The sequence below is a fragment of the Corynebacterium sp. HMSC06C06 genome (genome assembly GCF_001807295.1).
GTDB lineage: Bacteria > Actinomycetota > Actinomycetes > Mycobacteriales > Mycobacteriaceae > Corynebacterium > Corynebacterium striatum.
The window spans coordinates 1-57671 of the sequence record NZ_KV788481.1 but is presented as its reverse complement, the minus strand read 5'-3'; the positions used below and the strand labels follow the sequence as shown (position 1 = coordinate 57671).

Annotated in this window: 49 protein-coding genes (1 of these 49 running past the window's edge); 22 read left to right on the top strand and 27 right to left on the bottom strand. The window is 59.3% G+C overall.

What is annotated here, in order from left to right; translation table 11 throughout:
* Positions 1–581, bottom strand: the 5' portion of a protein-coding gene (locus HMPREF3153_RS03295) for a DNA-3-methyladenine glycosylase I (RefSeq protein ID WP_070420053.1). Its footprint begins 58 nt before the window's first position; only the first 581 of its 639 coding nucleotides appear in the window; its start codon is at positions 579–581; its stop codon lies beyond the left edge, outside the window.
* 241 nt (positions 582–822) lie between these two features.
* On the opposite strand from HMPREF3153_RS03295, the gene HMPREF3153_RS03290 reads away from it, so the two are divergent.
* Both HMPREF3153_RS03290 and HMPREF3153_RS03285 read left to right on the top strand, forming a co-directional pair.
* Positions 823–1236: a DoxX family protein gene (locus HMPREF3153_RS03290; RefSeq protein ID WP_070420052.1), complete on the top strand. Its 414-nt coding sequence runs from the start codon at positions 823–825 to the stop codon at positions 1234–1236.
* Positions 1223–1918, top strand: a complete 696-nt coding sequence (locus HMPREF3153_RS03285; protein ID WP_070420000.1) for a zf-HC2 domain-containing protein — start codon at positions 1223–1225, stop codon at positions 1916–1918. Before HMPREF3153_RS03290 ends, HMPREF3153_RS03285 begins: the two co-directional genes overlap by 14 nt.
* Before the next feature lie 231 nt (positions 1919–2149).
* Here the strand turns inward: HMPREF3153_RS03285 and HMPREF3153_RS03280 are convergent, their stop codons facing one another.
* Positions 2150–3736 (bottom strand): dolichyl-phosphate-mannose--protein mannosyltransferase, encoded by a 1587-nt coding sequence (locus HMPREF3153_RS03280; protein ID WP_168161714.1) that lies wholly within the window; start codon positions 3734–3736, stop codon positions 2150–2152.
* A 100-nt stretch (positions 3737–3836) separates the two neighbouring features.
* Here HMPREF3153_RS03280 and rsmI point away from each other — a divergent pair, with 100 nt between their 5' ends.
* The 4 genes from rsmI (at position 3837) to HMPREF3153_RS03260 (ending at position 9876) form a co-directional block, all read left to right on the top strand.
* The gene (rsmI, locus tag HMPREF3153_RS03275) at positions 3837–4694 is read left to right on the top strand and encodes a 16S rRNA (cytidine(1402)-2'-O)-methyltransferase (protein WP_070419998.1); all 858 of its coding nucleotides are present in this window, start codon (positions 3837–3839) and stop codon (positions 4692–4694) included.
* Positions 4695–4883: 189 nt separating this feature from the next.
* Positions 4884–6704: a BCCT family transporter gene (locus HMPREF3153_RS03270; protein WP_070420051.1), complete on the top strand. Its 1821-nt coding sequence runs from the start codon at positions 4884–4886 to the stop codon at positions 6702–6704.
* A gap of 159 nt (positions 6705–6863) precedes the next feature.
* On the top strand, positions 6864–8696 hold the full coding sequence (gene metG / locus HMPREF3153_RS03265; protein WP_070419997.1) for a methionine--tRNA ligase: 1833 nt from the start codon (positions 6864–6866) through the stop codon (positions 8694–8696).
* Position 8697: 1 nt separating this feature from the next.
* Positions 8698–9876 carry an MFS transporter gene (locus HMPREF3153_RS03260; RefSeq protein ID WP_070419996.1) on the top strand — a complete coding sequence of 393 codons (1179 nt, stop codon included), beginning with the start codon at positions 8698–8700 and terminating at the stop codon, positions 9874–9876.
* On the opposite strand, the gene HMPREF3153_RS03255 is transcribed toward HMPREF3153_RS03260, so the two are convergent.
* Complete coding sequence (locus tag HMPREF3153_RS03255; RefSeq protein WP_070419995.1) at positions 9846–10361, bottom strand: GNAT family N-acetyltransferase; 516 nt, start codon at positions 10359–10361, stop codon at positions 9846–9848. The genes HMPREF3153_RS03260 and HMPREF3153_RS03255 overlap by 31 nt on opposite strands.
* A gap of 10 nt (positions 10362–10371) precedes the next feature.
* Positions 10372–10884, bottom strand: a complete 513-nt coding sequence (locus tag HMPREF3153_RS03250; protein ID WP_083280934.1) for a GNAT family N-acetyltransferase — start codon at positions 10882–10884, stop codon at positions 10372–10374.
* Positions 10885–10908: 24 nt separating this feature from the next.
* Between HMPREF3153_RS03250 and HMPREF3153_RS03245 the strand changes: the two genes are divergently transcribed.
* From HMPREF3153_RS03245 to HMPREF3153_RS03230, 4 genes are all read left to right on the top strand, one after another.
* Complete coding sequence (locus HMPREF3153_RS03245) at positions 10909–11724, top strand: TatD family hydrolase (protein ID WP_070419994.1); 816 nt, start codon at positions 10909–10911, stop codon at positions 11722–11724.
* Positions 11725–11938: 214 nt separating this feature from the next.
* Positions 11939–13078 carry a resuscitation-promoting factor gene (locus HMPREF3153_RS03240; protein ID WP_005530109.1) on the top strand — a complete coding sequence of 380 codons (1140 nt, stop codon included), beginning with the start codon at positions 11939–11941 and terminating at the stop codon, positions 13076–13078.
* Between the two features lie 111 nt (positions 13079–13189).
* On the top strand, positions 13190–14044 hold the full coding sequence (gene rsmA, locus HMPREF3153_RS03235; protein ID WP_070419993.1) for a 16S rRNA (adenine(1518)-N(6)/adenine(1519)-N(6))-dimethyltransferase RsmA: 855 nt from the start codon (positions 13190–13192) through the stop codon (positions 14042–14044).
* On the top strand, positions 14041–14985 hold the full coding sequence (locus tag HMPREF3153_RS03230) for a 4-(cytidine 5'-diphospho)-2-C-methyl-D-erythritol kinase (RefSeq protein WP_046646370.1): 945 nt from the start codon (positions 14041–14043) through the stop codon (positions 14983–14985). Before rsmA ends, HMPREF3153_RS03230 begins: the two co-directional genes overlap by 4 nt.
* Before the next feature lie 103 nt (positions 14986–15088).
* Here the strand turns inward: HMPREF3153_RS03230 and HMPREF3153_RS03225 are convergent, their stop codons facing one another.
* The gene (locus tag HMPREF3153_RS03225; RefSeq protein WP_070419992.1) at positions 15089–16381 is read right to left on the bottom strand and encodes an NHL repeat-containing protein; all 1293 of its coding nucleotides are present in this window, start codon (positions 16379–16381) and stop codon (positions 15089–15091) included.
* A gap of 91 nt (positions 16382–16472) precedes the next feature.
* Between HMPREF3153_RS03225 and HMPREF3153_RS03220 the strand changes: the two genes are divergently transcribed.
* The 3 genes from HMPREF3153_RS03220 (at position 16473) to HMPREF3153_RS03210 (ending at position 19457) form a co-directional block, all read left to right on the top strand.
* Positions 16473–18332, top strand: a complete 1860-nt coding sequence (locus HMPREF3153_RS03220; protein WP_046646371.1) for an ABC-F family ATP-binding cassette domain-containing protein — start codon at positions 16473–16475, stop codon at positions 18330–18332.
* A gap of 125 nt (positions 18333–18457) precedes the next feature.
* Entirely contained in the window at positions 18458–19009 is a 552-nt protein-coding gene (locus HMPREF3153_RS03215) for a hypothetical protein (protein WP_005530100.1), read from the top strand.
* Positions 19010–19130: 121 nt separating this feature from the next.
* Positions 19131–19457, top strand: coding sequence for a putative quinol monooxygenase (locus HMPREF3153_RS03210; protein WP_034657186.1), 327 nt, complete (start codon positions 19131–19133; stop codon positions 19455–19457).
* 84 nt (positions 19458–19541) lie between these two features.
* Here HMPREF3153_RS03210 and HMPREF3153_RS03205 read toward each other — a convergent pair whose 3' ends face one another.
* The 3 genes from HMPREF3153_RS03205 to HMPREF3153_RS03195 form a co-directional block, all read right to left on the bottom strand.
* The gene (locus HMPREF3153_RS03205; RefSeq protein WP_046646373.1) at positions 19542–20243 is read right to left on the bottom strand and encodes a DUF1648 domain-containing protein; all 702 of its coding nucleotides are present in this window, start codon (positions 20241–20243) and stop codon (positions 19542–19544) included.
* Positions 20244–20394: 151 nt separating this feature from the next.
* Positions 20395–24051, bottom strand: a complete 3657-nt coding sequence (locus tag HMPREF3153_RS03200) for an acyltransferase family protein (protein ID WP_246817154.1) — start codon at positions 24049–24051, stop codon at positions 20395–20397.
* A gap of 105 nt (positions 24052–24156) precedes the next feature.
* Positions 24157–24981, bottom strand: coding sequence for an HAD family hydrolase (locus HMPREF3153_RS03195; RefSeq protein ID WP_210385543.1), 825 nt, complete (start codon positions 24979–24981; stop codon positions 24157–24159).
* A 57-nt stretch (positions 24982–25038) separates the two neighbouring features.
* Between HMPREF3153_RS03195 and HMPREF3153_RS03190 the strand changes: the two genes are divergently transcribed.
* Positions 25039–26085, top strand: coding sequence for a 3-hydroxyisobutyryl-CoA hydrolase (locus HMPREF3153_RS03190; protein ID WP_070419991.1), 1047 nt, complete (start codon positions 25039–25041; stop codon positions 26083–26085).
* A 49-nt stretch (positions 26086–26134) separates the two neighbouring features.
* Here HMPREF3153_RS03190 and HMPREF3153_RS03185 read toward each other — a convergent pair whose 3' ends face one another.
* The 5 genes from HMPREF3153_RS03185 to HMPREF3153_RS03165 form a co-directional block, all read right to left on the bottom strand.
* Complete coding sequence (locus HMPREF3153_RS03185) at positions 26135–27343, bottom strand: DUF6882 domain-containing protein (RefSeq protein WP_070419990.1); 1209 nt, start codon at positions 27341–27343, stop codon at positions 26135–26137.
* Positions 27344–27355: 12 nt separating this feature from the next.
* Positions 27356–28495 carry a glycosyltransferase family 4 protein gene (locus HMPREF3153_RS03180; RefSeq protein WP_070419989.1) on the bottom strand — a complete coding sequence of 380 codons (1140 nt, stop codon included), beginning with the start codon at positions 28493–28495 and terminating at the stop codon, positions 27356–27358.
* A gap of 18 nt (positions 28496–28513) precedes the next feature.
* Positions 28514–29725 carry an NAD-dependent epimerase/dehydratase family protein gene (locus tag HMPREF3153_RS03175; RefSeq protein WP_005530083.1) on the bottom strand — a complete coding sequence of 404 codons (1212 nt, stop codon included), beginning with the start codon at positions 29723–29725 and terminating at the stop codon, positions 28514–28516.
* 139 nt (positions 29726–29864) lie between these two features.
* The gene (locus tag HMPREF3153_RS03170) at positions 29865–30464 is read right to left on the bottom strand and encodes a TetR/AcrR family transcriptional regulator (RefSeq protein WP_070419988.1); all 600 of its coding nucleotides are present in this window, start codon (positions 30462–30464) and stop codon (positions 29865–29867) included.
* Positions 30465–30499: 35 nt separating this feature from the next.
* Positions 30500–32758 (bottom strand): MMPL family transporter, encoded by a 2259-nt coding sequence (locus tag HMPREF3153_RS03165; protein WP_070419987.1) that lies wholly within the window; start codon positions 32756–32758, stop codon positions 30500–30502.
* Positions 32759–32813: 55 nt separating this feature from the next.
* Between HMPREF3153_RS03165 and HMPREF3153_RS03160 the strand changes: the two genes are divergently transcribed.
* On the top strand, positions 32814–33467 hold the full coding sequence (locus tag HMPREF3153_RS03160) for a hypothetical protein (RefSeq protein WP_070419986.1): 654 nt from the start codon (positions 32814–32816) through the stop codon (positions 33465–33467).
* Positions 33468–33473: 6 nt separating this feature from the next.
* Here the strand turns inward: HMPREF3153_RS03160 and HMPREF3153_RS03155 are convergent, their stop codons facing one another.
* Positions 33474–34019 (bottom strand): gamma carbonic anhydrase family protein, encoded by a 546-nt coding sequence (locus tag HMPREF3153_RS03155; protein ID WP_070419985.1) that lies wholly within the window; start codon positions 34017–34019, stop codon positions 33474–33476.
* A 2-nt stretch (positions 34020–34021) separates the two neighbouring features.
* On the bottom strand, positions 34022–34414 hold the full coding sequence (locus HMPREF3153_RS03150; RefSeq protein WP_046646404.1) for a hypothetical protein: 393 nt from the start codon (positions 34412–34414) through the stop codon (positions 34022–34024).
* 54 nt (positions 34415–34468) lie between these two features.
* On the opposite strand from HMPREF3153_RS03150, the gene HMPREF3153_RS03145 reads away from it, so the two are divergent.
* Together HMPREF3153_RS03145 and HMPREF3153_RS03140 are read left to right on the top strand one after the other, a co-directional pair.
* Positions 34469–35338 (top strand): patatin-like phospholipase family protein, encoded by an 870-nt coding sequence (locus HMPREF3153_RS03145; RefSeq protein WP_070420047.1) that lies wholly within the window; start codon positions 34469–34471, stop codon positions 35336–35338.
* A gap of 114 nt (positions 35339–35452) precedes the next feature.
* Positions 35453–36454, top strand: coding sequence for an HNH endonuclease signature motif containing protein (locus tag HMPREF3153_RS03140; RefSeq protein ID WP_070419984.1), 1002 nt, complete (start codon positions 35453–35455; stop codon positions 36452–36454).
* A 169-nt stretch (positions 36455–36623) separates the two neighbouring features.
* On the opposite strand, the gene HMPREF3153_RS03135 is transcribed toward HMPREF3153_RS03140, so the two are convergent.
* Genes HMPREF3153_RS03135 through pth (HMPREF3153_RS03125) form a run of 3 tightly spaced genes read right to left on the bottom strand, consistent with a single transcriptional unit; the run spans position 36624 to position 39803 of the window.
* Positions 36624–38267 (bottom strand): peptide chain release factor 3, encoded by a 1644-nt coding sequence (locus HMPREF3153_RS03135; RefSeq protein WP_070419983.1) that lies wholly within the window; start codon positions 38265–38267, stop codon positions 36624–36626.
* 60 nt (positions 38268–38327) lie between these two features.
* Complete coding sequence (locus HMPREF3153_RS03130; protein ID WP_070419982.1) at positions 38328–39167, bottom strand: SDR family NAD(P)-dependent oxidoreductase; 840 nt, start codon at positions 39165–39167, stop codon at positions 38328–38330.
* A gap of 39 nt (positions 39168–39206) precedes the next feature.
* Positions 39207–39803 carry an aminoacyl-tRNA hydrolase gene (gene pth, locus HMPREF3153_RS03125; protein ID WP_100618590.1) on the bottom strand — a complete coding sequence of 199 codons (597 nt, stop codon included), beginning with the start codon at positions 39801–39803 and terminating at the stop codon, positions 39207–39209.
* Positions 39804–39948: 145 nt separating this feature from the next.
* Between pth (HMPREF3153_RS03125) and HMPREF3153_RS03120 the strand changes: the two genes are divergently transcribed.
* On the top strand, positions 39949–40941 hold the full coding sequence (locus HMPREF3153_RS03120; protein WP_070419981.1) for a nitronate monooxygenase: 993 nt from the start codon (positions 39949–39951) through the stop codon (positions 40939–40941).
* A gap of 60 nt (positions 40942–41001) precedes the next feature.
* A complete protein-coding gene (locus tag HMPREF3153_RS03115; protein ID WP_070419980.1) occupies positions 41002–42456 on the top strand; it encodes a glyceraldehyde-3-phosphate dehydrogenase in 1455 nt (484 codons plus the stop codon).
* Positions 42457–42523: 67 nt separating this feature from the next.
* Here the strand turns inward: HMPREF3153_RS03115 and ppk2 are convergent, their stop codons facing one another.
* The 8 genes from ppk2 to HMPREF3153_RS03080 form a co-directional block, all read right to left on the bottom strand.
* Positions 42524–43402, bottom strand: a complete 879-nt coding sequence (gene ppk2 / locus HMPREF3153_RS03110; RefSeq protein WP_070419979.1) for a polyphosphate kinase 2 — start codon at positions 43400–43402, stop codon at positions 42524–42526.
* A gap of 233 nt (positions 43403–43635) precedes the next feature.
* On the bottom strand, positions 43636–44508 hold the full coding sequence (locus tag HMPREF3153_RS03105) for a fumarylacetoacetate hydrolase family protein (RefSeq protein ID WP_070419978.1): 873 nt from the start codon (positions 44506–44508) through the stop codon (positions 43636–43638).
* 17 nt (positions 44509–44525) lie between these two features.
* Positions 44526–45074, bottom strand: coding sequence for an aminoacyl-tRNA hydrolase (gene pth / locus HMPREF3153_RS03100; RefSeq protein WP_070419977.1), 549 nt, complete (start codon positions 45072–45074; stop codon positions 44526–44528).
* 109 nt (positions 45075–45183) lie between these two features.
* Positions 45184–45819 carry a 50S ribosomal protein L25/general stress protein Ctc gene (locus HMPREF3153_RS03095; protein WP_070419976.1) on the bottom strand — a complete coding sequence of 212 codons (636 nt, stop codon included), beginning with the start codon at positions 45817–45819 and terminating at the stop codon, positions 45184–45186.
* A 258-nt stretch (positions 45820–46077) separates the two neighbouring features.
* Positions 46078–46308: a DNA alkylation repair protein gene (locus HMPREF3153_RS13210; protein ID WP_371440895.1), complete on the bottom strand. Its 231-nt coding sequence runs from the start codon at positions 46306–46308 to the stop codon at positions 46078–46080.
* A gap of 165 nt (positions 46309–46473) precedes the next feature.
* The gene (locus HMPREF3153_RS03090) at positions 46474–47448 is read right to left on the bottom strand and encodes a ribose-phosphate diphosphokinase (RefSeq protein WP_070419975.1); all 975 of its coding nucleotides are present in this window, start codon (positions 47446–47448) and stop codon (positions 46474–46476) included.
* A 15-nt stretch (positions 47449–47463) separates the two neighbouring features.
* Positions 47464–48909, bottom strand: a complete 1446-nt coding sequence (glmU, locus tag HMPREF3153_RS03085) for a bifunctional UDP-N-acetylglucosamine diphosphorylase/glucosamine-1-phosphate N-acetyltransferase GlmU (RefSeq protein WP_046646392.1) — start codon at positions 48907–48909, stop codon at positions 47464–47466.
* A 102-nt stretch (positions 48910–49011) separates the two neighbouring features.
* On the bottom strand, positions 49012–50235 hold the full coding sequence (locus tag HMPREF3153_RS03080; protein WP_070419974.1) for an MFS transporter: 1224 nt from the start codon (positions 50233–50235) through the stop codon (positions 49012–49014).
* Between the two features lie 79 nt (positions 50236–50314).
* On the opposite strand from HMPREF3153_RS03080, the gene HMPREF3153_RS03075 reads away from it, so the two are divergent.
* Positions 50315–51943 carry a multicopper oxidase family protein gene (locus tag HMPREF3153_RS03075; protein ID WP_070419973.1) on the top strand — a complete coding sequence of 543 codons (1629 nt, stop codon included), beginning with the start codon at positions 50315–50317 and terminating at the stop codon, positions 51941–51943.
* 36 nt (positions 51944–51979) lie between these two features.
* Here HMPREF3153_RS03075 and HMPREF3153_RS03070 read toward each other — a convergent pair whose 3' ends face one another.
* On the bottom strand, positions 51980–52318 hold the full coding sequence (locus tag HMPREF3153_RS03070; RefSeq protein ID WP_070419972.1) for a hypothetical protein: 339 nt from the start codon (positions 52316–52318) through the stop codon (positions 51980–51982).
* Positions 52319–53117: 799 nt separating this feature from the next.
* On the opposite strand from HMPREF3153_RS03070, the gene HMPREF3153_RS03065 reads away from it, so the two are divergent.
* Together HMPREF3153_RS03065 and mfd are read left to right on the top strand one after the other, a co-directional pair.
* Entirely contained in the window at positions 53118–53726 is a 609-nt protein-coding gene (locus tag HMPREF3153_RS03065) for a TetR/AcrR family transcriptional regulator (RefSeq protein WP_065420416.1), read from the top strand.
* 12 nt (positions 53727–53738) lie between these two features.
* Complete coding sequence (gene mfd, locus HMPREF3153_RS03060) at positions 53739–57389, top strand: transcription-repair coupling factor (protein ID WP_070420046.1); 3651 nt, start codon at positions 53739–53741, stop codon at positions 57387–57389.
* Positions 57390–57671 lie beyond the last annotated feature (282 nt).

The following is a 57671-nucleotide window of genomic DNA, read 5'->3' as shown; positions in this document are numbered from 1 at the left end:
GCATCGAACATACCGATTGCTTCCATCAGCGCGTGGCAGGTCACAGGTCCAACAAAAGTGAAACCCTCCTTCTTTAAGGCCTTGGAAAGTTCCTTGGCCTTTTCACTAGTTTTAGGGATGTCTTCCATGAACCGGGGATAGAGATTCTCCTCGGGCATGAAGCTCCAGATGAATTCACTCAGGCCACCCTTTTCGCGGAGTTTGATGGTGGCGTTGGCGTTGTTGATGGCAGCCTCGATCTTGCGGCGGTTGCGGATGATTTTGGGATTATTGAGCAACCTCTCCACTTCTGCTGGGCCAAAAGCTGCGACAGCATCAGGATTAAAGCCTGCAAATGCGATGCGGAAGTCATCTCGCTTACGCAATACCGTGGCCCAAGAGAGACCCGACTGGAAGCCTTCTAGGGTCAAACGCTCAAATAGTCCGGCTTCATCGCGGACAGGCATTCCCCATTCCGTGTCGTAATATTCGCGCAGTAGTGCAGACGTTGTGGCCCATGGTGGGCGCCCCACTCCTTCAGAATCAAACACAAGGCCGGTCTTGCCCGTTGTGTTACCTGGTTCGGAGGCTGGATTGGGCATCGATGGTGCCGCAGAAAAGTCGATAAATTGGGTGGGTGGCTGGGCTGTGGCTTCTTCATCGCGCGCAAAAGGGTTGGTCATGGGCGCCACGTTACTATCAATGATGGTGCTTTCATCGGTGTGAATATCTGATTTGTAAGTCATGATCTATTGGACTGCGCGAGTGGTTGAAAGGTTCCTTTGCTTGCCAATCTGCGGTTGATTCGCCAGTACCCGGGGGTCCCAGGGTAGTGTAATGCTCATGAATAGACCTGCTGTACGCGATGCCGCGCTGCTTATTCTGCGCGCAGTTCTAGGTCTCGTTTTCGTAGCCCACGGCGTAGACAAAATGTTTTACGCTGGGATGGACGAAACCACAGGTCAGTTCTCTGCGATGGGTATCCCACAACCACATGTTTCGGCCTACATTGCCGCCATTGGCGAAATGGTTGGTGGCTCGTTGCTGGTGGTGGGGCTTCTAACCACGTTCGTCGCCGGTGCGCTGGCATTATTCATGGCTTGCGCGCTTTACTTTGTGCATCTTGGCAATGGAATTTTTGCGGCCGGCGGCGGCTTTGAGTACCCAGCGGTACTTATCGTTTCCCTGTTAATGGTCGTGGTCTTCGGTTCTGGTCGCGCGAGCTTGGATGGGGTGTTGAGCCGTGTTGACGCATGAGCAAGTCCAAGCCGCGATTTCCGCGCAGCTTGACGGGGAGCCGGCGCAGTTGCCTGCCGACGTCGTCGATACCCACGTTGAGAGTTGCGCCCAATGCCGTGCATTTCGTGACAAGGCCGCCGCGCTGTCTCGCTCTTTGAGCTTCGTGGAATCGGCAGAAGGAATGGCACCGCCGCAGGACCTCTCCGAAGTCATCATTGCGGGTGTTGAGTCCGAATGGAATAGGGCATCGAGCGCGCGCCAAACCGCGTTGACTGTTGCCCGCGTTGGTCTTGTCGCACTCGGATTGGTATTCGCTGTATGGGCGATTGTCGTAGTCGCGAGTGCCTCGGGATTGGCTGTAATAGGGGATGAAGGGACGCTTTCGCCTTCCGCCGATCCAGAGCATGCCCGCTTGCTTATCGAAGGCGCAGCGCTACGTTTCGGCCTAGCAATCGGTCTGCTCTTCGCGGCTTGGCGCCCAGCCTCGATCCCGGGGACCCTGCCGGTCGTGGCTACCATGTTTGCGTTCCTTTTCGGATTTACCATGCGGGACATTGCCCTAGGAACGACCGTGATGAGCCAAGTCTATATTCTCCTCGCTACCGGCCTGAGCACACTGGCTTTGATCTGGGCTTGGGCAGCAGATAAGGGTTACGTGCTACGAGACTTCTGGCGCTCGCTGGGCGCTGATCCGCATTAGCCCACCGTCCCCCTCGCACTAGCGCGTAAAGGGAGCGCCTGCGGCGTCGTCAAGCGCTGCGCACGATGCCTCAATGAACGTGGTTGTGTACAGCAGGATCCAAGAAGAAGGCATGGTCTACACCACGCCTTCTTCTTGTGTTGTTCCTAGTCTGTTGCCGCGAATTAAGACTCCGTCGCCACAAGCGGACAAGCTATTCGCGTTGGATACTTAACTCGCCGTGAAGTACTGCTAGGTCCAATTGTTGAGCCACATCATAGATTGGTACCAGTTCTCAGGGATGATGTAGCCGTAGAGGATTGGGGAGAAGTAGATAAACATCGCGAGCACGAGCGCCAGGTAGCACACCGCCACGAACGAGCCGGTCCGGATTTCTCCGCCCGCCAAGGATTTGAGCCAGCGCCATTGCAATTGTTTGCCGTGTCCGATCATCTGCCCTAAAGCCAGCGCAATGAGCACGATGACAAATGGGATGAATGCGGTGGCATAGAAGAAGTACATCTGACGGTCGAAAGCAGCTAGCCACGGAAGGAAGCCCGCAGCAAAACCGACCAGTGGAATCAGGAAGGCGCGGTTGCGGCGCACCAGTAGGGACCAAAGGCCCCAGAAGACTGCCGGAATGACAAGCCACCAAATAGCGGGCGTACCGAAGAGATACAGCATCTTGCGGCATGTACCCCCGTCGCCACATTCCAGGTCCGTGGAGGAGTAGTACAGAATCGGACGAGCCGCAACGAGCCATGCCCATGGTTTGGAATCCCAAGGGTGGGAGTGTCCGCTAGAGCTGGTGAGCGAGGCGTGGAACTCCAAGACAGAGGAGTGGTAGTAGAACCAACCGGCGATTGGTTCAGGCAAGTTGAGCAGCCACGAACCTTCTTCAATAGTGCCGTCGACCTTTGCATGACGGTAGACGGAGGTCTCGGACGCAAACCATGCACGCCAAGTCCATGCATAGATGAGGACGGGGACCAAAACCAACGAGGCGAGTGCTGCCGGGGTGTCACGCACCAAGGTACCAAGGACGTAGCGGCGCACACCGTAGCGGCGTCGCAAAGCAAGATCGCTGAAAACAGAGAGCAATCCAAAGAACATGATGTAGTACAGGCCGGACCACTTTACGCCCAATGAAAGACCCAAGAAGATGCCTGCGGTAAAGCGCCACCAACGGAAACCAAAACGCGGGCCAAATTTGGAGGTACCCATGTTTCCGGAGGTGAAAGCTTCATGGAGGCGCTGGCGCATTTGGTTATGGTCTCGCGCCAAAGCCCACGCAGCTGCGACGACGAAGAAAACCTGGAAAATATCCAACATTCCGAACTTGGAGGAAACGAGCAATACGCCGTCGCATACTGCGATAAACCCAGCTATCGCTGCAATTTGCCAAGAACCGGAAACACGGCGTGCCAGTGCCATGGTCAACAAGACGGTGGCTACACCGAAAAGAGCCGTCATCGTACGCCAGCCCCAAGGCGAGTATCCAAAAACCATCTCCGACAATGCAATGATCTGTTTTGCTAGAGGAGGGTGGACCACGAGGCCATAACCTGGGTTCGATTCGATGCCACCGATAAAGAGATTGTCCCAGCTGCGCACCATATCCCATGCTTGTGGTACGTAGTGTTTCTCGTCGAAGACCGGGGTGCCATTAGCTACCGGAGCGGTCAGGCCCACAAAACGCGTGATGAGAGCCAAAACCCCGATTACGGCCGTGCTAATCCAATCTGGTTTGCCCCAAGAGTAGGCGATCGGTGCAGGAGGCGCTGTAATGGCGTGTTTGCCGAGCGGCTTACCGTGGGCTTTAGTCGAGGCGGTAGCAATAGTCACTTGGAAGAGTTTAGGATATGCGAGCCCGAACTGGGGAGTCTGTACCCCAAGTTACTGGGGAGTCTGTACCCCAAGTTATGGAAAGCTAGGAACCATGAATACCAATTTTCGCCTGGAACCGCTGCCCCGTGGAGTTATTGTCGCCGCCACACCATTGGGCAATATTGGGGATGCCTCTGCACGTCTCATGCAAGCACTGGCTGAAGCAGACGTTGTAGCGGCGGAGGATACCCGCCGAGTACGTAACTTGGCGTCCGCTTTGGGTATCGAGATTCAGGGCAAAGTGGTGTCCAACTTCGACCATAACGAATCGCAGCGGGCACAGGCGCTAGTCGATGCCGCTCGTTCCGGCACCGTGCTGGTGGTTTCTGATGCAGGAATGCCGCTGGTTTCTGACCCCGGGCACTCGATTGTTGCAGCCGCGGTGGAGGCTGGCGTGCCTGTCACGTGTTTCCCCGGACCCTCAGCTGTACCGACGGCGTTGGCCCTTTCCGGCCTTGGGGTTGGCCACTTCCTCTTTGATGCCTTTGCGCCGCGCAAGGCGGGGCCTCGCAAGACATGGCTGGAGTCCCTCAAGGGGCAGGAGCGAGCCATCGTATTCTTTGAGTCTCCCCACCGTTTGGCCCAAACGCTTTCTGACGCAGCCGACATCCTCGGCGCTCAGCGTTCGGCTGCAGTGTGCCGGGAGTTGACCAAGACATACGAAGAAATTAAGCGAGGAACGCTTGGGGAATTAGCCCAGTGGGCAGTGGACAATGCAAGGGGAGAGATCACAGTCGTAATTGAAGGCGGTGCGAGTGAGCCTGCATCTGTCGAGGTCTTGGTGGAGCGGGTTCATGAACTCGTCTCCTCGGGCTTGCGCGCAAAAGACGCTTGTAAAGAAGCAGCAGCTGGAACCGAAGTAACTAATCGCGATCTTTATGACGCGTATTTGGCGGCTCGAGACGCATAAATCCGCGATTGTTGCAGGATTGTTATAGGCAAAACCTAGCGTGTGCTAAAAACGCCCGCTTATGTTGAACAACTGCGTCTTTTAAACTGTCTGGGGAATGTAAATAACCTGCCAAAATTCTGGCTTTGGGGTTCTATGCAGCGCTTTCTAGGTTGACGCGTCATGCATAACTCACACATTCTGGGTTGTATGACTAATCCAGATAAGAATCCTAAGACGGAAGAAGGTGCGGTTGCTGCTTCAAACTCGCCAGCAGTAACTTCCGACGAGTACCAGACCGTCGACGAGAAGCTGGAATCAGCATCTGCGACGAGTCAGCTGCAAGACATGCTCGGCAATGAGGACTTCGCTCCCCACGAGATGACCGAGCCTGAAATTGAAATAGCAGCCGATGACGATGCTCCAATCGACTGGACCATCGTCGGCATCGCTGGCGTGCTCATTGCCGCCATCGTTGCGTGGGGCTTAGCTGCTCCGGCCAACTTCGCAAACTTTGCTAGCGATGCACTGAGCTTCGTTGTTAACGACTTTGGTTGGGCCTACGTCCTCTTCGGCACGATTTTCGTTGTATTTGTTATCTTCATCGCCGCCTCCAAGTTCGGCACCATCCGCTTGGGCCATATCGATGAAGAGCCTGAATTTTCTACGCCTTCCTGGATCGCGATGATGTTCGCAGCCGGCATGGGCATCGGCCTGATGTTCTACGGTGCTTCTGAGCCGCTGAACTACTACCTCAACGGTGTTCCGGGCCATGAGCCGAAGGAAGTCGGCACTGCGATGGCTACGGCGATGTTCCACTGGACCCTGCACCCATGGGCTGTTTATGCCATCGTTGGTCTCGCAATTGCATACTCGACTTTCCGTATTGGCCGCAAGCAGCTGCTGAGCCAGGCATTCGTGCCGCTCATCGGCCAGCGCGCTGCTGATGGCTGGGTTGGCAAAGTTATCGATATCCTGTCAATCTTCGCCACCGTTTTCGGTACCGCATGTTCCCTGGGTATCGGTGCAACCCAGATCCAGGCTGGTATCCAGGCTTCCGGCCTCATCGACAACCCATCCCAGAAGGTCGTCGTTGGCATCGTCCTCGTGCTGACCCTGGCCTTCCTGCTTTCCGCAATGTCCGGCGTGGGCAAGGGCATTCAGTATGTCTCCAACGCCAACATGGTTATGGCCGCACTGCTTGCCATCTTCGTGTTCATCCTTGGCCCAACTGTTTCCATCCTGAACCAGATTCCGGGCTCCATCGGTAACTACCTGAATGCGTTCACCGAGATGATTTCCCGTACTGCTGAGTCCAACAACGGCGAAGCAGGCGAGTGGCTGTCCTCCTGGACCATCTTCTACTGGGCATGGTGGGTCTCCTGGTCCCCATTCGTCGGTATGTTCCTGGCACGTATTTCCCGTGGCCGTTCCGTCCGCGAATTCTGCATCGGCGTCATGCTGATCCCGGCTGGCCTTTCCACCGTGTGGTTCGCCATCTTCGGCGGTACCGCAATCCACATGGAGCAGAATGGCAACTCCATCTCCGGCGAGTCCTCTGAGGTTGAGCTGTTCAATTTGCTGCACAACCTGCCTGGTGGTTTCATCGCCGGCATCATTGCAGCTATCCTGCTCGCAACCTTCTTTATTACCTCCGCTGACTCGGCTTCTACCGTTATGGGCTCGATGTCTCAGAATGGTACATCCAACGCCAAGCCATGGCTGTCCGCAGCATGGGGCGTTGCCACCGCGGCTGTTGGTCTGACCCTGCTGCTGGCTGATGAGAACTCCCTCTCCAACCTGCAAAACGTTACTATTGTGGCTGCACTCCCATTCCTCTTTATTGTTGTTGGCTTGATGTTCGCCATCTACAAGGCGCTCAGCAACGACGTCATTTACTTGGAATACCGCGAGTCCCAGGCATTCCAGCGTAAGCTGGCACGCGAGCGTCGTCTGCACCGCGAGTACCAGCGCGCAGAAGAGCTCAAGAAGCGTCGCCAGCAGCGCAAGAAGGCACACCACAAGCACTAGGCGTTCCAAAGCACCGCACAGTGCGTATTGCGCAGGAGAATCCTCCTTCCTTAGCCCATCCCTTGACCGGGGAGACTGGGGGAGGGGGATTTCTTTATGCGTGGCGTCAAGGCACCCTTAACGCGCACTTTGTCTACCGGCTTCGATAGAGTAGTGTGCATGACTGAGTCAGTAGTAGTTAATGTTGCTTGGCCTTATGCCAACGGACCCCGCCACATCGGACACGTGGCCGGATTCGGTGTTCCTTCGGACGTCTTCGCTCGTTTCCAGCGAATGCGTGGCCGCAACGTTCTCATGGTCTCGGGTACCGATGAACACGGCACTCCGCTGCTCGTGCAGGCTGACAAAGAAGGCGTGACCGTCCGCGAGCTTGCTGACCGTTACAACCGCCAGATCGTCACGGACCTTGCGGGTCTGGGATTGTCCTATGACCTGTTCACCCGCACCACGACCCGCAACCACTACTCGGTGGTCCAGGAGCTTTTCAAGGGCCTCTACGAGAACGGCTACATGCTTAAGGAGACCACCCAGGGAGCTATCTCGCCGTCGACTGGCCGCACCCTGCCTGACCGCTACATCGAGGGCACCTGCCCAATCTGTGGCGCTGACGGCGCTCGCGGCGACCAGTGCGATGAATGCGGTAACCAGCTGGATCCGGTTGACCTCATCAACCCAGTGTCCAAGATTAACGGTGAGACCCCGGAATTCATCGAGACCGAGCACTTCCTCCTCGACCTGCCTTCCGTCAAGGACGCTCTCGAAGCGTGGCTCAAGACCCGTGAGGACTGGCGCCCGAACGTCTTGAAGTTCTCCCTCAACCTGCTTGAGGACATGCGCCCGCGCACCATGACCCGTGACATCGACTGGGGTATTCCAATTCCAGTAGAGGGCTGGGAGGAGAACTCCGCTAAGAAGCTCTACGTGTGGTTCGACGCGGTCATCGGCTACCTGTCTTCTTCCATCGAGTGGGCACACCGTACCGGCAACCCGGATGCATGGAAGGACTTCTGGCAGAACGACAATGCTCGCCACTACTACTTCCAAGGCAAGGACAACATCACCTTCCACTCCCAGATCTGGCCGGCCCAGCTCTTGGGCTACGCAGGCAAGGGCGCCAAGGGTGGAGATCTGCATAAGTATGGCGAGCTCAACCTGCCTACGGAGATTGTTTCCTCCGAGTACCTGACCATGTCCGGCTCGAAGTTCTCTTCCTCGAAGGGTGTTGTCATCTACGTCAAGGACTTCCTCGCGGAGTTTGGCCCGGATGCGCTGCGTTACTTCATTGCAGTGGCTGGCCCAGAAAACAATGACACCGACTTCACCTGGGATGAGTTCGTTCGCCGAATCAACAACGAGCTGGCCAACGGCTGGGGCAACTTGGTAAACCGCACCGTGTCCATGGCGCACAAGAACTTCGGTGAGGTTCCTGCACCGGCTGCTTTGGAGGATGCAGATAAGGTGATTCTGCAGCTAGCTGAGGACACCTTCGCCGCCGCAGCCGCCAACCTTGAACAGTCCAAGTTCAAGCAGGCCATTACTGCCATCATGCACGTGGTGGGTGAGGCCAACGCCTACATCGCAGCGATGGAGCCATGGAAACTGGCCAAGGACGAGACTCAGCGCGAGCGCCTTGCCACCGTCTTGTGGACTGCACTGCAGGTGGTCTCTGACTGCAACGTCATGCTCACGCCTTTCCTGCCGTTTACCGCGCAGAAGGTGCATGAGACCCTAGGTCGCGATGGTGTATGGGCTGCCCAGCCGGAGATCCAAGAGGTCGTCGATGACATCCCAGTTGAGCTGGTTGGCGTGGGTCTGCCACCGGAGAACCACCCGTACCCAATCATCACGGGTGACTACACCGCACAGCAGGCCACGTGGCAGCGCGTCGACGTGGTTCCTGGCACCTCATTAAGCAAGCCGAAGCCACTGGTGGCCAAGCTTGACCCAGAGCTCGCCGAGACTGGCCCAGAGTGGGCGCCAGTTCAGAAGTAGGATGCGGCAAAGCCGTAGCATCGCGACCGCTTTCGCGTTTGCGGTAGTAACCCTCACCGCGCTTAATCTGCGCTCGGGAATCGCCTCGGTGGCTCCCGTGCTCGGGGACTTAAGCGCGGCTTTCGGCATTGGCCCGGCCAGCGCGGGAATTCTCACGGCCCTGCCGGGATTGTGCTTTGCCGCGATGGGGTGGGCAGCAGTCCCTATCGCGCGCCGCTGTGGGCTCAGCCCCACCCTGCTTGCAGGCGCCCTCGCCTTGCTCATCGGCTTGGCGGCCAGACCCTGGGTCAACAACTTTGGGGCCTTCGTTGCGCTGACATTCTTGGTCGTTGGCGGCATCGCCGTGACCAACATCCTGCTGCCTGCCTGGATTAAGACCTACGGCAGCCGCCGCACGATGGTGGCGCTGATGACTACCTACACCACGGTGTTGGGTCTATCCAGCGCCCTCGGACCGTTGTCCGCGAACCTCGCAGCATGGCGCACCTCTTTGTTCCTGTGGGCCATTCCTGTGGTGCTGCAGGCGGTGGGTTGGTTCATTGCCACCCGCCACGTGGGGTTTGACCCAGTGGAGCCTTCCACAACAGGCAACATTCCTCTGCGGCGTTCGCCCACCGCCGTCGCGCTACTGTTCTTCTTCGGCCTGCAGTCAACCATGGCCTACGTGCAGATGGGCTGGCTGCCCACCATGTTTGTCTCGCGTGGCGTCGGAAGTGGAACTGCTGGAGTCTCACTTGCCCTCATCGGCGCTTTCAACATCATTGGCGGACTAGTGATGCCGGTGCTCATCGAGCGCCTGCGGGATCTGCGCCCGGTGCCTCTTATCCTTGCTGCGACCACAGCTGCGGGCTGGATTGGCGTGCTGGTCAATGCGTCAGCAGCGCCGTTGATTTGGGCGAGCCTCATGGGGATTGGCGGAATGTGTTTCCCACTCGCACTGGCCCTGCTCGCAGCTCGCACCCGCGAGCCAGCGGTGACGGCGCGGTTATCGGGGTTTGTCCAACCAGGCGGCTACCTCTTGGCGGGTGGTTTTCCCTTCATTTTTGGCCTCGTGGCTCAGGCAACCGGCGGATGGTCGGTGAGCCTAGCGGTGCTCATTGCCCTCACAGTTGCGATGGCAGTGGCCGGTGTAGCCGCCGCGCGGCCGGTCTACATCGACGACGAGCTTCTATCGAAGTGACGCTGCAGGTGCACTAGTCCAAGGCGAACGCCATCCTTGCTGTGGATATTCGGCATGCGTCCGGTTTCTTCGAATCGGAACTTCTTGTGCAGCGCGATCGATGCCTCGTTGGTGTCCACGATGTAGGTGATCATCGTCTGCACGTAGTCATTTTCCTTGGCGTCATCCATGACTGCGCACATGAGCTCGTTGCCCACGCCCTTACCGCGTGCAGACGGCGCCACATAGACGGAATTTTCTACGGTGCCCCAGTAGATTGCCGGGGTCACGAACTGGAAGTATGCTGCCCAGCCGATGATTTCATCGTCGTCGACAGCCACAAAGACGGGGTATCCATCGGATTCCATCTGCTCGAGCCAAGCGATGCGGTCCTCGACGGATTCTTGCCACGTGACCAAGTTGGCAGCCGGCCTAGCGGCCGACGCGGCGTTGTAGATGGAGGCGATTGCGGCGGCGTCGGAAAGCGCGGCGGGGCGAACGTGCATGGATTGATCCTTAAAGCATGAGCTGCAAGTGAGTGAGGTTGAGCCAATGTCCCATCTTGTAGGACACCTCTTTGAACGTTCCTACATTGGCAAAACCGAACTTCTCATGCAACTTGATGGATGCGACGTTGGTGTCCACGATGAGCCCCAGCAGCGTATGCACTTTTTCATCCGCGCGCGCCAGGGAAACGAGCTCACCTAAAAGGGCGGTGCCCACGCCTCGGCCTTGGGCTGCCGGATCCAAATAAATGGTGGTTTCGTAACACCCTTTCCACACGCTTGGGTTGCGGTAGGGGTGATACATGGCCCAACCTAAGTGCTGAGGCTTTTCGCCTGGCGTCTCAGGCTCGGTTTCTGCAACCAGCCACGGGCAGCCATCAGCGATGTTCTGGCGCAGGTATTCTTCGCGCTCGGCGATGGTTGCTTCGGTGTCGCGGAAGATGAAGTCGGTCTCCCGGATGGCCCAGTTGAGGCACTCGGTCATCGCGGGGACGTCGGCGAGGGTGGCACTGCGGATTTGCATGCGTTCCAGATTACAATTGCGTACATGTCTAAAAAGAAGCCACGCCCAGTCCCTGTTCCAGCAGAAGGCTTGTCGCAGCTTGTCGACGCCCATACGCACCTAGCCTCCTGCAAGGACCCAGCCGCCGACATCGTGTCCCGCGCCGGTGCTGCAGGGGTGTCGCGCATGGTTACGGTAGGTGATGGTTTGGAAGAGACCGAGCGTGCGCTCCAAGCGGCACATGAGTTCCCCAACGTGTGGGCAGCCTGCGCCATCCATCCCACCAAGGCCGACACGCTCGATGCCGCGGCGCGGAAGCGGCTGGAGGAAATGGCTGCGGACCCACGCTGCGTGGCAATCGGGGAGACCGGCCTCGATACCTATTGGATTAAGCACGAGCCAGAGTCCACCGCACCCCTTGACGTCCAGGAGGAGGCGCTGCGCTGGCACATGGATTTGGCCAAGGAGGCGGGCAAGGTCCTCATGATTCACAATCGTGAGGCGGATGTGGAGCTTCTGCGTGTGCTTGGCGACGCCGAGAATGTCATGCTCCATTGCTTCTCCTCACCGTTGGACGTGGCGAAGGAGGCCCTGGCACGCGGTTGGGTTCTCTCCTTTGCCGGCAACGTGACGTTCAAGCGCAACGAGGAGTTGCGTCAGGCGGCGGCTATTGCTCCGGCGGGGCAGCTACTCGTGGAGACGGATGCTCCGTATATGACTCCCGAGCCCTTCCGCGGTGCGCGCAACGAGCCGACCTTCATCGGTCATACGTATAACTGCATTGCGGAAGCGCGGGGCATGGATGTGGGGGATTTGGTTACGGAAGTTAACCAGACGTTCAACTCCGTGTTTGGTTTGTGACGATCGTCATATTTAGCATTTGTCCTGGTCAACCGTAAAACACGTGTTGGGTGTTGCGGTAGTGTTCCAAGTGGCGTGGCGAAAGGAATCGCTCTCGACTGGACGCTCCTGTTATCGTATTGTTATTGAAGATTTGCTCAACGCGCTACCGTCCCATGGTTGGCCCCACGCCTGAGGGCCTAGCGCGAGATATCATTCGTTTTGAGAGAGTTACATGAACCAGATTAAGCGCATCAATTCTTCCCGTTCCCTTCCACTGCGTCTTGCCACCGGCGGTGTGCTCGGCACTTTGGCAGTGGGCGGTGTGGTCGCTGTGTCTGCGCAAAAAGACATCACCCTTGACGTCAATGGCGACAAGATTGAGCTCGCCACCTTCGCGGGCAACGTCGATGAGGCTCTGCAGGCTGCTGGCGTCAACGTCGGTGGTGAGGATCTGGTCTACCCGGCTCCTTCTGAGAAGGTCGCTGACGGTGACAACATCACCGTGCGCACCTCCAAGCCGGTGGCCGTGTCTATCGACGGCGTCAAACAGCAGCTTTCCTCGACCGACCTCAAGGTTTCGGATCTGTTGGGCAACCTTGATGGTATCGCCCCAGGTGCGGCTATTACCTCCGGTGATAAGAAGGTAACGGGTGATGACAACCTGACTGAGGGCATGGAACTCGAGGTTGTCTCACCGAAGATCGTCAAGATCAATGACGGCGGCAAGATCACCTACACCAACATTGCGGCCAAGACCGTGAAGGACGTCATCGAAGAGCGCGGCATCGACGTTGATGAGGATGACCGCGTGTTCCCGTCGATGGATACCCCGATCGTCAATGGCATGTCCATCAAGGTTGACCAGGTTTCCACCACCTTCTACGACGCAACCGAGGAATTTGAGGCGGAGCCTACCTTCGTTGACGATCCTGAGCTTGAAGAGGGCAACGAGGAAGTGCGCGTGGAGGCAGTTAAGGGCCAGCGCAACGTCACCCGCAAGCTCGTGATGAAAGACGGTGCCAAGGAGTCTGACGAGATAGTCAAGGAGAAGGTCATTAACGAGCCGGTCGCTGCGACCATCGCCCGTGGCACCAAGAAGCCCGCAGCAGCGCCAGCCGTGGCTGACGGCAGCGTATGGGATTCCCTCGCGCAGTGCGAGTCCACCGGTAACTGGGCCATCAACACCGGCAACGGTTTCTCCGGCGGCCTTCAGTTCACCCCGTCCACCTGGGCTGGCTTCGGTGGCACCGCTTATGCTCCTGAGGCATGGCAGGCAACCCGCGAGCAGCAGATTGCTGTCGCGGAGAAGGTCCAGGCCGCACAGGGCTGGGGCGCATGGCCTGCATGTACCTCCAAGCTGGGCCTGCGCTAAACGCCCCTTCTGGGCTGGCCGAATTTGGCCACCGCAGCTAGACCTGAATCGCTTTCCTGAAACAGCCCGCTTATGCGGGCTTTTCTGATTTTGTGAACTACTCTGAATTGCATGACTGAACCCAAACTGCTCGGACCCGTGGAAATTCGCCAACTGGCCGAGAAGCTGGATGTAACCCCCACCAAGAAGCTTGGTCAGAACTTCCTGCACGACCCAAACACTATCCGCCGCATCGTTGCCGCAGCAGACTTACAGCGCGACGACCGCGTGGTTGAGGTAGGACCTGGCCTGGGGTCTTTGACCTTGGGCCTGCTGGAAGCAGTCGATGACCTCACCGTGGTGGAGATCGATCCGCGCCTAGCGGCGCAGCTGCCGGACACCATTGCTGAGCGCGCGCCGGAGCAGGCGGGCAACCTCCGCCTCATCGAAAAGGATGCGTTGCGCATCGCGCCGGGAGAGCTGGGAGAACCCACGGCCCTTGTGGCGAACCTGCCTTATAACGTTGCAGTTCCGGTTTTGCTGCACCTGCTGGAGCTGTATCCCACCATTCGACGCGTGCTGGTGATGGTGCAGCTGGAGGTCGCTAAGCGCCTCGCCGCGAAGCCCGGTAACAAGGTCTACGGTGTGCCCTCCGTGAAGGCCTCCTTCTACGGCACCGTCCGCCAGGCGGGAACCATCGGCAAGAACGTCTTCTGGCCCGCACCCAACATCGAGTCCGGTTTGGTTCGCATCGATTGCTTCGAGGACGCCCCGTGGCCTATCGACGATGCGACGCGTAAGGCAGTTTTCCCGCTTGTCGACGCCGCCTTCGCCCAACGCCGCAAGACCCTTCGCGCGGCTTTGTCCGGCCACTTTGGCGGCGGCCCGGCGGCGGAGGAAGCCCTCGTGGCGGCGGGCATTGACCCACGGTTGCGCGGCGAGAAGCTCGCGGTAGAAGACTTCGTGCGCTTGGCAGGTATCAAGTGATTCTGAGAGCACGCGCCCACGCGAAAGTAAACTTGCACCTCGGGGTCGAGGCAGTTCGCGACGATGGCTTCCACGAGCTGGCAACGGTGTTTCAGTCCCTCGATATCAGCGACGAGGTCTCTCTTGAGGTTCACGCCGACGAACCGACCACCGGCCCAGTTGTTGCCGCGCTGTACGCCAGCGGCACCTATGCTGCCGGCGTACCGGAAGATGAGTCCAACCTGGCCTGGCGCGCTGTCGAGGTGGTGGCCCGCGCTGTGCGAGCCGACCGGCAGGTGGCTCTGCCGCGCGTGACGCTGCACCTGCAGAAGGGAATTCCTGCCGCAGGCGGCATGGCTGGCGGCTCGGCGAACGCCGCTGCGGCCCTGCGCTTAGCTGCGCAAGCTTTCGCAGACTTTTGTGAGCTCAGCGAGGACAAGCTTTACGAGCTGGCCGCCGAGCTGGGCTCCGACGTGCCTTTCACGCTCATGGGCGGCACCGCCTTGGGCACTGGGCGCGGCGAGCAGCTAGCACCCATGATGACCCGCGGCACCTACACGTGGGCGATTATCACCAACGCCGAGGGCTTATCGACGCCGGCGGTCTTCCACAAGATCGATGAGCTGCGCGCGGCGGGGAAGGGTAGCACCCCTGCGATGGATACATCAGCGGTAGCCCAGGCGTTGATGAGTGGTCAGCCGCAACAGCTGGCGGCCGCGCTGCGCAACGACCTGCAGGCCGCCGCCGTGTCCCTGCGGCCAGACCTGCGTAAGATTCTCGACACTGGCAAGGCCGCCGGTGCACTGGCCGGGATTGTCTCCGGTTCCGGCCCCACCTGCGCCTTCCTCTGCGAGGATGAGGAGACCGCCGGAGAAGTGGTTGCGCAAGTCATGTTTGACAACAAGGGCACCCGCGGCATTGTCACGCACTCGCCGGCCCCAGGTATCGAGATGCTGGGCTGATTAGCCCACTTGAGATCGACTGAGATCGACAAAGGCACCGTCCCATTGAACGGTGCCTTTGTCTATTTCCTAGCTAGAGCGGAGGGGGCTCTACAGCGCAACCTTAGAGGACAGCCATCTCGGTCGGCTTGATGTCCAGCTTGAAGCGGTTGATCTCCTTGCCCTCGAACAGGTCGATGACAACGAGCTCCTTTTTGTTGGCGTCGGTGACGTAAGCGTAGCCGTCAACGGACTTCAGGATCGGTCCAGGCAGCTGCCACTCTTCGTTCTCGCGCCACTCGGAGATAGCGTCGATCTTCTTGGTGACCTTGCCGGATTCCGGATCGATGACGTTGAGCTTGCCGTCGTAGGTCAGAACCAGTGCCTCGCCCAGCGGGCCGCGGGCCAGGGAACGGAACCAGTAAGAAGATCCAAGCTCAACCTTCTTGGCGGAGTAGTCCTCGGTGTTGATGAGGGAGACAGATGTTGGGCGCTCGAACTCGGCGTCCTTCTCAGTCTTATTATCAGCGAGGATGATGTCAGACTCTTCGGAACCAGCGGAGTTACCGGAGCGCTGGTAGCCGTCCTTGCCAGCGTAGGAAGAAACGTCGATCTTATGGAACTCCTTGCCGTCGAAGACGACAGGGCCGTCCTCACAGCCGAAGAAGAGCTTTCCGTTACCAGCGGTAGCCTCACCGTGGACGCCAGGGCACTTGGTGGTCTCGGTCAGGGCCTTGCCATCCTTGTCCAGGTGCTGAATGGTGTGGCGCTCGTCCTCGGTGCCCTTGGTTATAACGACGGAGCCATCCTTGAGCGGAACAGCCACACCGTGGTGAGCCTCGCCGGACTCGAAGGTCTTAACGTCCTTTGGATCAGCAATCTGGTCGGTTGGTACGACCTGTGCGGTGCCGTCACCATCGGAGAAGAGCGCGGTGAAGCCGTCGTGGTGAACCACGTGGCCTGCGTGCGGTGCCTTGTACTCGGCGTCGTCAAGCTTTGGCTCAGCGGTGTAGTAGTGGTTGTGATCGCCGTGCGGCTTGGTGATGAGGCCGGTGTCGAAGGTGAGGAACTTGTCGCCCTTGGTCACCATGACGTGACGGTCATCGCCAGCGTTAGACAGGCGCAGGAACGCAGGCATATCCTCTTCCGCGATGACCTTGCCGGTCTTGGCATCGTAGGTCTTCAGGCCACCCTCGTGGGAGAGAACGACGCGATTAGGCAGCTGGGCGACCTCAGTCTCGCCCTCGCTGGCTTCCATGCCGTCGTGGGAGTGGTCATGTCCCTCGTGCTCATGATCGTGAGCCTCCTCCGCAGCGGAGGTTGCCGGAGCAGCCTCGTCAGCTGGCTTGGAGCAGGAAGTGACAAGAAGCGCGGTCGCGGAGACAGCGGCGAGAATTGAAAGCGCAGATTTCTTCATAACACTTTAGGCTATTTAGAACGATATTCATTTGCAATACTCGCGGAAATGAGGGGGTACTCCGGTCTAGGCATTAAGATGGGACAACGTTATGGCGAACCTTATTAACTTGGAAAACGTATCCAAATCTTTCGGCCTCCAGACTCTCCTTGATGGGGTATCACTCGGCGTGCAATCCGGTGACCGAATCGGAATCGTTGGCGTTAACGGCGGCGGTAAGACCACGCTTCTAGAGGTCTTGACTGGCATCGAGCCGCCAGACGAGGGGCGCGTTTCCCACAACTCCGATCTACGCATGGCTGTGGTGACGCAACGCTTTGAGCTTGACGACGCCCTGACCATCGCCCAGGTCATCATCGAACCGCTCGGCCTCGAAACCTTTGAGTGGGCCTCCAACGCCAAGGTACGCGACGTCCTGGGGGGCCTCGGAATTGTGGAACTCGGCCTAGAGACCCAAGTGGGCTCGCTCTCGGGTGGTGAGCGCCGCCGCGTGAATCTAGCCGCAGCGCTCGTACAGGAACTCGACCTCGTGGTACTCGACGAGCCGACCAACCACCTCGACGTCGAGGGCGTGCAGTGGCTTGCGCAGCACCTGCTGGGCCGCAAGATTGCCGTCGTGGTGGTCACTCACGACCGCTGGTTCCTGGATACCGTCGCCACCACCACCTGGGAAGTGCACGACGGCGTGGTCGACCCCTACGAGGGCGGTTACAACGACTGGATCTATGCCCGCGCCGAGCGCGCCCGCCAGGCCGACGCCATGGAACAGCGCCGCCAGAATCTCGCCCGCAAGGAGCTGGCCTGGCTGCGCCGAGGTGCGCCGGCTCGTACCTCCAAGCCGCGTTATCGCATTGAGGCCGCCGAGGCCCTCATCGCGGACGTCCCCGCGCCGCGCAACAAGGTTGAGCTCATGGCCTTTTCCAAGCAGCGCCAAGGCCGCGTGGTTATCGAACTCGAGGACGCGACCGTGGCAACCCCCGACGGCCGTGTGCTGGTAGACCATCTGACCTGGCGCCTCGCGCCGGGCGAGCGCATTGGCCTCGTTGGCGTTAACGGTTCCGGCAAGACCACTCTGCTGCGCGCTTTGGCAGGGGAGCACTCGCTCACGGCAGGCAAGCGCATTGAGGGGCAGACGGTGCGCCTGGGTTGGCTGCGCCAGGAACTCGACGACCTTGATCCGCAACGCCGGCTTATCGACGCCGTCGAAGACGTCGCTACCTATGTCCACCTCGGCAAGAAGGAGCTGAGCGCCTCGCAACTGGCCGAGCGCCTCGGCTTCTCTGCCAAACGCCAGCGCACCCCGGTGGGTGACCTGTCCGGTGGCGAGCGCCGCCGCCTGCAGTTGACCCGCGTGCTCATGGCCGAGCCAAATGTTCTTCTGCTGGACGAGCCAACCAATGACCTGGACATTGATACCCTTCAGGAGCTCGAGTCGCTTCTAGACTCGTGGCCCGGAACGATGGTGGTCATCTCGCACGACCGCTACCTCGTAGAAAGGATCGCCGACAACACCTATGCGCTGTTCGGCGACGGCAAGCTGACTAACCTGCCGGGAGGAATCGACGAATACCTGCGCCGCCGCGCCCAGCTCGACGCCGCCCAGAATTCCGGTGTCCTGAACCTGGGCGGTAAGAACGCGGACGGAACTGCTGCCGATACGGCCAAGACCAAGGGCGACGGAGCCGGCGGCACTGGCACCGCGGCGCCAAAGCGCCTGAGCTCGCAGGAAGAACGCGAGCTGACCAAGAAGATGAACGCACTGGAACGCAAGATGTCCAAGCTCGACGAGCAAGCGGAGAAAGTGAGTGCGACCATGGCAGAAGTTGCCGCTGCGACGGTACTCGATACCGAGCAGCTCACTAAGCTAGATGCGCAGCTCAAAGACATCACCGCGCAGCGCGAGGAGCTGGAAATGGAGTGGCTGGAACTCGGTGAAAAGCTGGAGGGATAAGCCTTTGGGCAAGCGGGGCGTCGTCAAGCATGCCTCCCCCTGCCGTATAACGATGCGGTTGCGATCTGCCGAACAGCGTTCAATGCGGTGTCCTCATACCGCGTAGCTGTGGCACGGTGGAGGTCATGAACATCTCGCGCCGCATCCTCCCCGTTACAGCCGCACTTGCCTTGACCATGGGTGGGCTGGTGCCAGCCCAGGCACAGGTTCAGCTCCCGCCACAGGTCCAAGAGCTTTCCTCCCAGCTGCCAGCGGGTAGCTCGCAAATTGAGCTGCCTGCACAGGCATACGACCTCGCCAAGCAGTTCAACATTCAGCTGCCGCCGTTTATCAAGCAGCCAGCCCCTGAGGTGGCCCACCAGCTGGTTAGCGCCACGAATGCGCACCTGCGCAAGCAGGGCCATGTTGAAGACGGCAACGCGCGAAACATCGCGCAGGAGTGGGCTGATCACGGCGCAGCGGGAACGCTGACCTTCCACGGCAATGCCGGTGATGGCCGCACCCACCTCAACGAGGGCAGCGGCAACGTCTACCGCCTGAGCATCCAGGAAGCACAAGACCGCCTCAACTGGCTCAACCGCGACGTCCCAGTTACCCCGGGACCTAGCAAGCACTTTGGCGTGGCCACCAGCTTCGACGGCTCGAACGTCTACGTTGCGGAGTACTTCTTTAACTAGTCTTTGCTTCTTTATCTACTAAGGACGACGGGTGCACTGATCTGACCCACTGCGCGGAGCAGAAAGGCAGGTCATGACGGGAGCATGGCGGCGTAGTTTCCGGGTACGTAAGATGGTCCCCATGATTTTGATTAACGTAAAATTCCACGTAAAGCCCGAATATGCAGAGACCTTCCTCGAGGAGATCGACTGGTACACCCAGGCTTGTAATGCGGAGTCGGGTTGCCTGAACTTTGATTGGTACCGTGATCCGGAGGACCGTCAGCGCTTCCTCCTCGTTGAGGCTTATGCTGATGGCAAGGACGTGGATCATGTCCAGGGCGAGCACTTTAAGCGCTCCTGCGAGGAGTTCCCGAAGTATCTGCTGGAGACCCCGGAAATCATCAACGTCCACATTGACGGGAAGACCGAGTGGGACCGCATGGCCGAGTACAAGGTCGAGTCCTAAGAAACTCGCTTAAAAGCAATCCGCCTCCCTGCACCGTGTATACAACCACGCAGCGCAGGAAGGCGGATTTTTTATTTGGGCAATCTAGGCCGCGACGTTAAGAAGGATAATCAATAGGGCCGGAGGTACTAAGAGCCCAGCGAGGATAAACCAGGCATTTTTCTGCCCAAAGTTGAATTGGGAAGAACCGCTGGGAAGGGGCACCATCGCGCGGGTATCTGTGGGGTCGTAGTAGAACAATCCGTAACGAAGCTTGCCCGCTGTAGAGGAGTCAGGAAAGTGTTCATCCAGCTTTTTATTTATGCTATTCAACCTGAACACGAGCCAGACGCAAGCCACAAGGATGGCAACGACTAGGAACTGTATAACTAGTGGAGCGAGGCTTGGAGCGAAGAGACTAGTAAGCGCGAACGCCGTGCAGATTGCCGTTAATGCAAAAAACCAAAAGCTTAACGCTGGAAGGATAGCAGCGGAGTGAGCACGGCTACGATCGATATCAACCGCAGAAAACTGCGAATAGCCGTTTGTGGTTGTCTTGGTGCTTTGTTGCGTTATGCCGATAGTTACTGCTGATGTAATCGTGAGAACGAGAGGTACAAGTAACGCAAAGCCAATTGCATTTCGATAGGTCTTTGGCATCCATGCATCAGGTTCGCCTCGACCATTGAAATGCTTGGGCAGCGAGTCTGGGAGGCTGTCCCAGCCGAGGATTACAACTATTGCGGCGACTAGCGCAAGCGCTGCCGTGGCTACTAACCAAACCCATTCTTTGCGTGGAGCTGTCAACAGGAAGTTCCTCGGGTGTGCAGTTTCCTACATAAATCCAAAACAGTATAACGAAAATTTCGGCTCAAGCGTTAGGCAAACGAAAAGGCGGGCAGTCTGTTGTAAGAGACCGTCCGCCTTTTGCGTTCTAGGGGCTTTGGCTCAAGAACTTCTAGATCTGGCACTTGGATTCCAAGTTCTTGTCGTAGTTGGAGTACTGCAACAAGGCGTAGTGGAAAGCCAGGGCGTATTCCGAGGCGCCTTCCGGAAGCGGGTGAATGCCGTCGGAATAGAGCAAGTTCGGGTTGCTCTGTGCGTGGGTGCACCAGTCAGCGAGGTAGACGTTGTCGTACTTTTTCGCAGCGTCGATGACGTCGCGCTGGGACTGTGCCATCCATCCGCGGTCGCCGTAAGGAACGGCCATCACGATGGTGTGGTCTGGGCCGATGAGGTCAACGACTTCCTGAATCTGGTCAGGGAAGGCCGGGCCATTGGTACCGAAGCCAAGGAAGACCGTGGAGCGCAGCTGACCAGAATCCTTGAGCTGCTGAATGATCGGGATAGCTGCCGTGTAGTGGCGGGAAACGGCGGCGTCGACGTAGATGCCTGGGTAGCGCTGCTGCAGTGCCTCGGAGGCAGCCAACATCACCGAGTCACCGATGGCGGTAATCTCATTGCCGGTTGGTACCGGACGGCGGGTATTTTCTACTGGGTTCGCTGGAGCTGCCGTATCGCCAGGGTTGCCCTGGTTGCTTTGGGTGTTCTTCTGCTGCAGCATCTCGAGCTGCTGCTCCAGCTCAGACTTATCGCTGGAGGTCGCCAGCGCGTAGCCCACGCCCACTAGGGAAGCGACGACGATCAACGGCACGAGCGGCCAAAAGGCCTTGGCAAATCCGTCCTTCATCTCGGACATCGAGGGGCGGGCCGCCCAGTAGTCAGTCCACGTCTTCTTGTAACCGCCGCGGCGGAAAGGATTCTCCACGAACTGGTAGGAAAGCTCTGCCAGCAGGAAGGAGATCGGTACTGCGACAAGGCCCAGAATCCATGGCTTGTCGGAGGAGTGGTTTCCGTCGAAAATCGCGCGTAAAATCATCACGACCGGCCAGTGCCACAGGTATAGCGAGAAGGAACGCTGACCCAGCCAACGCATGACGGCGGTGCTGAAGATCCATTTGAGAGGACCGAATTCGCGGACGATGCCCCAAATCATGAGTGCACCGAGGACGCTTGTCAGCACCAAGCCGCCGCGGTAGGTGAAGTCTGCATCGTCCGGCATTAGGAACAGCTGCGCGATGTAACCCGCAAGCGCTAAGAAGCCAATCGTTCCTGCCAGAACGCGCTCGGACTTTCCGGGACTTGCCCACGAGTCAGCCTCGGGATCTTCCTTGGTGCTGGTGAGCATCAAAGAAAGGATTGCGCCAATGAGCAAGCCGAAGGCGTGGGTATCGGTGCCGTAGTAGACGCGCGTTGGGTCCTCACCAGGAGCGTAGATGAGCCACATTGCGACGCCGGACGCGATGGCCAGAATTAACGAGACCGCAATTGGGAGGCGGCGGGGCTGACGTCGAGAAATGGCGAAAATGGTGAAAATGAGCAGGGGCCAAATGACATAGAATTGCTCTTCAACAGCCAACGACCAGTAGTGGGCAAAGACCTGAATTTCGTTGTCAGCAAAGTAAGACTGCGAGGTGGCAATCTGTGTCCAGTTATTGACGAAGAAGAACGTGCCCAGGAACTGCTCGCGGATTCCTACTGCTAGATCACCGCCGACGAGGGCAACGATGGACGTGCAAATGATGAGCACGGTCAACGCTGCGGGCAGGATTCGGCGGAATCGGCGGACCCAGAAATCCTTCAAGCTGATGCGGCCACTGGCGCGGAATTCGCGGACGAGCAGGGAGGTAATCAAGAATCCGGATAGGACAAAGAACATGTCAACGCCGAGGTAACCACCGGGCAGGAAGTCGCCGAAGAAGTGGTAGATGACCACTGCGAGGACGGCTAGGCCGCGAAGGCCGTCGAGGCCCTTGACCTGGCGCAGGCGGGCGCGGCGGTTGTGCTTTACTTCCTTGCTTTCTGGTGGCGTGGCAAGTGCTTCGGGCTCGTGGGGGAAGCTGTCCACCATGACCGGGGTAGCCGGTTTTGCAGATTGCTGCGGGCGCGGCTCATTCTTGGGCGGCTGCACAAATGCCGCTGGGGCAGTAGCGATGCTTGCTTCTTTGGCAGTGGACTTTGCGATTGGCTTATTGTTCGGCTTGGCGTCTGAGGTCTGCGCAGAACGATTGGGATGCTTCTGTGCTTCACGAGGAGGCTTCGGCGACTTCAGCTGCTGCTGGGAAGGCGTGCCCACGGATTGCGAGCGACGTGCGAGTGCGCGTGCGATCTCCTGCTCAGTGGCAGCGTGGTTCGCGGAGTTTGCGGTGGCTGCTGCGCCAGCTGCTTTTGCAGTGGTTCCAGGCTTCCCGGTACTCGCTGGGCGGTTCGCCTGTTCTGCCTCTGGCCGTGGCTTTTGCGGCTGCTGTGCTTGAGCCTTGGGCTGTGTCTGCTTAGCCTGAGATTGCGGAGCCTGGGCCTTTGGCTGGGCCTGAGCCTGCAGCTTTCCAGCAGGCTGAGAAGCTTGGGCCGTCTGAGATGCCTGTGCTGCGTTGGCCGGCTTGCCCTCGGGCAGCTTGTTCTTACCAGCATCAGGTTGCTTCGGTTGTTGCTTTGCAGGTGGAGTCTGTGCATCAGCCTTGGCCTTGGTTGCGGAAACACCGGCTGCGGCGGCACCAGCTGCTGCGGGGCTTGCCTTCGGGGCGCCCTGTTTCGGCGTCTCTGGCTTAGTGCTTTGCTTCGAGGTGGCGGGCTTGGCGCCCTGCTTCGCAGTGTTCGGCTGAGCGCTTTGTTGAGTCTTTGGCTGTTGAGTCTTTGGCGCCTGTGCGTTCTGCGGCTTTGGGGCGGCAGACGCCATTTGCGTCTGTGCTGCAGGATGCTTCGTTGCAGGCGGATAAATCAGACGTGGTTTCTTTTTGTCATCGGCGTTCTTGGCTCCTTCGATGGTGGAAGTGCTTGGCTTGGAAGATTTATCAGCCGGGGCCTTGGGCGCCTTTGAGTTCTGTGGCTGCTTGTTTCCTGCAGAGGAGTTGCCAGTCTTGGGCTGCTGAGCGTCCTTGGCTGGTTGTTGCTTCTGTGCGTTGTTGTTTGGACGTGGCGGCAGCTTCGCAGAGGGGGTGTCCTTCACCACAGATTTGGTGGAATTCTGCTGAGCTGGCTCGTGCTTGGCCTGCTTCGGATGGTCTACGGATGCGTTCTTCTGGCCACTTGCGGTCTTGTCCGCCGGCTTAGCTGCATGCGAACCATCTTTCTCCGATTTCCCAGCGTTCTTGGTGCCTTCGATGGTGGAAGTGCTCGGCTTGGAAGAATTGCCTGCCGGAGTTTTGGGCGCGGCCGGCTTAGGTGCTGGTGCTTTCCCCGGCTGAGGCTTTGCAGACTGCTGCGGAGACTTACCCTGACCAGGCTTGGGCATCTGAGGCTTAGCGGAGTCCTGGGGTTTTGGAGCTGGAGTCTTTTTCTGAGTCGGCTGTGCGGCCGGCTTCGCTGCAGAATCGGTGCCAGAAGGTTTGCCTTGAGCGGGCTTAGTGCCCTGCGCCTTTGTAGATTCCGGCGTGGAGGCCTTCGCGCTGTCCTTATCCTTCGGAGCTTCAGGCTTGTTGCCGGACTGCGGAGGGGTGGCCTGCGAAGCCTGCTCTCCCTTGGACGGAGTCGCGACCGGTTGGTAAACGGGTTTCTTGGACTTCTCCTGGGCAGTTGAGGAAGGCTTGCCGAGGAGGGACCTCAAAAACTGTTTCAAAACATTCTCCAGGGGAATAGCGGCTAGCGACTGGATCAGTTTAGCCCGCGAAGTGTATGGATTCCTAAAATAACGGGGAGTGTTTCTCACCCAAATTTGGACTGCCTAAGAAATGCTTAAATCGCTGGTTGGGACACCTGCGAACAGGCCCCGCAGTACCGTAGCGACACCATTGTCGGCATTGGAGGGGGCAATGATATCCGCAATCTCTTTCAATTGCGGGTGCGCATTGTCCATCGCCACCGCCAATCCGGCAGTACGAAGCAATTCGTAATCGTTGAGGAAGTCCCCAAAAGCAGCGGTCTCAGCAAGAGGGATTGAACTCAACTCAGCCATCGTAGTCAACGCCGCGCCCTTGTCGACGCCGTCCGCCATCACGTCCAGCCACACCTTGCCGGAGATGGCCACATTGTGGTCCTGGACGACATCATCGATAGTGGGGGCAAGGTTGGCCTCAGATCCGTCCTGGCAGTAGGCCGCAATCTTGATGATGTTGTCGTGCTGCACCGCGGTGAGGTCGTCCACCCACGTCACTGCCTTGTAATACTTAGCGATCTCTGCGACGGCATGGTCCGGGATGTCACGCTCAATGAACGCGCCAGCTGGAGTGCACAAAACCAGCGTGTGTTCGGCAGGAAGAGTCGCCGATGCGTCCAAGACGCGCTCGACCACCTCGACCGGCAGTGGGAAGGTCGCGATGATGTCGCCATCGCGCATGACGACGGCGCCGTTTTCCGCAATGAAGGTAGAAAACTCCGGGAACATCAGCTGCAGGGTGGCAAGTTGGCGTCCGGATGCGGGGATAAGCGTAGCGCCCTGACTCCGGGCGAGCTCGGTGAGCTCAGCAAAATCCGGGGGAAGTTGACCTTGGGGGTCAAGCAGTGTGCCGTCCATGTCTAGCGCAATGAGCTGCGGAACCAAAGTGTCCAACCAATCTGTGATTTATCGGGGTGGCTGTATCAATTGTGATGTGTAACACTGGTGTGCATGTCTGAGAAAACAAATGTCGAAAACACAACAGCCTCGCCAGTGCTTGTTTCAATTCGCAACCATACCGGAGTGATTGAGCTAAATCGCCCGCGCGCGCTCAATAGTTTGAATCCTGAGATGCTTGGCATTATTCGTCAAGCTCTTTCCCAGTGGCGTCACAACGACGAGGTCGAGCAGGTGCTCGTATATTCCAATAGCCCCAAAGCTTTCTGCGCAGGTGGCGACGTACGCGCTGCGCGCGACGGCGTTCTCGCCGAAAAGTGGGCAGAGGTAGACGAGTTCTTCGAAGGCGAGTACGCGCTCAACGGGGATATCGCCGAGTATCCCAAGCCGTATATCGCTGTTATCGACGGCGTAGCCATGGGCGGAGGCTTGGGTATCTCCGCGCATGGTTCGCACCGAGTCGTTACAGAGAAGGCCTTCGCGTCTATGCCGGAGATGGCAATCGGCTACGTTACCGACGTCGGCATCGCCTACATGTCCCAGCGCATGGTCGGAACTCGCGGGGAAGCTGACCCCGCTCTGGCGAAGTTCTGGGGTTTGAGCGGCTACCGCATGTATGCAGCCGACATGCTGTGGTCTGGCCTTGCCACCCACGTCGTCAAGGATGCCGATGCCTTTATCGAGGACGTCGTCGCCGACGGAGTTGACGCGGCCATCGAAAAGCACGCCGTAGAACCTGAAGGTCAGCCAGAGCTGGCAGGTCTCATCCAAGACATCGACGAGGTATTCCAACACGCAACGTGGGAAGAGATCGCAGCCGCGTTGCCACAACATCCGGAACTCGCAGAACTCTTCGCCAAACTCACCGAGAAGGCGTGCGCTTCGGCTTTGGTCGCAGCGACCGAGCTTTTCGAAGCCGAAGCTAATGCCGCCGACATTCGCGAGGCGCTGCGTATGGAACTAGAACTCGGCAAGCACATGTTGCGCCGCCCAGATTTCGCAGAGGGTGTCCGCGCTGTTCTGGTGGACAAAACCCAAGACGCGCAGTTCCAGCCGGCTGGCCAGCCGGAAGAATTCCGCGCAGCTATCGCCCGCGCTTAGAAAGCCCAAGACCCGCCGAGTGCACACTCGGCAGGCCGGGTTTTAGAAATTACAAAAGGATGCCGCGGCTTGCCGCATAAGCAGAGCGAGCGCGGGCGGCATCGCATTGCGTCGGCGGTTTTACCGCCAGTACTGCATCGGTAACATCACGCGTCGGCGCGGGCAGCGTCAAGGTAGGCGAGCTCGCCAGGAACAACCCAGTCTTTTCACCCAAGCGCGCGGTCAGCAGCGTCCATACTCCCAACACCGGCATTGCCATCTGTGGCAGATGAGCAGCCCGCGCCCACGCTAGGGGCAGCTGAGGACGCACGAAATCCGGCAGCGCATTATCGCGTCCAAAACGTAGAAGATTATGTGCAGCTTGGGCCGCGACAGTCGAGGAATACTCAGGCTCCGCCCATGCCCAGGTCAAATTCTCAGAGTCAACAACCGCGATGAGGTGCGCGTTCACGGTCGTCGAGCCGGTAGCCGTGTTAAGCACGGCGCTTCCCGTCGAAAGATCGAGTTCAGCCTCAGCGTTGGGGTAGCGTGCCTCCAGGAAGAATTGGTGCTCAACGGCAGTGAAGTGGGCGTCGGAAAGCACCTGCTCCGGCAACAAACCATAGTTGCGTCCCTGCAGAACCACGATGCGCTGGCCTTCTGGGGCGCCCTCAGGAGTAAGGCGGACTTCAGTGCCATCGCTGAGTCGAATGCTCTCCGAATCCGCGCGCGTGGTGGAGTCTGTCTCAAGGCCCATCGCTTGGGCCAAGTGCAATAGCGCCAAACGCTCGTCGACCCCACCGCTAAAGCGCTCGATGCCTGCGAGAATCGTGGCTCGGGCGTCCTGCGGAAGTTGGGTGAAGGGCACCGCTATGATTGCCTCGTGATCGCCCTGCTGAGCGCGCACGACCGGGGCGTTTCCTACCAAGAAGCGCGCAATGGTGAGCAACGATTCGTGGTAAGGCTGCGGAGCGTGGAACTCCGCCATGGGAGCTTGGGCTGCTCCTGTGGCTCGCCAAGTTAGGACCTCGTCCTCCACGGTGGCAAGGCGAATTCCCGGAAAGTCCTGCGGGCCCCTCGCTGTGTTGAAACGCACCTGAACCTTTTGATCGAGCTCAGTCTCCGCGTCTCCTTCAGGAGATGGCTGGAAGTTGAACTCGATGGCAGTTACCTTGCCCAAAAACTCGGCGAAGGAGGCGTCTATTCCGGTTTGCACGAATGCGCCGGCGGAGTAGATCTCTTCCAAGCTGGTGGGCAGTGGCAACGGCGGCAATGGCATGAGGAATCCTTGTCAGCGGTGATAGGGGTTGGCAGTAGCTTCTTCATAGGCTGCAACGAGTGCCTTTGTGGATTCTAACCATGAATACTGCTCAGCTTCGGCACGCGCGGCCTGTCCCATGGCGGCGCGTCGCGAAGAATCTTCAATCAGGCCCAGCGCTGCGCCCGCCCAAGCTTCGTCGGGAGCGTCGGGATCGATGAGGTGGCCCGTCACGCCTTCTTCGATGACGAAGGGGATTCCGCCAGCGTTGGTGCCGATGACCGGCACTCCAGAGGCGAAGGATTCCAATGCCACGAGGCCGAGGGTTTCGGTGGCAGAGGGGAAGAGGAATACGTCGCCCGAAGCGAAGGCCTGCGCGAGTTCTTCGCCGGAGAGGTAGCCGGTAAATACCGTCATCTCGGGATCGAAGGTTGCCTTGAGCGCGTCGAGGTACGGTCCCGCGCCGATGATGGCGAGGCGTGCGTCCGGTGCCTGGCCGCGCACCAGGCGGATGACGTTGTCGAGCCTTTCCAGGTCTTTTTCCTTGGAGATGCGCCCGATATAGGTCAGCAGTGGGGCCTCCGGGTGGCCGGCGGTGAGGCGTTCGCGCATGCTTGGCGACGCCTTCCTCGGGTGATACGTCTGCGTGTCCACGGCCTTGGGCCACAGTTTGACGTTGTGCATGCCGATGCCGCGGGCCTTATCCACCATCGGGCCAGAGGTGCAAAGGTTCACGGCGGCCTGGTTGTGGAGGTAGTTGATGGCGGCCTCAGTCAGTGGGCGGGTCCAGCCGATGCCGAGTGCTTCAACGTATTCGGGGACGTTGGTGTGGAAGCTGGCCACGAGTGGGACGGCGTCGCGCTGCGCCGCGAATACGCCAAGTGCAGCGGTCCAGACTGGATTGACGGCGTGGATGACGTCAGGCTCCCAGGCGCGAATCTCCGAGAAGAACTTCCAGGTGGGCAGTCCGAACTTGATCTCTGGATACACCGGCAGAGAGAGACTAGGGATGCGGGTTACCTCGAATCCCGCAAAGGTCTCTGGCGGGTTGCCTGGGGCGAAGATGCGGACCTCATGGCCCAGTACCGCGAGCTGTTTCAGGGTGTGGGTGATGCGGGTGACTACTCCGTCGATCTTTGGCAGGAAGACCTCGGTAACGATGGCTATGCGCACGATGCTTCGGTGAATTGCTTAGTGAGCGGCCTCGTTGAGGAGTTCTTCCGGAACGCCCGCATGCTGCTGCTTGGTCCACAGGGACTGGGCCGGGATCTTGGAGCGGTCCACTCGGTCGGCGTAGCGCTGCGCGACTTCCTCGACCTCGTGAAGGAGACCCTCGGACAAAGTGGTGGGTTCAAGGCCCAGCTCGAGGAAGGTGTTGTTAGAGACGTGTAATTCGTTTTCTGCGGACTCCTTGCGCGGGTTCGGCACCATGGCGAGCTTGGCACCAGAGAGTTTGGCCACCAGTTCTGCGAGATCGCGAACGCGGTGGGTTTCAGTCATTTGGTTAATGATCTTGACGCGATCACCCTTGGCCGGCGGGTTCTCGAGCGCGAGTTCGACGCAGCGAACCATGTCGCGGATGTGGATGAAAGCGCGGGTCTGGCCGCCGGTGCCGTGGACGGTAAGCGGGTAGCCGATACCGGCCTGGATGAGGAAGCGGTTGAGCACCGTGCCGTAGTCGCCGTCGTAGTCGAATCGGTTGATAAGGCGCTCGTCCTTGAGGGTCTGCTCGGTGTGGGTGCCCCAGATGATGCCCTGGTGCAGGTCGGTGATGCGCAGTTCATCGTTCTTGGCATAGTACGCAAACAGGTGCTGATCCAGGACTTTAGTCATGTGGTACACGGAGCCAGGGTTAGAAGGGTACAGGATCGACTGCTCGATCGGCTCTTGGCCCTCAACCTTGACTTGGACGTCGAGGTAGCCTTCCGGAATTTCCATTCCGGCGGTGCCGTAGCCATAGACGCCCATCGTGCCAAGGTGCGCCACGTGAATGTCTTCACCGGACTCGACGATGGCAGTCAGCAGGTTGTGGGTGGCGTTGATGTTGTTGTCCACTGTGTAGCGCTTGGTGCGGGAGCTCTTCATGGAGTAAGGCGCAGCGCGCTGCTCGGCGAAGTGCACCACGGCGTCGGGACGCTCGGTGGTGAGGAACTCAAGGAGAGCGTCGTAGTCCTGCGCCACGTCGAAGTTGCGGAACTCGATGGTCTTACCGGAGACCTCGTGCCAGGCGGCGATGCGCTCTTCGATGGAGACGATCGGAGTCAAAGACTCAGCGCCTAGCTCGGTGTCGATGGCGCGGCGGGAGAGGTTGTCCACGATGATGACGTCGTGGCCTTGATCAGATAGGTACAGGGAGGCTGGCCATCCACAGAATCCGTCGCCGCCCAGAATCGCTACCTTCACTGTGGAGACTCCAAATATGCTCGGGGGTAAATACGACTTACACGACAATACCCCGGAAACCACCGCTCTTGCGGGGGCCCGGGGTGAATTTTCAGTGAACTGCAAAAATCAGGGGACACTGAGCTGGGTTGTGGCTGGTCTAAGGAATCTGCTTCAGGAATTGGAAGGCATGATGCACGATCTCGCGCTTTTCAGCGGAACTGAGCTTTGTGCCGGAGCTTTCCTGGTCAGCGATCTCCGTCAGCGCGACCTTGCCCGCGGCGCCGTGTGCTGCAAGCAGGATTGCTAGTTCCAGTTTGGAATAACCTGGCATGCGGCGGCCGAAAGCCTCGACGATTCCGAAAGCCACCTTTTCAAAGCGTTGGCGTTCCTCAGCAGTGTGGCTCATGCTCTCGATGGACTCGCCGATTGTGACGAGCGTGGCGAGGGAATACAGATTGGGCTGGTCATCGCCGAGGACCTCGAGCAACATAGTCTCGAAGAATTCGTTGATGCCCATCTCCGGGTGCATGTTCTCGACATCAGCGGAGTAGGACTCGAGCAAGCTTGCGGCGAAGAACAACAAAGCATCGGAGGCCGAAGAGAAATAGTTATGGAAGGTGCGCGGGGATACCCCCGCGGCTTCAGCAATTCGGGCGACGGTGAGGTTTTCCACGCCCTCATCAACCACCAAACGCGCTACCGAATCTGCAATGGCATGGCGCGTTGCCTGCTTCTTGGTTTCCCGCAAGCTAGACACGAGCTGCTTCCTTTCCCTTCGACTTTTCCTCTACCTTATCGCGCTGAAACTCTTTGGAGTTCTTCGTGCTGGGCACTGAGAGCCTCGCCTTCGATGTCCATGTTGGGCAGAATCCTATCGAGCCACTTCGGAATTGACCATGCCTTCTTATCGAGCAGGAACATCGTGGCCGGGATGATCATCATGCGTACAACGAAGGCGTCCATGAACACACCAACCGCAAGGGCGAAGCCCATGGTCTTGATGAATGGGAGGTCAATGAGCATGAAGGCTGCGAACACGGAGATCATGATGAGCGCTGCCGCGGTCACGGTGCGTGCGCCATGCTTGAAGCCATTCGACGTCGCGTTGCCTGCGGTCTTGCCATGGACGAAGCCCTCGCGCATGCGGGTGACCAGGAATACCTGGTAGTCCATTGCGAGACCAAAGGTCAGGCCGATGAGCATGATCGGCAGGAAGGACAGCAGCGGCTGTGGGTCGTCGATGATTCCGAACATGCCCTCCTGGAAGATGGCCACGGTGACGCCGAAGGTGGCTGCCATGGACAGGCCGAAGCCAGCGGCCGCGATGAGCGGCACCCAGATGGAGCGGAAGACGAGGAGAAGCACGATGAATGCTAGGCCGAGGACGATCGCGATGTAGGGGAGGAGGACGTCGCTAAGCTTCTGCGAAATGTCATCGAAGATTGGGGTGATACCAGTGATGCCGTAGGTGCCGCCGGTGTTGTCTTCGAACTCGGCCTTGAAACCGCGGAGCTTTTCCAGGGTTTCGGTGGTGGTCTCGTCGGTTGCGCCGGTGGTCGGGGTAATCAGGATCTGCGCCGCGTCCATGTTGTCCGTGGTGGCGACGATCTGCGCATTGACGACGCCCTCGGTCTCACTGAAGTCCTTGAGGAGTTCCTGGAAGGCCGGCATGCGGTCTTGCTTTGCGACGTCCGCGATGTCGACGTAAGCGATCATCGGGGCGTTGCGACCTGGGCCGAATGCCTCTTCGGTCATCTCATAAGCATCGCGCTGCGGGGTGCCCAGCTTCGAGGTTCCGTCGGTGGGCATGGCCAGGCGCAGGTTGGCGGCCGGCAGGGCGAGGATTCCGAGCAACAGCACGCCGGCGATGAGGTGCATCCACGGGTGAGCGCGAATGTGGCGTACCCACTTTAGGCCCATGGTGGGCTTTTCGTCCTCAGGGTCCGGAACCTTGGGGCCCGGCACGCGGCCAACGAAGACCTTGGTGCCGAACAAGCCCAAGAGGCCAGGGATGAAGGTGAGCGCGACGCAGACTGCCACAACCACGGTTGCGGCAGCGGCGATGGCCATGGTGGACAGGAATGGAATGCCGATGATGGTCAGCGCTGCCAGCGCGATGACCACGGTGGCACCAGCGAAGACCACGGAGGAACCAGCGGTGCCCAAGGCCATGCCCATGGCGTGTGCGCGGGTTGCCTTGTCCATCTTCTTGAGCTCCTGCGCGAGCTCCTTCGGGCTCAGGTCATTGAGTCCGGAGGAGGTGATGAGCTCGTTGCGGAAGCGGGCCACGATGAACAGCGCGTAGTCGATGCCCACGGCCAAGCCGATCATGGAGGCCAGCATTGGCGTCATGTCGGAGACAGAGTCCGTGAAAATGGTGGCGAGCTGGACGCCCAGGATTCCCACGCCCACGCCGACGACGGCAGAGATGAGCGGCATACCTGCGGCCACGAAGGAACCGAAGGTGATGAGCAGGACGATGGCGGCAACGATGAGGCCGATGACCTCGGAGGTCATCTCTTCGGCAGGGATCTCAGTGACGGACGCGGCATCGAAGTTCATGGAGATCGTACCGGTGCGCTTGTCCTCGCTGAGAGGGGAGAGTGCGGCAAGGTTGGAATCGATCTGCTCCTGCGGCATGCCCTGCGCGGCCATTTTCTCGGTCATCTGCTTCTGCATTCCCATGGAAGCCATGACCGGGTTGACGATTGCGTCGGGGTCCTTCAGCGCGTCGGTTCCTTGCAGCTCCTTGATCATGGAATCGACTTCGCCCATGACCGTCTTATCCGTGAGCTTTTTGCCCTCCGGAGCCTGCAGTGTGATGGTGGCGCTGGGGGCACTCATTGCATCTGTCTCCGTGCCGAAGCGCTCCATCATCTGCTCTTGGGTGACGGTGGAGTCCATGTCTGGCATGGAAAAAGTGGGGCTTGGAGACTTCGCGAAGGCGCCAGCGAGGCCGCCCATCGCGACGAGCAGTACCAGCCAGAACGCGAGGAACGGCCAGACTTTTCGATATGACCAGCTACCCAAGCGGTAGAGGAATTTTGACATGTGCAGATCCTTTATGAAATTTGGGGCCGCCGCCGCGCACTGTAGACTTGCGCGCATGCTCCACGCCGTCATCTATGCTTTCGGAGACTCCGTCAACGCGCTGCTCATCGGCATCCTCGTTGCCATCGGAATCATCCTGCCGCGCGGTAAATACCGCAAGGTGGCGCCGCTAATCGTGGCGGGGGATTGGCTCGGCGTGCTCGTGGCCTCCTTGGCCGTGCTCTTTATCTTCGTCGGAATCCGCGAACAGATCGTTGCCGCGCTGGAGTCGCCAATAACCGGCATCGTCCTCATCGCAGTAGGCGTGCTCATCGGTTTCGGCGCCTGGCGTTCCAAAGGCGAATCCAACCCGATGGTGGAAAAACTCCTCGTGCCGCTGCGCGAGCCCTCGCTCAAGACCGCAGCTATCGGTTTCGTCATGGGCGTGGTACAGTCGCTGACCTCCGTGCCCTTCTACGGCGGCCTTCTGCACCTCGCCGCCGGCGAGTTCTCCGACGCCACCCGCTACCTGGGCACTTTGTGGTACGCCACGCTGGCGCTCTCGCTGCCCACGCTGTGCGGATTCTTCATCGCCCTCGTGCGCGCGCAGCCGCACAGCGCCGCTGGCAAGCTTTTTACCGCAGCCCGCGAAAACTCCGCGCGCGTAGCCGAAATCAGCGGCTACCTCGTGGCAGTCTTCCTCGTCATCATGGGTGTGCTGAGTCTCTAGCGGCCCCTAGTCGTAGTAGACGTCCTCGAGGGAAACGGCGGCGTCGGAAAGCGCCTGTGCCGTGGATAGATCAACGTAGCGTCCGGCGTGAGGGATAAAGGAATGCGATTGCTCATCGCTGAGTTCGCGGCGAACCTTTGCCGGGATGCCGGCGGCGAGGGACTTCGCTGGGATCTCCTGTCCCTCCAGCACAACCGCGCCGGCAGCGATGAGTGAGCCCGGGCCCACTACCGAACGCGACAGCAGCGTGGCCTTCATTCCAACCAGCGTGCCAGCGCCCACGTGCGTGCCGTGCAGCATCGCCATGTGACCAACCGTAACGTCATCCTCCAAGACACACGCAACGTCGGCTTCCTCGTGGATGACGGAATTGTCCTGGATGTTGACGCGGGCGCCTAGGCGAATGGCGCCCACGTCCGCGCGCAGGACGCAGCCGTAGAAGACCGAGGAATCAGGGCCGATTTCGACGTCGCCAATGATGGTGGCGTTCGGAGCAATCCAGGCGCTGCGGTGAATGCGCGGGTACACACCGTTGAAAGGCAAGATGAGCATGATTAATTTTCCTCCACGACGATGGCAAGCACGTCAGTTAATTCGAATTCGCCGGGCCCGGTGATAGCGGCGGTGATTTGTTCGCGCAGCTCCGGATCCAGGGGGATGGCCCAGCCCTTGCGCGGATCGTGCACGGGCAGTTCGCGCTTTGCGGAAACCTTAAAATACACAGTGGCCTCCGCAGAACGCAGCGTTGCGGCCTCGCCCGACTCGGCGATTGTGCGTATGACCTCGGCGCCTACGGGGTCGGTGACCACGATGATGAGGGACTCGGCTGTGGATACGCTGAGCTTGGCGACGTCGACAAGCGGGGCGTTTCCATCCACCTGCGCCAGGCGTGGTGCGCTGGAGCCTAGCTTCGATGTGAGAGCGGAAAGCGCGTTGAAAAGACCCATGTGCAAAAGCATAGTTCTTCGGTGTTGCAGATGGACAAGCGTAAACTTGCGGCCATGATTGACGCCCTAGACACCGCGCTCGTCATCGAAGGTGGCGGCATGCGCAACTCCTACACCGCCCCTTGCATCGTCAAACTCATCCAGGAACAAGTGCAATTTGGCTGGGTTGGTGGTGTATCTGCAGGTGCTTCGCATACCGTGAATTACCTTTCCCAGGACGCCATCCGTGCCGAGGATTCCTTCGTGGATTTCGCCAACAACCCCAGCTTTGGCGGCGTGGGCTCGCTCATGCGCGGCCGCGGCTACTTCAACGCGGAATACATCTATGAGCGCTCTGCGGATAAGGACCTGCCGTTTAATTGGCAGGCGTACAAGGACAATCCTGCCATCATGAACCTGGCCGCCACCCGCGCGGATACGGGCGAGTCGGTGTACTGGTCTCAGAAGGATATTGAAAAACCGTCGGACTTGTTCGCGCGCGTGCGAGCGTCCTCGACGCTGCCGCTGATTATGCCGATGCGGGTTATCGACGGCGTGCCTTATGTGGACGGTGCGCTGGGTGAATCCGGCGGCATCACGATTGCGCAGGCAGAGCTCGCGGGTTTCAAGAAGTTCCTCTTCATCGGCTCTAAGCCTCGCGGCTACGTGCGGCCCAAGGCTGCGCGCCCGATGATGATTCGCCGCGTATTCCGGAAGAATCCAGCGGTGGCTGATGCCTTAATCACACGCCCGCCAAAGTACAACGCATCGAAGGACCGCTTGCTGGAGCTGGAGCGGGAGGGCCGGGCTTGTCTATTCTTCCCGGAGGATATGCAGGTTGCCTCGACTGAGCGCTCTGTGGCGAAGCTGCGCGCCAACTACGCGGCTGGGCGGGCCCAGACCTATGCGGAATGGCCAGGCTGGAAGGAGTTCTTGGAGGGCTAAAACGTCCACTTTTGTGGATAACAGGGGCAAGTTAGTTGACGCTACCAACGAGTTATCCACAGATTTGAAATTGCCTCTTGAGAGCGTTTGTGCTGCGCCCTTAGCGTGAGAGTCATGACGCTTCTTGCACAGTTTCTTCGCGCTCAGGCCCAAGGCACGGCACTGCTTGCCGACGCCGCCGGCTTATCCGAACGCGAACTCCTTGAGCTCGGCGCTAGCGAGGTGCAAGCGCGGAGTTTGCGGGAATTGGCGCAGGTGTACTTCGGGGAGACGAAGTTCAAGAAAATGCAGCGGCGAGCGCGCTCTTCGCGGCACGGCTTGGTCACGCTGCAGCTTATTGAGAAGTACGCCCGAATGCTGCGCAATCAACGTGACGCGTGGCGGTTGCGGGAGGAGCTGTGCACGATGACCGGCTCGGATTCAGCATTGAGGCGGCGGGCGCGAAAGTTGGTGAAGGAGTTGTCCAAGCCGCGCGCGCCGCGGGAAGGAATCCGCCTGACACGGCGCAGGGGTAAGCCGTGGACGTTGGCGCTTACTGGGCCTTCGGACATCATTGCGCAGTTGCATGCGGCGATTGATCCGCAGCGGCCGGTGGAATCGGTCCGGGAGGCCTTCTTCAACGGGGTGGCCGAGCCCATCGCTTCGACTAATGTGATTGTGACGCTGGATGAGCTCGACCAAATCGTGGACGGCGGCGGGGAAGAGATCACGCTGCGGCTGACCAATGGCGCAACGATTAGAGGCGCTGACCTGGTACATAAGACGCTAAGCGAGCGTGGTTACGTCACGCTTGTGCATCCGCATGAAGGGCCGGTGAATCTGTACCGGACTTCGCGCTTTGCCAACGAAAAGCAGCGCCTAATGGCGGCGGCGGAGAATCCTACCTGCCCGTGGGGAGACTGCAACTATCCGGCGGACCTTGCGCAGATTCATCACCTTGAGGCGTGGCGCAACGGCGGCGAAACGAATATGCGCAACCTTTCTACCTGCTGTCCCTATCACAACGGTGTCAACGACGACTCGCCGCCGGGTTCTGCGCCAGACATGTGCCCGAGCCGAGGGAGGTTGGCACGAATTCACGGAAAGGTGCGGTGGCTGCCGCCGTGGGCACAGTAGCCGCGCAAGATATCTGAACGGAGTAGGCCGAGGGATTTCTCGGCCCATTTGGTATGCCTTGTTTTAGATGCTTGCCACTGTGTTGCAGCCACGAGCACCACGCGGGGTTCAATCCCGCCGCCGCGCCGTGCTGGCCGCCGCTGCCCAAGACAAGTAATTCGGTGGGGGATTAGTCAGCGACGAGCGGTTCAATTGTTAGCTCTGGGTGTTCTTTCTCCACGAAGGCGAGCTTCCACTTGTCGCCGAAGAGAGCGATGAGTTCACCGTCGGTGCGGGTGAAAATTTCCACGCCACGCTGGCGGCCGAGCTCCGGCGCGGACTCGGCGTCGGTGCGGCGGGCGACGGAGTAGGGGATAGGCTCGGTGACGGTCTCGACGTTGTACTCGACCTCCATGCGGGCCTGCATGACCTCGAACTGCATGGGACCCACCGCAGCCATGACAGGCGCGGCGTCGCCACGGGTTTCGTTGCGCAGGATCTGGACGACGCCCTCGGCCGCCAGCTGGTCGAGTCCCTTACGGAACGCCTTGTAATCGCCCAAAGACTTCGCGCGCAAAATGCGGAAGGCCTCCGGGGCGAACTGCGGCATCGGCTTGAACTGGACCTTCTTGCCGGCGTAGATGGTGTCGCCAGGCGCCAAAGAACCAGCGTTGACCAAGCCAACAATGTCGCCAGGGAAGGCACTGTCCACTGTGTCGCGGGTGCGTCCGAAGACGGTCAGCGCGTACTTCGTGGAGAAGCTGCGGCCCGACTGGGCGTGGCTGACCTGCATGCCACGCTCGAACTCACCGGAGACCACGCGCATAAACGCGAGGTTATCGCGGTGCTTGCGGTCCATGCCTGCCTGCACCTTGAAGATGACACCTGAGAAGTCATCGGTGATCTCACGCGTCTCGTCGATTGCCGCCGCGCCGCCAGAGCCGGCTGCCTCGATGGCCTTCGGATCGGAATCGCGCGAACGCGGCGCTGGGGCGATGGCGCACAGAGTGTCCAGAATCTGGTGCACGCCAAAATTGAGCATCGCGGATGCGAAGATGAGCGGGGAAGTGACGCACTGCTCGAAGAGCTCTTGATCGTGCAGGGCGCCGTCGGCAGCCAGGAGCTCTGCCTCCTCGACAGCGGTCTCCCAGGCATCACCTTCCTTGGCTTCAGCGTCGCTCGGATCGTAATGCTCCTCAGGCGCGATCGTCGAGCCACCCGCAGTACGGATGAAGTGGATGTAGTTATCCGCCTCGCCGTCCTCATTGATGTGCGCCAAGCCGCGGAAGTCGCCAGCGATGCCTACCGGCCAGTACAGGGGAGTCGGCTGCAGCTGAATCTCGTTGAGGATTTCATCGACCAGCTCCAGCGGCTCGCGGCCCACGCGGTCCCACTTGTTGATAACCGTAATGATCGGCAATCCGCGGGCCTTGCACACGCGGAAGAGCTTGAGGGTTTGGGGCTCGAGGCCCTTGGCGGCGTCGATAAGCATGACCGCGGCATCCACGGCCGTGAGAACGCGGTAGGTATCCTCCGAGAAGTCCGCGTGACCTGGGGTGTCAACGAGGTTGATCATGAAGGGCTCGCCCTCATGGTTCTCCGGCGCGTACTCAAACTGCAGCGCGGAGGAAGCTACCGAAATACCGCGGTCCTTTTCCATCTCCATCCAGTCGGAGACAGTGGCCTTGCGGTTGCCCTTGCCGTGCACCGCACCGGCTTCATTAATAATGTGCGCGTGTAGCGCCAACGCCTCAGTCAATGTGGACTTACCGGCGTCCGGGTGGGCGATGACGGCAAACGTGCGGCGGCGGGTGGCTTCGGAGGCAATACTCATGCGGGCTAGTTTAGCTGCCCTTTGCGTCGGCCCCTGAATTGCGCCACCACAGACGCACGGCTAGTCCCAACTAACACCCAACTGCTCGCCCAAATCATCGAAGATGCGGCGGGCCACGGCCGGCTTCTTAGCCATCGGGCGCCGCAGACCCAGCTTGCGTTTGCTGTTGTAGTACTCGCCGGACTCGAAGTGAATCCCCGGCGTGCCGGTGAGGAAATACGCTAGATTGTCGCCGCCTTCCTCCGCGCTGCCAAAGCTCTTGGACAGTACGCCGGAGTAGAACTTCCGAGTCCGGCTATGGGAAGTGCGCGCAAAGTTGGTGGCTAGGACACCGGGGTGGAAGGCCACGGAGGTCATGTCGTGGTTGTGCAAGTAGCTGGTGAGCAGGATGTCCCCCAACTTCGCGTTGCCGTAGGCACGCTCGGCGGTGAATTTCTGGAAGGTATTTGGGTCACCTGGGTCGAAGGCAGACATCAAGAGATTAGCCACGGATGCAGTCTGCACGATGGTGGCGTCGGTCTTGCGGAGCTTGTCCCGCAGCAGTGAGGTCAACAAAAATGGAGCCACGACGTTGACCTGCCACGTGCGTTCGAAACCATCGGCGGTGGTGAAGGGGCCGTCAAAAATGCCCCCGGCGTTGTTACCCAGTGCGTGAATTTCATCAAGCTCGCCGAGCTCGTCCGCCAAACGTCGCACCTGCCCGAGGGATTCAAAATCCGCTACGTGGTAGCTCGCGCCCACGCTTTCGGCTACCGCGCGAGTTTTGTCCGGATTACGCCCTACCAGAACCAATGTGTCTTGTGGGCGCTTCGCACGCAAGGTACGCGTGGCTGCGGCACCTATGCCGTCGGAAGCGCCAGTAATGACTATTGTTTGCGATTCGTGTGGGGCGTGGCTCATGAAAATTTAGTTTAGGCGTAAACAGGTCCGCGTGGTGGGTTACTTGCGGGAATGAATCTCATTCTGTGCGCTTTGGATCCCAGAACTTACGATGAGGCGCACGGCGTCGGCAGCCGTCTCGATCGCGGCGTCGAAACCTGCGTCCGCGTCGACCGGGCCCAAAACGTAATTAGGAATCGAAGAACCCTTGGGCGGGCGGCCAATGCCGATGCGCACACGAGGATAGTCGCGAGTGCCCAGCCGCTCCGTCAGCGATTTCAGCCCGTTGTGGCCGTTTTCATTACCTCCAACCTTGATTCGAATCTTGTTCGGCGGCAGATCCAGCTCGTCATGGATAACGAGGACCCGCTCAGCCGGAATGCCCAACTGCTGCGCCAAGGGAGCAATAGGATCGCCGGACAAGTTCATAAACGTCGCCGAGCGCACCACAAGAACCGGCGTGTCTGCAACATTCAACGGTGCAGCGGTGAGGGAGTGGCCGGCCACCGGCTGCAAGAGTTCCCCGGATTCCGCCAGCAAATCGTCGACGGCCATGTATCCCACGTTATGGCGGGTGGCTGCGTACTTGGCGCCCGGATTGCCTAAGCCCACCACGAGCCATTCGGCGTCGAGGTCTGCAGCCTCGAGAGCCGCCATTGACGACGCCTCCGTTTCCTTAACGGAGGACCCGAAAAGCCGCGACACGAGCCGCGCGAAGAAGCTGCCCGCGGAAGAGTCAGCAGAAGATGAAGCAGAAGCAGTCATGTGCCCTCACAATTGGTCGAGTTCTAAGGTGGACGCTATGAGCGCCATTCTAAAAAGCCTAAAAATCAGAGTACTTCCCGCCCCCATGGCGGGTGGCCCCACCACGCCTGACAGCGTCATTGCTGCAGAGCACAACGGCTCCTTTGGTGCGTTGGCGCTGGGGACGGCGTCGTTAAGCGCTGCTCAAGAGCAGATCGAGGCGTGCCGGGGACACCGCTTCGGCGTTAACCTTTTTCACGCGCAGGAACCGCTAAGCCCAGCCAATATGGAGGCGGTGAGTGCTATGGCACAGGAGCTGGGCGTTTCGGTGCCGGAGGCGGACCTGGAATTCGGCTGGACGGAGAAACTGAACATGGCGCTCGACGCGGGCGCTGCGGTGCTGTGGTCGATGTTCGGGACGTTTACGGAGGAGGAAATCACGCGCATTCACGCCGCTGGGCTAGAGGCGTGGACCACGGTGACCTCCCCGGCCGAGGCAGTGGAGGCGGCGCGCCGCGGCGTCGACGCGCTGTGTGTGCAGGGGCCCGAGGCAGGCGGCCATCGCGGCGTGTGGGATGCGGAAGCCGAACCTGATTGGCGGCCGCTGGAGGAGCTCGTGTTCGCTGTGCACGCCGCGCTTGGCGACGCCCCCATTCCTCTCATCGCCGCCGGTGGCATGCGCAGCTCCGCGGATGTCGAACGAGCGTTGGCCTGGCCGGGGGTGGTTGCGGTGAGCTGTGGCTCGGCCTTCCTTTTGGCGTCGGAAGTAGGTACTTCGCCGGTTAACCGTGAGCTTCTTGCGTGTGGCGGGAGGAGCGTTTCTACGCGTGCCTTTTCCGGGCGTTATGCGCGTGGATTGGAAACGGAATTTACGCGAAGCAACCCGCAGCTTTCTCCGCTTTACCCCTATCTCAATCAGATGCTGAAGCCGCGGCGTGCCCAAAAGGACCCGGCGGTGGGCTATTGCCTCGTGGGAGAAGAGGTTGAGAAAATCAACGGGGGTAGTGTGGCGGAGATCCTGCACCATCTATGCCCAAACGGGCACTCATAACAGTTAATATTTACGGTTGAATGTTGGTTTACCCCCATGACGAGTAAAGGAAAAGAACACGTGACTGCGAACGCACAGGTTGGACACGCTGACTGGAACGAACGTCTCGAGCTTGCTCAGGAGATGATTCCGCTCATCCACCAACTGCACCGCACCAACAATGTCGTGACCACCATCTACGGTCGCGTCTTGAGCGGCGTGACGGACATCGACATCATGAAGGCTCACCGCTACGCTCGCCGTATCGCGAACCGCGAATTGTCTACCGCAGAGACCCTTCCCATCCTGAAGGAACTGTGCGACATGAACCTCGGCACTGCCTCCATCGACTTGGGCCGCCTGGCATCTGGCTACGCTGAGTCCAACTCCGCCAGTCTGCGCAACTACCTCGAGCAGGAGCTCGTTGACCTGGTTGGCGCTGCCGTGGACAAGGAGTGCACCGACGTTGTGCTTTATGGCTTCGGCCGCATCGGCCGTCTGCTGGCCCGCATCTTGATCGCTCGTGAGGCTGCTTACGGTGGTGTTCGCCTGCGCGCAATTGTGGTCCGCAAGAAGGGCGACGGCGACATCTTCAAGCGCGCCTCTCTGCTGCGCCGTGACTCCGTCCACGGTGCTTTCAACGGCACCATCGGTGTGGACGAGGAGAATGAGGTCATCTGGGCAAACGGCACCAAGATTCAGATGATCTACGCCAACGACCCAACCGACATCGATTACACCTCCTACGGCATCGACAACGCCGTCCTCGTGGACAACACTGGCGTATGGCGCGACCGCAAGGGCCTGGAGCAGCACCTGGAATCCAAGGGTATCTCCCGCGTCCTGCTGACCGCACCGGGCAAGGGTGACCTGAAGAACATCGTCTACGGCATCAACCACGACACCATCGAGGACTCCGACAAGATCATCTCGGCTGCATCCTGCACCACCAACGGCATCACTCCTGTTCTCAAGGTCATCAACGACCGTTACGGCGTTGTCCACGGTCATGTGGAGACCGCGCACTCTTTCACCAACGACCAGAACCTGATCGATAACTTCCACAAGGGCGATCGCCGCGGCCGTGCAGCTGGCCTCAACATGGTTCTGACGGAGACCGGCGCTGCAAAGGCCGTGTCCAAGGCCGTTCCGGAGTTCGAGGGCAAGCTGACCGGTAACGCTATTCGCGTTCCTACCCCGGACGTGTCCATGGCTGTGCTGAACCTGGAGCTGGAGAAGGAAGTTGAGCGCGACGAGGTCAACGACTTCCTGCGTAACGTTTCCCTGCACTCCGACCTGCGCCAGCAGATTTCCTACATTGCTTCCCCAGAGGTTGTTTCCTCTGACTTCGTGGGATCCACCCACGCAGGCATTGTGGACGGTTTGGCAACCATCGCTTCCGGTAAGCACCTGGTTCTCTACGTGTGGTACGACAACGAGTTCGGCTACTCCAACCAGGTCATCCGCATCGTTGAGGAGATCGCAGGCGCTCGCCCACGCGTGTTCCCAACCCGCGTTGATGCAACTGAGCTCTAAAACTTAAAGTGCCGCTGGTTCCCCTTCTCTGTAAGGGAGACCAGCGGCCTTTTAGTTGCGGTGGGTGCTACTTTTTCTTTTTCTTCTTCTTTCCATCGGACTTCTTGGCGGCGGCCACCTTGCTGCGCTCAAGGTTCGAGGCCACGTCTGGGACGTAGGCAAACTCGTCGCGTGGCGGGCGCTCGTACTCCTCGCCGGAAGACTCAGGGCGCTCCGGAATTTCTGGGACGTCTTGCTCGACGTGCTGATAAGGAACCATCTTCAAGATGTGATTGATGACGTTGATGCGCGAGCGCTTTTTGTCCTCAGATTCGACCGTGTACCACGGTGCGTTCGGGGTATCGGTATGCACAAACATCTCGTCCTTAGCGCGGGAGTAGTCTTCCCAACGGGTGATGGATTGAAGATCCATAGGGGAGAGCTTCCAGCGGCGAAGCGGATCGTTGCGGCGAGACTTGAAGCGTGCGATCTGCTCTTCATCAGATACGGAGAACCAGTACTTCAGCAGGATGATGCCGTCTTCGACGAGCATGTTCTCCAGCTGCGGGGCCTGGTGTAGGAAGCGAACGTACTCCTGCTGGGAGCAAAAGCCCATGACACGCTCGACGCCGGCGCGGTTGTACCAGGAGCGGTCAAAGATGACGATCTCGCCCTCGGTAGGAAGCTTTTCGATGTAGCGCTGGAAGTACCACTGGCCAGCCTCACGGTCGGTGGGCTTGGGCAGTGCTTCGATTCGGCAGGTGCGAGGGTTCAGGTACTGGGTGATGCGCTTGATTGCAGAGCCCTTACCTGCGGCGTCGCGGCCTTCCATGATGATGACAACACGGGCGCCGGTCTCGACTACCCACTGCTGCATCTCCACGAGTTCTGCTTGCAGGCGCTTGAGCTCTTCCTCGTACGCTGCCTTATCGAGCTTTGCGGGGGACTTTTTCTTATCTTTGCTCATTCTATTAATTTTAGCCTCTAGCTGCAGAAATGTTTAATGGTTTGGATAGAAACTCACCCCGCATTGCGCTGAGTCGGCCTCTGCGGCCGCGATGCGCGGTGGAAAGCCTGAGCACCGTTAACAGAGCATGCCGCGCGTCGCTGACTCAGTCCAAGGTAGTCGTGTGCGGGTCACGCAAACAGTATTAGTTTTAACAGGTATGGCTATGGGAAGGGGATTTGAAAGGAAGTTACCTAGCTACCTTGGCAGGTGCATTCCGCGCCGCAGCCGACCGGGGGCTCACCAAAATGCGTGGTGTTGGAAATCTCTCCCAAGCCGTCGATAGCAATCCGTACATTTTGCCCATCCTGGATAAAAGCTTGCGGGTCGCGCGCAAAGCCCACGCCTTCTGGGGTGCCAGTCGCAATCACATCGCCGGGATTGAGCGGGTAGAGCTTCGAACAAAAAGCGAGGAGCTCAGCCACAGAGAAAATGAGGTCATCGGTGTCGTCGTCCTGGCGGATATCCCCATCGACGGTGGTCTTCACAGCTGCATGCCCACCTGGTGCCCACTCATCAGCGGTGGTTAGCCACGGCCCGAAACCAGCGGTGCGGTAGAAGGACTTACCGGCGTGGAACTGAGTGGTACGACGCTGGTAGTCGCGTAGCGTGTAGTCATTCATGATGGCATAACCAGCGGCGTAGTTGAGCGCCTCTTCAACCGGTACGTTGTGCGCACGAGTACCAACGACCACGGCTAACTCGCCCTCATAATCGAGCTGCTTGGTGCCCCATTCAGGAATGTAAATATCATCGAAAGGCCCGGTGAGGGCTTCCGGGAACTTGATGAACAGAGTCGGCTGCGTGGGCAGTTCGCGGCCCATTTCCCGCGCGTGCTTAGCGTAATTAACACCAACGCAGATGATTTTTCCAGGGGAGGGGATAACTGGCGCGAGGTCCTCATTGCGAAAGACAATGGGTTCGCCAGACAATTGTGCCGACTTCTGCCAATCTTCGGAGCGCAACAGCTCGCCGACGTCCTCGAAATCGAGCCCCACGCCGACGCCTGGGCCGTCGACGCGAATGGCTGTTGTTCCGTATTGGGTGCGGAGCGTGGCAAGTCTCATGGCGGACAGTTTACGCGTTAAGGAAGACGAGTTTCCTGAACTACCCGAATAATTTCGTCGGCTGCGTCGGCACAAATAATGGGGATTTCCGCCTTTTCCTGCTTCGACCAAGGCTTGAGCACAAAGCTCGCGGGGTCCATACGTCCCGGTGGGCGCCCAATACCGACCGAGAGGCGCTGGTAGTCCTTGGTTCCCAAGGATTTGGTGGTGGAGCGTAGACCGTTATGTCCATGATCGCCGCCGCCGAAGCGGTGCTTGACGACGCCGAAATCAAGCTCCAGCTCATCGTGTACCACGATGAGCTGAGCAGGGTTGATTGAAAAGTACTGCAGAAGGGCCTTGATTGGTCCCCCGGATAGGTTCATGAAGCTTCGCGGCTTGGCCAAAACGAGTTTGGCGGAACCGAGGCGGGTCTCAGCGAGCTCAGTGTTGGATTTCTTGTGCACTGAGAAGTTTGTGTAGTTCTGGCCCACGATCTCATCGACCACGTCAAAGCCGATGTTGTGGCGTGTTCCTGCGTATTTGGGGCCTGGATTGCCAAGGCCAACAATGAGAAAACTATTCACTGCGCTATTGTCTCATGCTGCGAGGGATCTTGACCCCGAGAAGGACATAGTAAAACGGCGAAACGCCCGAGCTAGACGTAAATCTAGCGCGGGCGCAGAGAAGAGTGATTTACTCTTCAGTCTCTTCGGCGGACTCAGCGCCAGCCTCAGCGCCGCCTTCCTCAGCAGCCTCAGCAGCTTCCTCGAGCTCTTCGTCAACCTCAGGCAGGGAGATGGAAGCGATGATGGTCTCTGCATCTGCAACCAGGGTGGTGTCTTCTGGCAGGGTGATGTCGCCAGCGGTGATGACAGCGCCGTCCTCGAGGCCTTCGATGGAAACGGAGATCTCCTCTGGGATGTTCAGAACGTCTGCCTCAACGAGGAGGACGTCAGCATCCTGGATGAACATGAGGCCCGGTGCCGGCTCGCCCTCGAGGGTAACCGGAACCTCAACCTCAACCTTCTCGCCACGCTTAATGGAGAGGAGGTCGATGTGGTCGATGTCCAGGGTCAGAACGTTCTGGTCAACGTGCTTGACCATGACGAGGTGCTGCTCGCCCTCGAGCTCGAGCTCGAAAACAGCGTTGACGCCGTGTGCGCGAACCAGTGCGGTCAGCTCGATGCGGTCAACAGCGAAGTGCAGAACGTCAACGGCGTGACCGTAGACAACGCCTGGGACCTTGCCAGCAACGCGCAGGCGGCGAGCGAAGCCCTTGCCGAACTCGTTACGTACTTCTGCCTTCAATACCGGGCGGGTGTTTGCCATAGTAAAACTCCTAGTGTCAAAGATTGGTGCGGCGAGACTTTAGCGAGTTCGAAAACGGCGAAAGCCTGCCGATGGTCGTCTTGGTCGAGTCATCGCAGGCTTAAAACGTGTGAAATAACTTCTAATCGCGTCGATAACGGCTTTCCGATTCCGGGCAGCCCTCGCCGAGACAGCGAGAATCCTAACACGCAGCGCCGAGAGCAGGCAAGTTACTTCTGCTCTTCTTCGCCAACTACAGAACTATCGAAATTGAGTTGCTTAGCGGTGGTGTTTCAATGCTTCTCTGCGCGTGAGGTTTGCGACGTCATGCGAGCCTAGGAAGCCCAAAACCCAGGTGGGATTGGTGCGATAGAGATCGCGCAACGCCCAGCCGATGGCTATGCTAATGAAGAATTCATTGCCAAAGCGGGTTCCTGGGAGGTTTTCTTTGATGGCATCCGCCAGTAGTTGCAGATCGGTAGCCTCACGTTTGCCGAGCTGACTGATAATCGCGGCGCGGCGTCGTTGCGCAAAGGCTCCAAAACCGCGCGCACTTCGCAGAAGGCCTCTGAGAGATTATCGGTCAAGGTCATCTATTTCTGTTTTTTGGGGGGGAATGGAAAGACCGCCCAGCTGTGTGCTGGACGGTCCTTTTACGTGCTGCTTATTAAGCGCTTAGTTCGACTCGAAGAGCGTGGTTACGGAGCCGTTTTCGAAGATCTCGTTGATGGTACGAGCCAGCAACGGGGCAATCGAAAGAACAGTCAGGTTGGACCAGCCCTCAGTGGACTGCGGAAGGGTGTCAGTGGTGATGACTTCCTCAGCACCACACTCGGACAGACGCTCGCGAGCCGGGTCGGAGAAGACGCCGTGGGTACAAGCGATAACGACGGACTTCGCGCCAGCTTCCTTAAGGACACGAACAGCGCCGGCGATGGTTCCGCCGGTATCGATCATGTCGTCGAGCAGGATGCAGTCCTTGCCCTCGACCTCGCCGACAACGCGGTTAGATACGGTCTCGTTAGCAACCTCAGTGGAACGGGTCTTGTGAACGAAGGACAGTGGGGCGTCGCCAAGCTCATGTGCCCACTTCTCAGCCACCTTGACGCGGCCAGCATCCGGGGAAACCACAGCGAGGTTATCCAGGGAGTACTTGGACTTGATGTAGTCCACGAGGATCGGCATTGCGTGCATGTGATCAACGGGGCCGTCGAAGAAGCCCTGAATCTGGTCGGTGTGCAGATCCACGGAAACGATGCGGTCCGCGCCAGCAGCCTGCAGCAGGTCAGCAACGAGGCGAGCGGAAATCGGCTCGCGGCCACGGTGCTTCTTATCCTGGCGTGCGTATGGGTAGAACGGCAGGATGGCGGTGATGCGCTTTGCGGAACCACGCTTGAGCGCATCGATCATGATGAGCTGCTCCACCAGCCACTTGTTCAGCGGCTGGGTGTGGGACTGCATCACGAAGCAGTCTGCACCACGCACGGATTCCTCGAAGCGGATGAAGATTTCACCGTTAGCGAAGTCGCGAGCAGTGGTTGGAACGAGGTCCGTCTTCAGTTCCTTGGCCACAGCCTCAGCCAGTTCTGGGTGTGCACGCCCAGAAAAGAGCTTCATGTTCTTGCTGCTGCCGGTTACCTTGCCTGTCATGGGCGGTAATTCCCCTTACTTGTTGTTGTCCTGTGCGCGGGCGGCAGCCTCAGCTGCCGGAGTTCCCGGACGCTTCTTTTGAACCCAGCCTTCGATGTTGCGCTGCTTGCCACCGGAGACCACGAGTGCTCCCGGAGGAACATCTTCCTTGATAACTGTACCCGCACCCGAGTACGCGCCATCACCGACATTGACTGGTGCGATAAACATCGTGTCAGATCCGGTGCGCACGTGGCTGCCGATTACGGTGTGATGCTTGTTAACACCGTCGTAGTTGACGAATACGGAGGAAGCGCCGATGTTGGATTCCTCGCCCACGGTGGCGTCGCCGATGTAGGTCAAGTGCGGAACCTTGGAACCGCGTCCAATCTGGGCATTCTTTGCCTCGACGAAGCCGCCGAGCTTGCCGTTTTCACCGACCTCGGTCTTCGGGCGGATGAAGGTGAACGGGCCGACATTGGCGTTAGCGCCAATCACAGACTCGGAACCGTGGGTGCGGATGACCTTGGCGCCCTCGCCGATGGTCATGTCGGTCAGGGTGGTGTCAGGGCCGATCTCGGCGTTGTCCGCGATGGAAGTCTTTCCCCACAATTGGGTGCCCGGATGGATGAGAACGTCGGAGCCGATGGTGACGTCCACGCCGATCCAGGTGGTTTCCGGATCCACGATGGTGGCGCCACCGCGCATTGCGGCTTCCACGGTGCGGCGGTTGAGCTCGCGGCCTGCGGCGGCCAGCTGCACACGGTCGTTAACACCGCCGAGCTCACCTGGGTCGCTGGCGATGTGCGCGCCGACGTTGTGACCGGCGGTGCGGGCGATTTCCAGAACATCGGTGATGTAGAGCTCGCCCTGGGCGTTGTTGGAATCCAGCTTGGTCAGGGCGTCGCGCAAAATAGCGCCGTCGAAAGCGAAAACGCCGGAGTTGACCTCATCGATGCTCAGTTGCTCGGGCGCAGCGTCCTTTTGCTCGACGATGGCCTTGACGGAACCGTCCGTGTCACGCACGATGCGGCCGTAACCGGTTGGGTCATCCAGCTGCATCGACAGAACGGTGACTGCGTTACCGGCGGCCACGTGGGCGTCGTAAAGCCCGCGGATGGTTTCCGGACGCAGCAGCGGAACGTCGCCGTTGGTGACGATGACGGTGCCGGTGAAGTCGGGGAGTGGGGCAAGGCCGCACTGTACCGCGTGGCCTGTGCCGTTCTGCTCCTCTTGAACGGCCTGTGCGACCTCGCGGCCGAGCTCTGCAGCAATAGCCTCGACGGCAGGGGAGACCTGGTCGCGCTGGTGACCGACCACAGCAACGAGGTGCTTGGGGTTAAGACCAGCTGCAGCGTGTAATGCGTGGCCGATGAGTGGGCGCCCTCCGATTTCGTGCAGTGTCTTTTGCTTGGCGGACTTCATGCGGGTGCCAGCGCCTGCCGCTAAAACAACAATGGCGCAGTCAGTTGTATCTGCCACGAGTTTCTTCGTTCTCCTGTGGTTGGGTCTTAGGGGAGTATTGCCTCACATCTTAACGCCGGGGTGCGCACTGGGGGCAAGCGGCGGCAAGAACGCCGTCTCTTATTCCGAGACCTCATGCAACATGCGGGCTCGCCAGGCACCTACAAAACCCAACGCCGCGAGGAAGAGCAACGCGGCAGTTGGGCCGGCCAGTGAAATCACCGCCGAGATTCCGCCCACCATGAGCAAGATGGCGCCCATCATGGTGTTAGCGGCGCCCACATAAAAGGTGCGCTTGTCACCGCCAGCCATGTCCACGATGTAGGTCTTGCGGGCCACGCGAATTGCCGTGTGTGCCAGATTGACGAGGAAGAATCCCAACGGCAGCGCCCACGCAGTTACCCAGTGAGGGGCCCACTGCGCGCAGGCAACGACTGCCAGCAACGTCACTGATGCGGCGGCAGAGGCCCATGCCATGACCAGCCGGGAAGAGCGATCGGACCAGATGCCGGAAATCTTGCCGCCGACCAGGCTGGCCAGGCTGGAAGCGAGCACGAACCCACCTAGACCGCTGAACGCAGTAGTGCCGGCTTGGTGAGACAGCGTGACAATGAACGTCGTGGACAATGCCGTCACGAGGAGAAGCGCACGCACGTTGACGAAGCGGCGGAAATCCGCATCCTCGGTATAGAGTCCCCACGTGTCGCGCCACCAATGCGACTTGCTGGGGTCTTGGGCATTGTCTGGAACCGGCTCATCGATGGCGTGGAAGACCGCCGCGGCGATGAACCAGCTGGCCGCGCCGCATCCCAGGACCGCGGCTAGCCCGAGCGGTGGAAGTTGGCCGAGGGCCGCGAGCACCAAACCGATAAGCAACGTCACCGCGCCCGTGGCTTGGGCAGCAAGGCCGGTGACCTCACCGCGGCTGCCCTTTGAGATGGTGCGTCCCTGAACGTCCTTGCCGGTGAGCGAACACAAAGCGCGAAAGACGGAAAGCACTGCCAATGCGGCAATGGTGACAACACCGAGAAGCCATCCGTGGAACACTGCTGCAGCGACGGCAACAACGACGGCACAGCAGCCCTGGATGAGCGAGCCCCAGACCCACAGCTTCTTGCGCGCTGGCCGGGAGGTTACCCAGGGGCTGAGTGCGGCCTGCGGCAGCATCGATCCAGACTCGCGGATAGGGACGAGGAGCGCGGTGAAGAAGTGAGGGACTCCGACCTGTGCGAAAAGCCAGGGGAGAACCGTCTTGCCGGACACCAGTTGGTCGCCGATTCCTTGCAGCGCATTGGACCACGCGAAAAGGCGGGCGGGACGAGTTTCATTGTCTGGAATTGACATGGTTTAAAGCGTATGTGATTCAGGACCGCTTTAGCCTAATCCGGCGCGGTGGCGTCGCTATTTTAATAATCTGGGGTACATGGCTTTTTCGCGTCGAGTGTTTTTCAAAGGCGGATTGCTCGTTACTACGGCAGTGGTCGCGGGGTCTGCGCTGGCAGCTTGTTCTTCGAATAAGGATCAGCCTGCGCCGGTGGGTTACGACTCCGAACCGCGCCCGCTTCCCATCCCGCCGGTATTGAAAGGTGAGATGGAAGGCGATACCCGAGTATTCAAGCTCACCGCCCAAGACGGATACTCCGAGGTCATTCCGGGCAACAAGAACACCCGCACCTGGGGCTTTAACGGCCCGTTCCTTGGCCCGACGCTGCGCGCGCACAAGGGCGACAAGGTTCGCGCGGAAATCACCAACAACCTAGTGGAAATGACCACAGTGCACTGGCACGGAATGAAGCTTCCGGCCTATTCCGATGGTGGACCACACTCGCCGATTGAGGTAGGCAAGACCTGGAAGCCACAGTGGGAGATCGTGCAGCCAGCGGCTACCGTTTGGTACCACCCACACCCGCATATGGCCACGGCAACCCATGCCTACCGCGGACTTGCTGGCATGTTTATCTTGGACGACGACGTATCGGATAAGCTCGACATTCCTTCTGAGTACGGCGTGGATGACATTCCGGTGGTCATTATGGATGCGAAGTTCACTGAGGACGGCCAGTTCGATCACCAGGTTGACGGCACGCTCGGTCTCATGGGCACTACTCCTGTGGTTAACGGCATCACGAATGCTTCTTTCGCCGCGACCACGCGCCGGGTTCGCCTGCGCTTGCTCAACGGCGCTTCGATGCGTTTCTACACGCTGGCCCTGGATAATGGGACGCCGTTTAACGTCATCGCTACTGACTCCGGGCTTCTCGACGCCCCCGTCGAGGTCGACGAGCTGCTCATCGGACCAGGCGAGCGCATCGAGGTCCTCGTGGACTTGGAGCCCGGCAAGGACGTGGTGTTGCAGTCGGTGCCGCGCAAGGACAACTTCAGCATCCCCGAAGATGAGTACTCCGCGGACTTTGGCTTCAAGGACAGCTTTGACATCCTGCATATCACCGCGCCGGGGGAGGATGCGCCTGCAGCGCCAGCTCTGCCGCAAACCTTGGACCCCGCGGCTGCCGACGTCCCATCGGCCGAGGGGCTGACTGAGCGCGAGTTCGTGCTCAATACCTTCATGATTAACGGTGAGACCATGGACATGGCCCGCGTGGACACCGTGATCGAGGAAGACAAGCCTGAGGTATGGACTGTGACCAACGAAAATAGCGATTGGCCGCACAACTTCCACATCCACAATTCGCGTTTCAAGGTCTTGTCTTATGACTATGGCGATGGCAAAGACATCGCGGTTCCGACGATGGGCTGGAAGGACATCGTCAATCTTCCGCCCAAGGCAACCGCCAAGCTGCTCGTGGAGTTGGGCTACTTCCCGGATAAGACCATTCCGTACATGTACCACTGCCACATGCTCCTGCACGAGGACAAGGGCATGATGGGTCAGATGGTTGTGGTGAACAAGGGCGAAAAACCTGACGTTCGCGTCAAGCCGGCGGCGCTTGTATTCGAGAAGGCTGCTGGGGCGTCACATAGCGTACATGCTGGGCAAGTAGTGGATTCATCCCGTAGCCCGTACGCGACGCCGAGCGCGGAGGCTTCCTAGCGCTTAAGTGTCCTTTATTGTGGCCGTGCAGATGATTTAGTCAGGCTCCAAGATGCTGAAGAAGAAAACTTCCGGAAAGTCCGTCATTACGGCAAAGAAGATTTCGAGCAGTCGTTCACCGAGGTGATCAAGGTAGTCTTCAGTGAGCGCTTGCCCGTCTGTCGGCCGCAGCTCGATGCGCACCTGACAATTGCTCTTTTGCCACTGGCCACTTGAATCCTCTGGTGGTATTTCAAAATCTTCTTGCGGATCCATATCTAGAACTACGGATATCACAGTGGCTGCGGTGAGCTGATCCTGCAGGTGACTTTCCAGGCAGAGCAACAGGCGCTCGGCATCCGTGGCCGTGGCGTGCAGGTAAAGAGTTTCCAGCATGTTTTCCCTATTTAGCGTTAGCGGTCAACTACAGGTTCGGGGCTGTCGCGCAAGAGAGTTTAGTATCTGTTTCAAAACTAGGCTTGGTACGATGTGTAATATTTGAAGTTTTCGAGGCGAAAATAACAGACAATTTCAGAGCGCACTCTCGTCTAAGCTCTAATTCCTTTAACTCATCAAGAGTTTAAGCAGTACTACCCAGATCCTGATGTAGCTGAGTCGCTAAAGGCTAAAGCTCCCGAGGTTTATGAAACTTGGATTGCGACGACTCAGGACTCGATTGAGACGGAGAACTATGCCCGCAGAAAAACGGTTGATGGTTCATTTAAACCTTGCTAGGAGAGGTCAGCTAATCGGCGCTTTCAGCGTAGTTGCAGTGCTGCTCCTGGGTGGTTGGTGCGCGTATTTGGACAAAACGTGGATTGCTGGATTCCTTGTAGGAATCGATGTTGTTGCTTTGACTGCGGTATTTGTGCCAGTTAAGGAGAAATCTACAAAGAGCAACGGCTCAACCTAGAAAGACGGGAAATCCTTCAAGATTTCGTCCGCATGCCCTTTTGCTACTTAGGCCTTGGGCCTTATTATCGAAGCTAGAATCCCCCACCGACCAGCATTTTTAATGGTCGGCGAGGGCCGGAAGAAGCTTCCCCACCAGGACTCGAACCTAGAATGACGGTACCAAAAACCGTAGTGTTGCCGATTACACCATGGGGAATAACCGCGCGCTCAAGGCGTGCGTTGCTAATAGTACCTGACGCACATGCCTTAATTACAAATGCCACCCACTAAGCTTGATCGCATGGTTCGACAGAGGATGACTGGACGCGAACGTCGCGAGCAATTGATCGTGATTGGCCGAGCGGCTTTTGCCGAGCTGGGCTTCGACGGCGCCAGTGTGGAGGAGATTGCGGCGCGAGCTGGCGTTTCCAAGCCCGTGGTCTATGAGCACTTCGGAGGGAAAGAAGGCCTCTATGCGGTCATCGTGGACCGTGAGATGCTCGCGCTGGAGGAGGTGATTACGCATTCGCTTAGCGACGGCACCTGGCGCGAGCGCATCGAGAAAGCCACTGTTGCACTTTTAAACTACGTGGAGCAAGAAACCGATGGATTCTTAATCCTCGTGCGTGACTCCAAGCCCGGCGACGAACGCTCCTATTCCACTTTGCTTAATTCCTCCGTGGGGCAGGTTTCCTATATCCTAGGCTCCGCCTTCGAGCGCCGCGGCCTCGACGCGAAACTGGCAGGACTTTATGCCCAAGCGCTAGTCGGCATGGTCTCGATGACCGCCCAATGGTGGCTGGATACCCGCCAGCCGGCAAAGGAAGTGGTGGCTGCGCACATCGTAAACTTGTGCTGGAATGGGCTGTCTGGAATGGAAGCTAAGCCAAAATTGAGAGGAACTAACTAAGTGGCAACGCCGATGCTCGCCGGACTACTCAAGGTCGCGGCTTCCGACCCGAAACTCAAAGGGCTTGCCACCCAGGTAGGCGAGCCACACCTGCACATCACCGGCATCGACCAAGCGCGCCCGTGGGCTATCGGCACGCTGGCGAATCAGGCGCCCGTGCTTGTCGTCACCGCCACCGGCCGTGAGGCCGAGGACCTCACCGCGGAGCTAACCGCGATGATGGGGGACAAGGTTGCCCAGTTCCCGGCGTGGGAAACCCTTCCGCACGAACGCCTTTCGCCCGGCGCGGATATCGTGGGCCGCCGCGCGCAGGTGCTGCACCGCATTGCAGAAGGCAAGCTGCGCGTCGTCGTCACGGCAGCGCGTGGATATAGCCAACCGATCTTGAAAAACGTGGAAGGTCGCAGTCCGATCAGCCTGGCCGAGGACATGGAAATCGAGCTCGAGGCCATCGTCTCCCAGCTGGAGTTTCGTGACTATAAGCACGTGGACATGGTGGCCAAGCGCGGCGAGTATGCCGTCCGCGGCGGCATCTTGGATGTCTTTCCCACGACGCTCGATTACCCGGTGCGTGTGGAGTTCTGGGGCGATGAAATTACCGATATCAGGCAGTTTTCCGTCGCCGACCAGCGCGCGATTCCAGAGATTGAGGTCGGCGCGGTGGACATCTTCCCGGCGCGTGAGCTTCCGATTACTGACGACGTCGCCAAGCGTGCCCAAGACCTTGCCCTCCAGCACCCGGGCAATGCTGCCCTCGTGGAGCTTTTGACCAAGGTAGGTGAGCATATTCCGGCCGACGGCATGGAGGCGCTGCTTGCGGTGCTTAGCGACGCCCCGCTGGTCACCCTTCCCGAATTCATGCCGGAGGGTACCCACGTGCTGCTGGTCGCGCCGGAAAAGATTCGCACCCGTATTGCGGATCTAGAGTCCACGGACGCGGAATTCTTGGCTGCCGGTTGGGAAGCCGCTGCCATGGGCGCCGACGGTCCGCTGTCCGCTGAAGGCCTGGATACTGAGGCCGCTAGCTACCGTTCCTACGAGTCTTTGGAAGCAACGTGCGCTAACGCGAATTTGCCGCTGTGGACCTTTGCTCCTCCTGGAATGTTCATGGCGGATGAGGCGCAGACCCTGCCGCTCGAGTATGAACCGGGCCCGACGCCACGTGGTGACGTCAAGGAGATCGACGCCATGATGGCGCAGCTGCTCGCGCATACCCGCGATGGCGGGCGTGCGGCGTTTATCGCGCCGGCTCAGGGTGCTATCAAGCGCATGGTGGAACGCTTTGCCGAGAAGGGGATTCGCACCAAGGTCGCAACGCCCGGCTGGGAACCGACCCCGGGTGAGGTCACGCTATACCAGGCGCTCTCGCATGCGGGCCTGGTGTTCCCCAAGGCACGCAGCCAGGGTGGCGCCACCAAGGAGGCCCTGCCGCTGGTTGTGGTGACGGAGACGGACCTGACGGGTAACCGCGTGGGCGACATTGCCGGCGCTAAGCGACGCCCCGCCAAGCGCCGCAACCGCGTCGATCCGCTCGCATTGAAGCAGGGCGATCACGTGGTGCATGAGACCCACGGCATCGGCCGCTTCCTGAAGATGGCTGAGCGCACGATCCAGTCTGGTGACGAGACCTCGCGCCGCGAGTACATCGTCTTGGAATACGCGGCGTCGAAGCGCGGCCAGCCGGCCGATCAGCTCTGGGTGCCGATGGACTCGCTGGACCTGTTGTCGAAGTACACCGGCGGCGAGAAGCCGACGCTGTCCAAGATGGGCGGCTCGGACTGGAAGAACACCAAGAAGAAGGCGCGTGCCGCTGTCCGCGAGATCGCGGGCGAGTTGGTGGAACTTTATGCCAAGCGTCAGGCTTCGCCGGGCCACCAGTTTGCGCCGGATACACCGTGGCAGGCGGAGATGGAAGACAACTTCCCGTACGTCGAGACTGAGGACCAAATGCTGGCCATCGACGCGGTCAAAGAGGACATGGAGTCCACCGTTCCCATGGACCGGGTGGTCGTGGGCGACGTGGGCTACGGCAAGACCGAGGTAGCGGTGCGCGCAGCCTTCAAGGCAGTGCAGGACGGAATGCAGGTGGCGGTTCTCGTACCTACCACTCTGCTTGCGCAGCAGCATGCGGATACCTTCCGCGAACGCATGACGGGTTTCCCGGTCAATATCCAGGTGCTGTCCCGCTTTACGTCGACGAAGGATGCCAAGGAGATTGTCTCCGGCCTAGCAGACGGTTCTGTCGATATCGTTATCGGAACGCATCGCCTGCTGCAAACAGGTGTGCATTGGAAGAACCTGGGCCTTATTGTGGTTGACGAGGAGCAACGCTTCGGCGTCGAGCACAAGGAACACATCAAGGCGCTTAAGGCTTCGGTGGACGTGCTGACGATGTCGGCGACGCCAATTCCGCGCACCCTCGAGATGTCCATGGCGGGTATCCGCGAAATGTCTACTATTCTGACCCCGCCGGAGGACCGCCATCCGGTCCTGACTTATGTGGGTGCCTACGAGGACAAGCAGATTGCCGCGGCCATTCGTCGCGAGCTGTTGCGTGATGGCCAGACTTTCTTCATCCACAACAAGGTCTCTGATATTGAGAAGAAGGCGCGCGAGCTCCGCGAACTCGTGCCAGAGGCCCGCATCGTGGTTGCGCACGGCCAGATGAACGAGGAAGCCCTCGAACAGACCGTGCAGGGTTTCTGGGATCGCGAGTACGACGTCCTGGTTTGTACCACCATCGTGGAGACAGGCTTGGATATCGCGAATGCCAATACGCTCATCGTGGAGAACGCCCACCACATGGGCTTGTCCCAGTTGCATCAGCTGCGCGGGCGCGTGGGTCGTTCCCGTGAGCGCGGCTATGCCTACTTCCTGTACCCGAAGGGCGCCACGCTGACGGAGACTTCCTACGACCGCCTGGCCACCATTGCGCAGAACAATGATCTGGGCGCCGGCATGGCCGTGGCGATGAAGGACTTGGAGATGCGTGGTGCCGGTAACGTGCTGGGTGCCCAGCAGTCCGGTCACATTGCAGGCGTGGGCTTCGACCTGTACGTGCGGTTGGTGGGCGAGGCGGTTGAGACCTTCAAGGCCTTGGCACGTGGCGAGGTTCCCAAGGCCACTGACGACGGCCCGAAGGAGATCCGCATCGACTTGCCAGTCGACGCCCACATCCCTGAGGATTACATTAACTCTGAGCGTTTGCGCTTGGAGGTCTACCGTAAGTTGGCGGCGTCCAAAGACAATGCGGACCTGCAGCTGGCAGTGGAGGAGATGGAGGATCGCTACGGCCCGCTGCCGCAGCCGGTTACTCGTTTGCTTGCGGTAGCACGCTTGCGCCACCAGGCCCGCCGCGCCGGCGTCTCGGACATCACGGTCCAAGGCACGCGCATCAAGGTCCACCCAGTGGAGCTGCCAGACTCCAAGCAGGTTCGTCTCAAGCGCCTGTTCCCCGGCTCGAACTACCGCGCCGCAGCTAAGGCTATTCAGCTGGGGTTCCCCAAGGCGGGCCGCAACGTCACGGACCCGAAGCTACGCGACGTCGAGCTGCTGCAGTGGGTCGCGGACTTCCTGTCGCAGATGTTCGACATCGATCAGGCGGACGTCACCGGCGGCAAGACCCCGCGGAAGATGGGCAACGTTATTTCCGTGAGCGAGTAGCGCTTTCTAGAAGTTGCGCAGGAACGACAGCGTGCTCAGTGCAAAGAGTATCGCCGGGCCCGCAAACAGCGGTCCAAGCCCGGCCTCGCTGGCCGCGGCGAAGAGCGAATCCATAAAGCTATCCTTTCAGTCCGCCGATTGATAGTGGGCCTTCAAGCTAACAGAGGCCACCGGCACGCTCGCGCCGAAATGCGCGGACCTGCACGTTTATTCCCCCGTTACCCCTGTTCGAATACCCCTGTTCGACTAATACATTGGACAATCGGTTGCAGGCTTTCCGAT

Bases quoted from the DNA above. Each gene is read 5' to 3' on its own strand.
- HMPREF3153_RS03155 (WP_070419985.1), bottom strand. From the start codon at position 34,019: ATGCTCATCTTGCCTTTCAACGGTGTGTACCCGCGCATTCACCGCAGC.
- pth (WP_100618590.1), bottom strand. From the start codon at position 39,803: ATGGCGGCTCTCGAGGCTGCAGACCTCGACGCCGAATGGCTCGTGGTG.
- HMPREF3153_RS03215 (WP_005530100.1), top strand. From the start codon at position 18,458: ATGAACATCTCGCGCCGCATCCTCCCCGTTACAGCCGCACTTGCCTTG.
- HMPREF3153_RS03120 (WP_070419981.1), top strand. From the start codon at position 39,949: ATGAGCGCCATTCTAAAAAGCCTAAAAATCAGAGTACTTCCCGCCCCC.
- HMPREF3153_RS03260 (WP_070419996.1), top strand. From the start codon at position 8,698: ATGCGGCAAAGCCGTAGCATCGCGACCGCTTTCGCGTTTGCGGTAGTA.
- HMPREF3153_RS03150 (WP_046646404.1), bottom strand. From the start codon at position 34,414: ATGGGTCTTTTCAACGCGCTTTCCGCTCTCACATCGAAGCTAGGCTCC.
- HMPREF3153_RS03105 (WP_070419978.1), bottom strand. From the start codon at position 44,508: ATGAGACTTGCCACGCTCCGCACCCAATACGGAACAACAGCCATTCGC.
- HMPREF3153_RS03255 (WP_070419995.1), bottom strand. From the start codon at position 10,361: ATGCACGTTCGCCCCGCCGCGCTTTCCGACGCCGCCGCAATCGCCTCC.
- HMPREF3153_RS03220 (WP_046646371.1), top strand. From the start codon at position 16,473: ATGGCGAACCTTATTAACTTGGAAAACGTATCCAAATCTTTCGGCCTC.
- HMPREF3153_RS03225 (WP_070419992.1), bottom strand. From the start codon at position 16,381: ATGAAGAAATCTGCGCTTTCAATTCTCGCCGCTGTCTCCGCGACCGCG.
- rsmA (WP_070419993.1), top strand. From the start codon at position 13,190: ATGACTGAACCCAAACTGCTCGGACCCGTGGAAATTCGCCAACTGGCC.
- HMPREF3153_RS03080 (WP_070419974.1), bottom strand. From the start codon at position 50,235: ATGTCAATTCCAGACAATGAAACTCGTCCCGCCCGCCTTTTCGCGTGG.
- HMPREF3153_RS03165 (WP_070419987.1), bottom strand. From the start codon at position 32,758: ATGTCAAAATTCCTCTACCGCTTGGGTAGCTGGTCATATCGAAAAGTC.
- HMPREF3153_RS03130 (WP_070419982.1), bottom strand. From the start codon at position 39,167: ATGAGCCACGCCCCACACGAATCGCAAACAATAGTCATTACTGGCGCT.
- HMPREF3153_RS03135 (WP_070419983.1), bottom strand. From the start codon at position 38,267: ATGAGTATTGCCTCCGAAGCCACCCGCCGCCGCACGTTTGCCGTCATC.
- HMPREF3153_RS03145 (WP_070420047.1), top strand. From the start codon at position 34,469: ATGATTGACGCCCTAGACACCGCGCTCGTCATCGAAGGTGGCGGCATG.
- rsmI (WP_070419998.1), top strand. From the start codon at position 3,837: ATGAATACCAATTTTCGCCTGGAACCGCTGCCCCGTGGAGTTATTGTC.
- HMPREF3153_RS03140 (WP_070419984.1), top strand. From the start codon at position 35,453: ATGACGCTTCTTGCACAGTTTCTTCGCGCTCAGGCCCAAGGCACGGCA.
- ppk2 (WP_070419979.1), bottom strand. From the start codon at position 43,402: ATGAGCAAAGATAAGAAAAAGTCCCCCGCAAAGCTCGATAAGGCAGCG.
- HMPREF3153_RS03160 (WP_070419986.1), top strand. From the start codon at position 32,814: ATGCTCCACGCCGTCATCTATGCTTTCGGAGACTCCGTCAACGCGCTG.
- HMPREF3153_RS03185 (WP_070419990.1), bottom strand. From the start codon at position 27,343: ATGCCATTGCCGCCGTTGCCACTGCCCACCAGCTTGGAAGAGATCTAC.
- mfd (WP_070420046.1), top strand. From the start codon at position 53,739: ATGCTCGCCGGACTACTCAAGGTCGCGGCTTCCGACCCGAAACTCAAA.
- HMPREF3153_RS03270 (WP_070420051.1), top strand. From the start codon at position 4,884: ATGACTAATCCAGATAAGAATCCTAAGACGGAAGAAGGTGCGGTTGCT.
- HMPREF3153_RS03250 (WP_083280934.1), bottom strand. From the start codon at position 10,884: ATGCAAATCCGCAGTGCCACCCTCGCCGACGTCCCCGCGATGACCGAG.
- metG (WP_070419997.1), top strand. From the start codon at position 6,864: ATGACTGAGTCAGTAGTAGTTAATGTTGCTTGGCCTTATGCCAACGGA.
- HMPREF3153_RS03245 (WP_070419994.1), top strand. From the start codon at position 10,909: ATGTCTAAAAAGAAGCCACGCCCAGTCCCTGTTCCAGCAGAAGGCTTG.
- HMPREF3153_RS03090 (WP_070419975.1), bottom strand. From the start codon at position 47,448: ATGACAGGCAAGGTAACCGGCAGCAGCAAGAACATGAAGCTCTTTTCT.
- HMPREF3153_RS03070 (WP_070419972.1), bottom strand. From the start codon at position 52,318: ATGCTGGAAACTCTTTACCTGCACGCCACGGCCACGGATGCCGAGCGC.
- HMPREF3153_RS03290 (WP_070420052.1), top strand. From the start codon at position 823: ATGAATAGACCTGCTGTACGCGATGCCGCGCTGCTTATTCTGCGCGCA.
- HMPREF3153_RS03240 (WP_005530109.1), top strand. From the start codon at position 11,939: ATGAACCAGATTAAGCGCATCAATTCTTCCCGTTCCCTTCCACTGCGT.
- HMPREF3153_RS03065 (WP_065420416.1), top strand. From the start codon at position 53,118: ATGGTTCGACAGAGGATGACTGGACGCGAACGTCGCGAGCAATTGATC.
- HMPREF3153_RS03095 (WP_070419976.1), bottom strand. From the start codon at position 45,819: ATGGCAAACACCCGCCCGGTATTGAAGGCAGAAGTACGTAACGAGTTC.
- HMPREF3153_RS03190 (WP_070419991.1), top strand. From the start codon at position 25,039: ATGTCTGAGAAAACAAATGTCGAAAACACAACAGCCTCGCCAGTGCTT.
- HMPREF3153_RS03075 (WP_070419973.1), top strand. From the start codon at position 50,315: ATGGCTTTTTCGCGTCGAGTGTTTTTCAAAGGCGGATTGCTCGTTACT.
- HMPREF3153_RS03210 (WP_034657186.1), top strand. From the start codon at position 19,131: ATGATTTTGATTAACGTAAAATTCCACGTAAAGCCCGAATATGCAGAG.